This window comes from Acinetobacter sp. 5862 (genome assembly GCF_024494585.1).
Taxonomy (GTDB): domain Bacteria; phylum Pseudomonadota; class Gammaproteobacteria; order Pseudomonadales; family Moraxellaceae; genus Acinetobacter.
Genome location: NZ_JANHGP010000043.1, coordinates 1 through 47753 on the forward strand (window position 1 = coordinate 1; position 47753 = coordinate 47753).

Below are 47753 nucleotides of genomic sequence, written 5' to 3' on the forward strand. Positions count from 1 at the left end.
TTCTTGCTCATGGTAAACTCCTAATGAGTATGTATAGTTTACCAAGTTAAACCCTCCTGTTTTTTAAGCACACATCATTCTTCCCCGCCCAAACGTGCGACGAAATCAGTAATCCGTAAAGCAGTTGGAAGAATTTCTGCAACACGCTGCAATACCTGATCACCTGTTTCATGTCCAAAGGTATCATTCACCTTTTTAAAGAAATCGATATCCATTAATAGCACTGCATAAATCTGTTGTGTACGCGACATTTGACTAAATAGATAGGATAAATAATCATTGAAAGCACGGCGATTATGTAAGCCCGTGAGTGCGTCATAACGCGCAATATGAGCTAACTCGACATTGGCAACTTGTAGTTCGTGCGTACGTTCTGCAACTTTTTGCTCAAGTGTGGCATTGGCATCTTGAAGTTGATGCTTCTGAGTAAGCAAGGTATTGGTCATGCTTTGCAACGATTGAGATAAGCCTTGAATTTCACGAATACTGGTTTGAGCTTCAAATTGAATATCTTCTTGCCCTTTTTCTACTGCATGCGCTGAATCTGCTAATAATTCAATCGGACGGCTGAACTTATTCGCCAATTTATAAGTAAGTAGCAACAGCAATAATGACAAAATAAAGCCCAAAGCTAATATTTTATGTTGCAGTGATTTCACTTCTGCTAAAGCAATCGAAATAGGCTGACGAATAATCACGTGCCAACCTAAATTGCTCTTAGTTTGCGAAAGCACAGGGACATCTGTAGTTAAATACTGTTGTTTTTCATTCCAATTATGCAAAAAATGATGTCCACGATTTGCCTGAAATGCAGGAGGCTGAACTTGTCCAATGCTTTTAAAGGGATATAGAATTTCACCATGCTGATTGACAATAAATACCTCAATACCTCGTTGTGCAGCATTTTCTGACAATGAACTGCTTAATACATGACTCGCCCAACTCCAATCTGCATGTGCAGCCAAAACGCCTTTAATTTTCTGTGTCGATGGATCATAAATTGGCGTAGCGAAATCAATAAAACGTAATGGTTCATTAGGATTAATCGCTTTAATTTTCTTGGCCAGTAAAACAGCTTTATGTACATCGCCTAGATAGACTTGATTTACACCATGAATAAACCACGGGCGTTCTGAAACATCTGCCCCTTCTAGTAAATGATTAGCTGCAACGACCACTTGCCCCTGAGTATTGGCAATCCCTAACCAAGCATAATATTTATAAGACTTTTTTGACTTGCTCAAGTTGTTGCTGTACTCGCGGGTTATGAAAATCAGCTTCAGCAAAAAATGGAGATTGGCTTAATAACACCATTTCTCGCTCACGTTCTGTAAGCGAGTTTGCCAAGGTATTGCTGATACTTTTCGCTGCAATATATAAGGTCTGACCGCTGGTTTGACTCATTTGCGCCGAAGCAGTCTTACCAATATATAAAGTAATACATAGTCCAAACATAAAAGACATCCCTGCGAACAGGACCAGTAGTCGATTACGAAAGGAATCTATGCGAAATATATTCATTTGCATCCTAATAGCAAATCACTTTTTAAACTCAGCAATATATCAAAGATCTTTTATGAATTATTAAGTCAAAGTAACGAATGTACTTGGAAAAATACTAAATCCGATGAGAATAGACTCAAGTTCTATTACTCAAGCTTAAGCTGTAATTTTCGGTTGCAATAACGCATTCATATTTAAAAATTTAGTTCTCAAAGTATAATAAATGGTGCTATTTTTAAGCAAAATGCACCACTTTTCACCAAAATTACAATTTACTTTCTAAATTGGTGCGTTTTTTGCATTATATTTTTTATCAAATTGAGTTGTTCAACGACAGCTTAAGTTTTTAGATTTACTAAATCTATTTTGGTGCAAAAAACGAATCAAATGTTTGCATCGAAATTAAATTTAGCACTTTTTTTGAGCACCACTATGCAAAACGTAGATCTATTTTTCTTACTGCTTGGTGCAGTACTCGTATTGGCAATGCATGCAGGTTTTGCATTTCTTGAGCTTGGTACAGTCCGCCACAAAAACCAAGTTAATGCGCTCAGTAAAATTCTGACCGATTTTGCGATTTCAGCAATCGCTTATTTCTTTGTCGGTTACTGGATTGCATACGGACAAAACTTTTTCCATGCAGGAAGCACTTTAGCGGCTGACCATGGGTATAACCTAATGCGTTGCTTTTTCTTACTCACCTTCGCAGCAGCGATTCCAGCAATTATTTCTGGCGGCATCGCAGAACGCGCCAAAATGCGTTCACAAGCAATCGCCACTTTAATTCTGATTGCTTTAATCTATCCTTTCTTCGAAGGCATGATTTGGAATGGTAACTACGGCTTTCAAAAATGGTTAGAAAGCTCTTTTGGCGCAAGCTTCCATGACTTTGCAGGCTCAGTCGTTGTGCATGCTATGGGCGGTTGGATTGCATTAGCAGCAGTGATTTTACTTGGCGCGCGTCATGGTCGTTATAAGCATGATGGTCGTGTGAGTGCACATCCACCTTCATCGATCCCATTTCTTGCTTTAGGCTCATGGATTTTAATTGTCGGTTGGTTTGGCTTTAATGTCATGAGCGCACAACGCGTTGATGCTATTTCAGGGTTGGTTGCGATTAACTCTCTTATGGCAATGGTTGGTGGTACATTGTCAGCAAACTTCATGGGTAAAGATGACCCTGGTTTCTTACATAATGGCCCTCTCGCAGGTTTGGTCGCAATCTGTGCAGGCTCCGATATTGTGCACCCAATTGGTGCACTTGTAATTGGTGGTGCTGCGGGTGCTTTGTTTGTGTATTTATTCACTTATACACAAAATAAACTTAAAGTAGATGATGTTTTGGGTGTATGGCCTTTACATGGTGTATGTGGTGCATTTGGTGGGATTGCGGCAGGCATATTTGGTCTACAAGCATTAGGTGGTTTAGGAGGTGTCTCTATCATTTCTCAAATCATTGGAACAGTTTTAGGCATTGTGATTGCGCTTGCTGGTGGTTTCACCGTTTATGGCATATTGAAAGTTACGATGGGAATTCGCCTTTCTCAAGAAGATGAATATCGTGGTGCAGATCTTTCAATTCATAAAATTTCAGCAAATTCAGAAGAATCAATGTTCTAAAAATAATTTTTTAAAGCGGCTATTCAGCCGCTTTTTTTATGAACATTTTAAGAGGCAATTAAGTTTCAAATTATTAAATAACAAAACTATCATTCTGTCGAATTGCATGCTCTATGATTTTAAAAACACGTTTTTTCTTAATCGCAAGTTTCTTATTATTTGTGAGTTTTTTTATCCTCTTATTCGTGTTTCCAGTCGGCGGAGCAATAGATCTATATTTGATTCAACCATGGGTAGGAACTTTTGGCGATTTTGCTTTGAAAGGCGATTGGTATCTTGCAAAGCTTAATCATACTTATGTCAAAAAAGTTTTAACTATTGTCTATGTAAGCTTTTTCTTACTGTGGATCGCTTCTTTTAAAATAGAAAAATTCAAAGCGAAACGTTGGCAGTATGGCTATATGTTTTGGGTCAGTATGTTATGTACATGCATTATTGGTCTAATGAAAGCACAAGCTGCTCATGCTTGCCCATGGGATATGACCCATAAGACTGTCACAGGTTTTATTTGGGATTTTTCAGCAACCGCTGGACATTGTTTTCCAGGTGGTCATGCTAGTACAGGTTTTGGCTTAGTTACAGGCTATTTTCTTTACCGCCTCGATCAGCGTAAAAGAGCTTGGTTTTATTTATTTGCAGGTGTATTACTTGGCTTCGCAATGGGCTGGGCACAAATGATGCGTGGTGCACATTTCCTTAGTCATAATTTATGGACAGCTTGGATTTGCTTTGCTATCAATGTTGTGATTTATATGATCACCTATAAACGTCATTTAGCTCATGCAGCAGCTAATTCTGTAACGCAAATGAGTCCTGATATGGTAAAGTGATGCCCTACTCGCATGGCTTCATGCATGATCATGATATTCACTTAGGTACAGTTTGCTGCTGATGGATGACTTTCAAAATTTCTTAGAAACTACTTTAACTAAGCAACAATCTTCTATTCAAGCCTACGATCTAGGTTCTCAAAAAGTATGGTTAAAGAAAGCATCTGAACGTCACGGTTTATGGCTGTACACCCCATTGAAGTGGTTAGCAAAAATATTTAATTTAGGTGCAATTACTCCTGTTCCTAATCAAGGTGGTTCTGCTGCAATTCAATGTGAATACCATCGGATTCAAACACTCAAATCTTTAGGTGTTTCTACATCGAATGTCCTTGCAGTTTCAAAAAAAGGAATTTTGCTTGAAGACATCGGATCACAACATCAAAGTAGCGTCTCACAACTGGATCAAGCATTGGCTTGCCAAAAAGATATTGATTCAAAATCCTTATTATTTAGCCAATCAATTCAAGCCATTCAGTATATTCATTCTAAACAAGGCTATTTAAGCGAAGCATTCGCTCGCAACATTCTCGTCGATCAAAATAACCGATTTAGTTTTATTGATTTTGAAACTGACCCGCATGAAGTCCTGAGTCTACATGATTGTTTTGTTCGCGACTGGTTGCTATTTATTTTTTCTACAGCCTATCATTTCGAATTTGAACAATTATCCGATGCTAGTCAAATTCTTTATCAAGCCCTCCTTGCTGAACCGCAAGTTTATAGTGATATATGTAAAGTTGGAAAACGCTTAAAATGGGTTCTGAATTTTAATATTAGCAAAGTGGGTAATGATGGCAAACGTATTCAGAAATGTGTTTTGTTTTTACGTTGCTTAAAAGAGCATTCTAAAACAATCACTTAACTCATTTGATAATTCAATCAATCAAATCAACGATAGCTAAACTTAAAGCTTTTTAGGTAAGCGAACCAAAACTGATAAACCACCTAAATCAAGACTTCGAGATAAAACTAGGCTTCCACCCAGTCGCTGCGTGGCTTTATCGACAATTGAAAGTCCTAGACCACTGCCCACTTCTAAATGATGGTGCACTCGATAAAAACGTTTTAGAACTTTATCGTATTGTTCAGCATCAATACCGACACCGCTATCTTCGATTTGAATACAAGCAAAATCGTCACTGTCACTGTAAACCGAAATATTAATAATACCTTGATCTGGCGTGTACTTAATCGCGTTATCAATCAGATTAAAAATAATTGAATGAACAGTTGATTCAAGACTTTGCATTTCAATCAAATCGTTACGTTCAAAACCTAAGTCAATTTCTTTTTGCATTGCAAGATTAACAAGCTGTTCGACACAATTGAGTGCGACATCATTCAAACGAAAGTGAGTATTTGGTTCGATTAAACTTAATCCAACATCTTGTTTTGCTAAAGCTAAAAGCTGCGTCACCAAATGCTGAATACGTGCCAAGCCTTTACTCAAATTTTGCAATGCTTCATGTTCAGGAAATTGACTAATCAGAATCTTGGTCTGTAAATTGAGTGCAGTGACGGGTGTTCGTAATTCATGTGCAGCATCTGCTATAAACTGCTTTTGTTCGGTTTGAGCATGTTGAATTCGTTCAAATAAATGATTCATCTCCTCAATAGTGGGGATCAACTCTTGAGGATAATCATTGCCATCAATGGGCGCTAAACCATCTGAATCACGTCGCCTTAATTCTGTTTTGAAATCGTCGAGAGGTTTTAAACTCAAACGAATGATAAAAGCTAAAACCAAAATTGCAAAAGGCAATAAAATAATATAGGGAACAAACATACTCCCTGCCAATTCCCAAGCAAATGATTGGCGAACATCTTCCTGCTGACTAACTTGTATTTGATAGTCTTTTAAAGGAATGACATAGACACGCCATTTGCCTTGTGGCGTTTCTTGGCTATAAAAACCCGCTTGTTTTACAGGCGGAATGAGTAAGTGTGTTTGATGCCATAAATGACTTTGATCTTTATAAGCCCAAATATCAACCAGCAAATCTTCTTCGTGATATGTGCGATGCAATTCAACTTTACTCACAACAGTTGTTAATGGCTGAGCAGTCGAACGCTCAGCCATATATTGCATTTGTGTATCAAGAATCTCATCAACTTCATGTAAAGCTGTTTTATAAGCTGTAAAAATTAATAAACATCCAAGCAGCAAACTAAAGACCGAGGTTCCCCAAATCAGTCTTTTTTTCAGTGAGTATTGCTTAGATATTTTCATAAATATTTATGATTGTCCTAGTCGGTAACCCAAACCACGGATAGTTCGAATAAAATCTTTACCTAGTTTTGCACGTAAGTGATGTACATAAACCTCTATGGTATTACTGGTCACCTCACTATCAAAATCATAAAGCTTATCTTCAAGATTTGCTTTGGAGAAGATTTTATTTGGATGGCTTACAAGCGGAATTAAAATTGCCCATTCACGGTTTGATAACTCAATCTGTTGTCCTTTGAAGGTCGCCAAATGCTGCTCGACATCAAGAACCAAATCACCATTTTTCAATAACTGCGATTGATTTTTAAGTTGTGCTGTTTCTGCATGACCTCGACGTAATAATGCATTAATTCGTGCCAATAATTCATCGAACTCATAAGGTTTAATTAGGTAATCATCCGCACCTTGATTCAATCCATCGACACGGTTTTGCAGTTGATCTCTGGCTGAAATGATTAATACTGGAAGTGCACTACGCTGACGGATTTGTCTCAATACCTGCATACCATCCATCATAGGCAAACCCAAATCAAGCAAAACCAAATCAAAATGATGCTTTGCTAATAAGGATAGCCCATCTACGCCATTATTGACCCACTCTACCTCGAATTGATGGTAGCGCAACAGAGTCAATGTTGACTCTGCAATCATAAAATCATCTTCGATCATCAAGATTTTGGTCATGACTTTATCTCACCTTATGGGTTAGAACATGTCGCTAACATGTCATTTTTAGGGTCAATCACCTTAGTTTTGACATCAAGTAAACTTAACATCGTTGGAAACAAATTGTCTTGACTCAATTCACTCTTATTTTGCTTCGCTAAACATTTCATTTGTTCTGGAGCTTGTTTTTTCCAAAGATCAGAGAACCACATAAACATTGGAACATGGGTTTGTTGAGTCGGGGCAATTGCATATGGCGCTCCATGTAAATACATGCCACTTTCACCTGTTGATTCACCGTGATCCGATAAATACCACAAGCCTGCTTTGTGCTGTGTTTGACCTTTTAACGTTTCAATCAATGAGTCCAAAACATAATCCGTATAAAGCAAGGTATTATCATAACTATTCACAAGTGAATCACGCGAACAACCTTGAATCGCATTGGTATCACAGGTTGGTTTAAAAACTTTAAATTCTGCTGGAATACGTTTGTAATAGGCTGGACCATGACTACCCATTTGATGTAGTACCACTAAGCGTGGACGCGTATCATCTTTAGGAATTGTTGCAAGATAAGCTTTCAGGCTATCAATTAAAATATCATCAAAACACTCTTCATCTTTACACCATTTCTTTTGAATTGGCTCTGGAATCTTAAATTGCTCAACTCGATCACAAGTTCCCTTACAACCAGAATTATTATCAATCCATGTCACTTGATAACCTGCACGTTTTGCAATATCCAGTAGACCTTCACGATGGCTTGCAAGTCGTTCATCATATTCTTTACGTGGCATACCTGAGAACATGCATGGTACGGAAACAGCTGTCGCTGTACCACAAGAACTCACTTGAGCAAAATTAATTAAATCCTGTTTCGCAAGCTTCGGATTGGTATTCTTAGCGTAACCATTCAAAGAAAAGTTTTCTGCACGTGCCGTCTCACCCACCACTAAAACCATCAATTTAGGTAAAGCAGCAACATTCGCTTTCTGCATTGAAGCATCTTCACCATAAGTCACTAACGGTAAATTTTCTTTAGGTGCTTTCTTCTTATAATATGAAGCAAATGAAGCAATCATATTTTGCGGTGAGATCATTCCCTTCAAATCACGGTGTTCACGGAATATCGCTGCAAAATCAACGTAAAAAACAAACAATAATCCACCAACCAAAGCCAATGAAACAATTGAAGCAATCACTTTTTTTACAATTTGACGCAGCATTGGTTCAGGCTTTAACTTCACCATCAAAATTGCAATGATGGGAAGTACTGTCATTCCTAATGTCCATACAACTAAATGCCAAGACCATGTATCACGTGCTTCAGCAACATCAGTTTGCATTAAATTTTGCACTTGCTCTGATGTAATTAAAACACCAAGCGTATTCACAGCATATGAAGCAAAGCCACCAATAAAAACTAAAACAATCGCTATTGGTTTTGCTGTCCATTTCCAGTTAAAAAGCTGAAAAATAAAATGATAAGCTGCAACAACGACTATAACGGATGCTGCGACAAACATTCCCGCTTTTATCCCAGTATAGGGCGTAAGCGATTGGATTTTTTCATAAAAAGCAAAGTTAAGAAAAATACCTAACCATATTGCAAGCAATAGATTAAATGCAAACAAGGATATCGATTTGGTCTTGAGTTTCTGTAGGAACATGATCTTCACAGTCTGAAAATAGATTTCTTAACTTGCTTAAGATAAGAATAAAAACTTAAAAATGACTTAAACTAAATAATTGAGAGTTAACAAAACAATGGATCTATATCTAGACATCAAAGTATATTTCAAAATAATTCATTTTAAAACAATGAATTCCATTTACTTTCCATCTAAAATTTATCTTAGTTTTATTATCGAAAATCATTTTATTCAGTTAAATGATTATATTACAACATAATAAAATAGAAATAAAAAAACACCCCCTAAGTAAAACTTAGGGGGTGTTTTTAGATACAAGATATTAGAATTTAAATTCTAAACCTAATCCTGCTACAGGTTGCTTATCTTTTTTGTCCGCTTGTTCAAGCGTTAGATAACCTGCGTAACCGTATGTTTTAACTTGTTTGCTAAATGCATAGTCAGCACCAGCAATCACTTGTTTGGCTTTAAAATCTGCCGTGTTGTTTTTAAAACTCGTATCATTTTGGCTATATTGACCTTTCACCGTCCAATTTTTTGCTTGCGGAATATTATATTCAGCACCAATTAACCAACCTTGAGCATCATCGATATTATCTGTTGATGCACCGTTACCATTTCCATCAGACTTTTCAACTTCAGATGTTTGGAAAAGTGCTTTTAATGCTAAGCCTTCAACAGGACTTAAACGACCAATTGCACGTACAGTATTCGCTGCAGCTAATGTTGCAGCTGCAGCAGGAGCTGTGCCTAATTTTGGTTCAGCAGCATTTAAAAAGCCACGCCCTAAGAAGTTACTTGGAATTGCTTTGTCATAACCAATACCCGCTACTAATAATGGATTTTCATAAGTAACAGATGCAGACCATGCATCACCTAAGCCACGACCAGCAACTTTAGCACCACCACTTGTCGCTTTGATGCCAGATGATTCACCCGTAGCAAGTAATGCGTTAAATTTAAATGCACCATGTAGTAATTTAACGGCTGGAGATTCATAAATCACCGTATTATCAATACGGTTTTCGCCAGTGAAAATACCACCAATATCAGCTTTATTCCCTACATAGTTATTGAATGTATCAACGACACTTGATAATTGCTTTACAGGCGTATCATGCTTACCAATCTTAACTGTACCTAATTGGCTGTCTTTTAAACCAATAAAACGGTTACGTTGGCTCCAATCAGTGGTATCGCCATCAGCACTTAAACCCCATTCTGCAGCATATACAGCGCTTAAACGATCAGTGAGTTTTTCATCGCCTTTAATCCCAATGAACGAACTATTTGAGCTAATTTCCCAAACATCTTTATTTCCAATCGTTGCATTTTTTTCTGGTAAATAATCAACACTGGCATCAATCTCACCATAGATTGTTGGTGCTGCGAATGTTGAAGTTGCGATTAAACCAAGCACTGCTGCTGTTACAATTTTGATTTTCATTGTTTACATCCTAGCTAAATTTGTAACAAATCCTACACATTAACTTTATATGACAAAACGATTAAAATCTTATTTATTTATTCTATTTTCGACTAAAGTTTAATTTTTACACACATCAATTACATTTTATGAATTTTATAAAAAATGGTTTTTTATTAATAAATTTCAATAAATTAAATAATATTATTAAAAACACTATTCTATAAGAAATACTTATACGCAATCACGAGACTTTGAGTTAAAACAATAAACTTTGCGAATGAAGCAATATAAAAACTATCCTTTATATTTCAAAATTAAGAAATATTAAAAGAAATTTGTAATAAAAATTTGTTTTCATCTTGTATTTTCTTTCCAATAGAACATCGGGAATAGACACAAAATAGCAACCATACAAATCAAACATAAGTAACGATAATACCCAATCGCATCAGCCAAAATTCCACTTCCTAAGTAGAGTAAACCACTCATCGTAGCCATAATCGATACCTGAAAAGTAAAATCTGTACCTGCAAATGCTTTGCGACTGTACTGCATAATCAAAGTTAAGATGACCACTAATAACATTGCTGAACAAGCATCCTCAAATGCATTGACGATATATAACCAAAATGGCGTAATCTGCTGATTAGTTTCATAGCCATAAGCAATGCCCGTATAAGCAACTAAACTGATAATCTTCAGAATTGAGAAAGTAATTAAGCATTGTATTCTGGAAAAATGTTTCAATAAAAGCCCTGCAACACCTGCTCCCACCAGCGCTGCCATAGCACCAAATATGGTGATAAAAACACCTATTTGGGTGTAATTTAGACCCATATCTACCATCAAAGGTTTTAATACTGGTCCTGCCAAACCATCAGCAACTTTAAAACTCAATAAGACCATCAACCACGTTTTTAACTCTTGAGAAGATGTAAAATACGTAAGATATTTTTTAATTGATTGGCTAAATGAAATCGAAGAAGTTGTCTGCGCGCTATTTGTAAAATCATGCCTAGGCTCTCGATAAAACAAAATAGGTAGGGTATTCAAAAAGACCAACATGGCTAAAATAAGAAATGTCTTTTGCCAATTTAACCAATCTAAACACCAAAGCACTGCTCCACCACCAACAATAAATCCTAAGCGTGAACCAATCACTTGAAAAGTATTACCCCAATGCTGTTGATCCTGTTTGAGTAAATTGACAGCTAAAGCATCTGTGGCAATATCTTGTGTCGCACCAGTAAAATTCATCAAAAAAAGTAAGACAAAGAAAATAAATAAATAACTGGGTTGATCAAGTGCTTGAATAGGGAAAAATGACAAAATAACCAAAATAAAAACACTGGATAATTGCGTTGGAATAATCCAGCTACGGTAATGCCCTAAACGAGAGAGTGCAAAACGGTCAACATAGGTTGCCCAAAAGATTTTGATCGACCAAGGCAGCATCAGTAAACCAAAACCACCGATGTGTGCTAAAGAGACACCTTGTGCCCTTAAAATTACGGGTAAGGCATGGGTCATGAAACCTACAGGTAATCCCTGTGCCCAATATAAAGAAAACAATAAAATGTAAATCTGTCGAAGATTAAGCATTTACAGTTTTCCAGAGTAACAAAAGAGAGAACTCAAGTATCCAATCCTTTCATTGATCTGGCAATAAAATCTTAGTTTTTGCCAATGCTAGACCACTCATGAGCGTTTAACATAAGTTGTAGTTGTCATCGTATTTACAGATTTATGCCACAATATTTTCCTGACTTACCTCCGTTAGTTCCGCAACGTGGAACGGCTTTCAGTCGTACTTTGTGTAGAAAACTGTTTTTAGGACAAGGTTGGACTGTGGTTGGAGAAATTCCAAACTTACCCAAAGCAGTTGCTATTATTTCTCCACACACTTCAAATATTGATGGTTGGTATGGTTTCTTGGCAATTGGAGGGCTCGGTTTAAAAATTACAGTTTTGGGAAAAGATACTTTATTTAAACCACCTTTTAAGTCAATTTTAGATTGGGCAGGACTCATTCCTGTTCACCGTGATAGTACCAATGGTCTGACTGAACAAGTGGTCGCGACTATTCACAAATATGACAAAATTTGGGTTGGCATGGCGCCCGAGGGAACACGAAAAAAAGCTGAAAAAATAAAAAGTGGCTTTTATCATATAGCTCATGCAGCAGCAATACCCATTGTGATGTTTGCTTTCGATTATGATCACAAAACCATTTACAGCTTAGGAGCATTTACACCAACAGGTCACTATCAAAATGACCTTGAACAGATTATGCAGCGTTATGTTGGTCATTTTTCTCCAAAGAATCCTGCTTGGCTGGCAGAACCATTACAAAAACTAGTGAAAAAGGACTAGAAAATTAGGGGTAAATCTGCTCTGATGTGCCCATCTTTTTGTCTATTTTATCTCCACTTCATATGAAAATTGCTCGACTGTCTTGCTTGGCTTTATTCAGCTTAGCTTTATTTGGTTGTGATCAAACTGTAAAAAATGCTCCCCCTACGACTTCGATTAAAGCTCGTGAACCTGTTATCGCTTTGGCTTTAGGTGGAGGTGGTGCAAAAGGCTTTGCGCATATTGGTGTCATTAAAGTTTTAGAATCTCATGGTATTAAAGCTAAGATTGTCACTGGAACAAGTGCAGGTAGCTTTGTTGGAAGTATTTATGCAAGTGGGCAAACCCCTTATCAAATGCAAAATCTCGCATTAAAACTTCAAGAATCTGATTTGCGTGATCTTACCATCAATAGCCAAGGCATTATCCTTGGGCAAAAACTGCAAAACTATGTCAATACGCAAGTTGGTAACAAACCAATTGAAAAATTTCCAATTCGCTTTGCGGCGGTTGCAACTCGTTTAGACAATGGTAAAAAAGCTGAGTTTATTAAAGGAAATGCAGGTCAAGCCGTACGAGCCTCTTGCAGTATTCCCAACGTCTTTGTTCCAGCTGTGATTGGTAATACCAAGTATGTAGATGGTGGTTTAGTCAGTCCTATTCCTGTGAAAACTGCCAAAGATATGGGTGCTGATATTGTGATTGCAGTCGATATATCTGCACGTCCAACAGGTGATAAACCATTAAGTATGTGGGGTTTATTGGATCAGACCATTAATATTATGGGGCAACAAAGTATTAATGAAGAATTGAGCCAAGCAAATGTTGTAATTCAACCGAAAGTCGGTCATTTGGGTGTACTTGATCTGAAATCGAGTAATCAAGCAATTTTAGAAGGCGAAAAATCGGCTCAAGCGAAAATTACATCAATCCAAAATGCAATTGCAACATTTAAGAAATCTCCTGCTGCATTTAAACCTGCACCAAAAGCTAAATTCTAATCATTATCTTCAGGGGCTGCTGCTATTTTATAATAATCATCAGCCCCAATATCTAAAAAAACAATCTTTTTATATTCATAAACATAATGATCTGCTACAGTGCCAAAGTGAATGTTTTTTCACCTAACTCAGTTTAATGATGCGAGCAAATCTATGGAGTTTGTAGTTGAACCTTGGCACTGGTTTGTATTAGGAATTTTGCTGATCCTTTCAGAGTTGATTTTGACCGCTTTTGCTGCGTTATGGTTTGGCGTAGCCGCAATTATGGTCTGCATTTTACTATGGCTTTTCCCAATGATGGGCTTTACCACCCAAGTGGTCACATGGGGAATTTTATCCATTTTATGTACGATTCTTTGGTTCAAGTTTATCAAACCACTTTCAATTGATAAAACTAAAGCAGGTCTAGCGCGTGAATCAACAATAGGGCAAGTGGGTATGGTGATTAAAACTGGACTTGATCATGGACAAATCGTCGTACGCTTTCCCATGCCCCTTTTAGGTTCTGATGAATGGAATTGCCGTTCTACAGCTCCAGTACAAGTTGGTGATCGTGTCCGAGTAATTGATATTTTAGGTAATGATTTAGTCGTTCAACCACACAGCAACTCATAAACATAAAGAGGGTTTCCAATGTCTGTCGGTAATATTGTTGTCTTAGCACTTTTAGCTTTTATTGGCATAACTATTTTTAAAGGGGTGCGTATTGTTCCTCAAGGGTATAAATGGATTATACAACGTCTAGGTAAATACCATACCACCCTAAACCCGGGTCTGAACTTTGTTATTCCTTATATCGATGAAGTGGCATATAAAATTACAACTAAAGATATTGTGTTAGATATTCCATCACAAGAAGTGATTACTCGAGACAATGCTGTTTTAGTGATGAATGCAGTCGCTTATATCAATCTAACAACTCCAGAAAAAGCTGTGTATGGAATTGAAAATTATACGTGGGCGATTCAAAACCTAGTGCAAACTTCATTACGTTCGATCGTCGGCGAAATGGATTTAGATGATGCTTTATCATCTCGTGACCACATTAAGGCGAAATTAAAAGCTGCCATTTCTGATGACATTTCAGATTGGGGCATTACCCTTAAAACAGTTGAAATTCAAGATATTCAACCATCTCACACCATGCAAGCTGCGATGGAAGCACAAGCAGCGGCTGAACGTCAACGTCGTGCAACGGTGACGAAAGCAGATGGTGAAAAACAAGCTGCAATTTTAGAGGCGGATGGTCGTTTAGAAGCTTCCCGTCGTGATGCAGAGGCTCAGGTAGTCCTTGCTGAATCTTCACAACGTGCGATTGAAATGATCACCACTGCTGTAGGTGATAAAGAAATTCCTGTTGCTTATTTATTGGGTGAACAATATGTGAAAGCAATGCAGGATCTATCTAAATCTAGCAATGCAAAAACTGTGGTACTCCCATCAGATGTACTTAATGCTATTCGTGGAATTATGGGGAAACATTAATTTTAATAACTCAAATGTGTTACTGTTTGTAGTAGCACATTTGATCACATGAGAATTTTAAGCTCATGATTTATATTATAGGTTTAATCCTAAGTTTCATTTATTGTGGGCAACTTTTATCCTCAGAAATACAGTCTCGTAATACTTTTCATATGAAAAATGGTGACAAACCAAATGCATTTGTTACCATTTTTCCAGCTATTCCCTTTTTCCAAATTATATTTTTAATAATCTGTTGGCTATTAAATTATTTTTTCCATCCAATTGCGATCAAAGTTTTATGTACCTTATTTATCTTCCAATTTATTTTTTGGGTTATCAATTTTAAAAGAAATCAAAAGAAAGAATAAAGAGTTGAGTATAACTGTACTTAAACTCATGATTTAAAAAATTTATTGATTAATTAATTTACGGGTCTTAACTGGCAATTTTCCTGCCACCAAATCATAAGAATCTTTAATCAAGTCTTGCAGCAAATCTGCTGTAATTTCATCACCGCTGGCAATTGATATCCAGTGTTTCTTATTCATATGGTAACCTGCCGAAATTGAAGGATATAGCTCTTGATATTCCAAGCTTTTCTCAGGCTTGCATTTTATGGTTACAAGCAACTTCCCTGAATATGCACCAATCAACATAAACATCTTGTCAAAAATTTTAAACACCTCACAATCTGGTCCAAAGGGTTGGGACTGGATTGAAAAAGCAAGTTCTTGTCCATACTCGAGTGCAAGTTGTTGTAATTGATCGTCCTTCATAAAACCGTATCCTATTTTATTTCTTATCGTTTATGGTCTTGGCTTAGATCAACTTTGGCGTGCTAACAAGAATTGAGAAATTTCAACAAGTTCTTTAGCATCATCCCCGAAATATGCTAATGCTTCAAAAGCTTGATCATGTAAAGTTTGAGCATAAGCCTGAGCTTGAGCCAATCCCATCAATGCAGGATAAGTAGATTTTTGCACTTGCTCGTCTTTACCCGCAGTTTTACCTAAAATTTCAGTGCTTGCTGTAATATCTAAAATATCATCTTGAACCTGAAAAGCTAAACCAATGCTTTGCCCAAATTGGCGTAGTTTAGGAATTGCTTGATCTGTCCCAGTAAAGACAGTCACTGCACCCATCATGATCGCGGCTTGAATCAATGCACCCGTTTTATTACGGTGAATATTTTCTAATTCAGTTTGATCAACTTGTTTACCTTCAGCTTGTAAATCAAGCACCTGTCCGCAAACCATTTTAGAGCTTGCTGTCGCCAAAATCTGCATTTGTTTTAAGACAATGGCTGCATCTGTACCTTGACCTTGTTCATCAAACAAACGGCTGCCCAATATCTCAAATGCCATGGACTGTAAAATATCACCCGCTAATAGTGCAGTATCTTCACCAAATGCCACATGACAGGTTGGTTGACCTCGACGTAACAAATCATTATCCATGCATGGCAAATCATCATGTGCTAAGGAATAACAATGTATTAACTCAATCGCAACGGCAGCACGACGGGCCGCTGCAAAATTATGATTTGGCAATAAAGCTGCTGTTGCATAACATAATGCAGGACGGACACGCTTGCCGCCCAACATTACCGCATGATGAACGGCTGACTTTAAAGGTTCAGGAATAGAAAATGCAGCCAATGCTGTCAATAAATCTTGTTGAATACGTTGTTGAGATTGTTGTAGAACATCCGCATTAACTTGAGAAATAGATGACACGATTGCCTCGGGAAATTTTAATGAAAGGATCAACCGACAAAAACTTGCCAGAATGACAACATCATAACATTATTTATTTAGAGAAATTGTTTTTGTATTTTTAATAACTTTAAAATAATAAAGCCTTCAAACGAAGGCTTTATTAATAAGATCAAGTCAGCATTTAGAAAGTATCACCCGGCACACGTACCCAACCTTCCATCAATACACGTGCACTACGACTCATGATTGCTTTCTTCACTACCCACTTCCCATCAATTAACTCGGCTTGAGCACCGACACGTAAAGTGCCTGATGGATGACCAAAACGAACTGCTTCACGCTCGCCACCACCTGCTGCTAAATTCACTAAAGTACCCGGAATTGCGGCTGCCGTTCCAATCGCCACGGCTGCTGTCCCCATCATGGCATGATGTAGCTTACCCATAGACAATGCACGTACCAATAAATCAACATCTGTTACTTCAACAGTTTTGCCACTTGAAGAAGTATAGCTTTTAGGTTCTGAAACAAAAGCGATTTTAGGTGTATGCTGACGTGCTGCTGCTTCTGAAATATCTTTGATCAAGCCCATCTGAACTGCACCATATGCGCGAATTTTTTCAAAACGTGCTAAGGCTGCGGCATCCCCATTAATATGATCTTGTAATTCTGTTCCTTGATAGCCAATATCTTCAGCATTCAAGAAAATAGTTGGAATACCTGCGTTAATAAATGTCGCTTGGAATGTTCCAACATCAGGCACAACCAATTGATCAACAACATTTCCTGTAGGGAACATATCCCCCCCCTCTTCACCATCATCAGCAGGGTCTAAAAATTCAATTTGCACCTCTGCTGCAGGGAAAGTCACTCCATCTAATTCAAAATCACCTGTTTCCTGAACCTGACCATTGGTTACTGGGACATGTGCAATAATGGTTTTTTGAATATTCTTTTGCCAAATGCGTACCGTACAAATTCCATTTTCAGGAATACGATCTGCATCGACCAAACCATTAGAAATCGCAAATGAACCGACTGCTGCTGTCAAGTTGCCACAGTTACCACTCCAATCTACAAAAGCTTGATCAATTGAAACTTGCCCAAATAAATAGTCGACATCGTGCTCTGGCTCGGCACTTTTTGCCAAGATCACAGTTTTACTGGTACTTGAAGTTGCACCGCCCATACCATCAATCTGTTTACCATAAGGATCTGGACTTCCTATAACTCGTAGCAAGAGCAAGTCACGTGCCTTTCCTGCAACTTGTGCGGCTTCAGGTAAATCATTGAGATTGAAAAAGACACCTTTACTCGTGCCACCACGCATGTAGGTTGCAGGGACTTTAATTTGTGGTACTGAACTCATGTCAATTTCATCCTTTTATCATGTTCTTGGTGCAAGTGAATGTGAGCTTAAATTATCGTAGAGTCATCTGAAATGCCATACGACTATACGATTAAAGCAAAACGTAATAGATAAAGCACATCGTATATATTGAGTAAAGTTGAATAACTCAACAATGGCACGAAAATAAACAACTGCTGTTTAAAAAACAAAATTTTGATTTAAATGTCTAAAATACCACCACAACTTAGTTTACCATTTGTTCAAATATATGATTTTAAATAACTTTTAAAAACCACTTTCCAGTCATAGCCAAGCTGTACTTTTACTAGGCTAAAACTTTGCAATCTATTAGAATATTCCACTTATTCCTTGTCGAGCTCAGTCCTTTGAACAACGATTCTTCTCAACTTCAGCGTGGACTAAAAAACCGCCATATCCAGCTCATTGCTATGGGTGGAGCTATTGGTACGGGCTTATTTTTAGGTTCTGCGCAAGTCATCCAGTCTGCTGGACCATCAATTATTTTGGGTTACGCAATCGGTGGTTTGATTGCCTTTCTCATCATGCGCCAATTAGGTGAAATGATTGTCGAAGAACCTGTCGCTGGTTCATTTAGTCATTTTGCTTATCAATATTGGGGGAAGTTTCCAGGATTCTTATCAGGTTGGAATTATTGGGTACTATATATCCTTGTTGCGATGAGTGAACTGACTGCGGTTGCAAAATACATTAACTACTGGTGGCCTCATATTGCGGCTTGGCAATCAGTGTTATTTTTCTTTGTCATTATTACGGCAATTAATTTAACTAACGTTAAATTATATGGTGAATCAGAGTTTTGGTTAGCTATCATTAAAGTCACAGCTGTTGTCGCTATGATTTTATTTGGTTTGTTTTTACTTTTCACAGCAGATGCGAATTCAACAGCCTCATTTAGTAACCTTTGGTCACATGGTGGATTCTTTCCAAACGGTTTTGATGGTTTGTTTTACATGCTTGCCTTTATTATGTTTGCTTTCGGTGGAATCGAACTGATTGGTATGGCTGCGGCAGAAGCGAATGATCCAAAGAAAACCATTCCAAAAGCAATTAATCAAGTTGTTGTGCGTATTTTGGTTTTCTATGTTGGCTCATTAGCGATTCTCCTTTCACTTGTGCCTTGGAACCAACTGGATTTAGGTGGTTTAGACAAAAGTCCATTTGTGATGATTTTTAGTCAAATGGGAATTAGTTGGGCGGCTCATTTACTTAACTTCATTATCTTAACAGCAGCTTTATCTGTATATAACAGCGGTATGTTTGCCAATAGCCGTATGCTTTTCGGTTTAGCACAACAAGGGAATGCGCCTAAAGTTTTCGCTAAAGTAAATAAACAAGGTGTACCGATTCCTGCTGTTTTATTATCTGCTTTATTGATTTTTGGTTGCGTACTGTTGAACTATTTTGTTCCAGAAGATGCCTTAGGTCATTTGATGTATGTAGTGGTTGGTGCTCTAGTGCTTAACTGGGCGATGATCAGCCTAACTCATTTAAAATTCAAAGCGATGGTCAAGGCAAAGAATTTAAAAACGAGTTTCCCTGCGTTATGGTCACCAATCAGTAACTACTTAGTCTTAGTTTTCATTGCAGTCGTACTTTACATCATGTGGCAACAAGGTTTCAAAGAATCTGTGCTGATGATCCCAATCTGGATTGTATTGATGTTTGTGCTATATAAAGCTTTAAATCTTAAAGCGAAAGACTAAATATCTGATCAAATTCATCAAAAAGTGATTGCTTAGGCAATCACTTTTTTGTTTATAATCATAAAATTATGCGCTTATAGCTTAACTGGATAGAGCAGTTGCCTCCTAAGCGACCGACGTGGGTTCGAGTCCCGCTGAGCGCACCATTTAGATAATTGAGATATAAACACTCGCATCCTTGAATAAAGTAAAAATCGATAAATAATTAATTTTTAAAAATAAATTTAACTATTTAATTAGCTAATAATCCTTTCAATTCGGTGAGTAAATCTTGCTGGTCTATCTCAGACGGATGAAAACTAGCTTTATAGAATGCTAAATAATCAGGCAGTAAACGCCATGTCATTTGAGTCAGCCCTAAAAGCGTTTGAGCATTTTTTAAAAGTTGTGCTGGGGAGTAGAAGGTATTTTTGCGGTCTTGCCAGGCAAGATGACTGGTCATCACAATCGTACTAGTTATAAATCCCACTGTGGAAAGCTCATCGATAGTGCTGTGATAAAATGTGACATTAGCGTAGATTCAGTATAGTGCGCTTTAATTTTCTCAGGTTTAAACTGCGTTTGGTGCACCGTACTTGTATTATGTAACATTATGGCTTTCCTTCCCCTAAAACTAAAACGCAAACAGCTTGAACTACATTAACAAGACCACCAAGAAATCATATATTCAACAGCAAACCTACAAGAGCTACATGATCCCTTGAACAAGCTTAGATATAAATTCATCATAGTTCCAAATTAGAACTATGATTGAATTATAATCTACTATTCATGCTGTCAATTTGTTTTTCATGTATTTTCTCAATTTGTCCTATAAAGATATTTTGTGACCTTAAAGCAGTTATTTGCTAAATCAAGGCTAGATAAATCAATAGATGCGCCTAAATATCCCAAGACTTTTCAATTAATGTGATTTGACTGTGAACGCTTTGATGTTCTGCTTGTTTTACTGTGCACCATAATTCCATAAATTCTTTACCTAAATATTCTGTAAGTATCTTGTTATTTTTAAACAATTTTAAAGCTTCAATTTGCTCAATTGGCAATAAATAATGTTTAGATTTAAACGTAAGTTGATTGATTTGTTTCGGTACTTCTAACTGGTGTGTTAAACCATAGAGTGTGCCAATCAAAATCATGGCAATGCTAAGATAAGGATTACAATCTGCTCCTGCCACACGGTATTCCAATCTTTGATTTTCTTGATCAGAGCACGGTATTCGAATAGCGACATTACGGTTATTCAGCCCCCAACTCGCCTCTAAGGGAACATGATGACCTGTTTTAAAGCGTCTAAAAGAGTTTAAATTGGGTGCCAAAATTGCCATCGAACTTGGCATTAACCATAACAAACCACTGATGACTTTTAAGAGATCTTGAGATAACTCATCTTTCCGAGGACTAAAAATATTGTTTTGATCGTGATCAAGCAAACTCATATGAAAATGCATGCCACTGCCCGCTTTTAACAAATCTGGCTTTGCTAGAAAATTTGCACGAAATCCGTGTTTATGTGCAATTTGTTTAATGGTTCGTTTTAACAACATAATCTGATCACATAACTTTAAAAGATCACATGTGTGTTGCAGATTAAGCTCATATTGCCCTAAAGATGCTTCAGAAATAATTCCTGTAATTATAATATTCTGTAGTTTAGCGATAGCTTCAATCTCATCTAAAATTTGTTGATGTGTATCAGAGAGATGAATATCAAAACATTGAGTTATTAATTCTTGAACTTCCTGTTCCCCATTCAACGGCTGCAAATAAAATTCTATTTCTGCAGCAATACAAGGGTGATAATTTTTTTCATGTAATTGTTGGAGTATTCTTTTTAAAATATTACGAGGTTCAATTAAACATTCTTGATGGCGATCATCTTTCATCGTCAATAACAATTGAGCATTAGTTTCAGGCTCAATGGCGCAAGGTTGCAATGAACCTAGGATAGGCTGACACAAATGATCTGGTTCACCAATAAATTTACCCAATCCTGTTTCTTCTATCACATTTCCATTTAGACTCATCGCATAAATAGAAATAGGTAAATAACATGCTTTCACCAATTGTGTTAATCATTTGACATCAATTCTTTTACCTCGTAGATGTCCATTCAAATCATACAAATAAATATCAATATGTTGCGTATTTGGATACTTTTCTAAATAATGATCTACTTCCTGTAAAAATAATCCCTTATCGAACAGAATATTTTCAGATTTTTGCTCATTTGATTGATTAATCACATTATTAGAATTTAATAGCTGATTCAATTCTACAAAGACAGCATTCATAAATTAAACCAAGTTCATATTGTTATGAATAGAATAATTTATGCTTATAAATATGTAACGTTAAGATAATATAAACTCATCTCAGCTCAGTATAAATTTATCGTAAAATTCAAATAACCATTTAGCATTTTATTAGACATCATAAGCACTGACCGATGTAATTTTACGAATTCTAACAATCAATTCCTTCTCGATATAATTCACAGATACAACCAACATCAAACCAATCATAAAAGATCCAATGATATCAAATGGAAAATGAACCCCAACATAAATCCTTGATAGACCAACGACCATACCGACAAAAATACCAAATACACCAATCTTCTTAAAACCTGCTAACCAATATGAAAAAGCAATGATTGCAATGGTTAAGGTATGCTGACTGGGAAATGATGAACTTGGACCATGGCCAATAAGTTGATGACCTAGTCCTATTTCAAACGGACGTGGATGATGGTAGAAGATTTCAGCTAGATCACTCAAGATTAAAGAAAGCAACACAATTAAAAGTGTTTTAGCGAATAAATAATTATAGATTTTCCATTGATAAACTAATAAAAATAAAAGAAAACATATAAAAACTGTATTTAAATCATGAGCTGTAAATATGGCAACTCTATCCACAATCGCATTCTGAGTCGCAAATGAGTTTATGCAATCAAACAAGTAAATGTTTAAGCTTTCAAATATCATTGCATATTTATCTTTTTAGATTCGCTCACTGCAATATATAAGCGAATCATGAAAGAATGATTAAATCTCTATCAAAATTAATTTTAAATAATCTCTAGCTCTTGCATTTCACTAAGCAAACTTTTTACGATATTGATTAGGCGAAATTCCTGTCCAATGGCGATAAGCTTTCCTAAAGTTTGAAGTATCTGAAAAACCAAGTCTTTCGGCAATTTCGTCCATACTCAGTGTTGTCGCGGCTAGATACTCATCGGCAAGACGTGTTCGCGTACTATCCAATATTTCTTGGTAACTCACGTTCAGATCGGCTAAACGGCGATATAAAGTTCTTTTAGATACATTTAATTGATCTGCCATCTGTTGAGCAGTTGGAAAATTCCCAACACTGTCCAAAAAAATAAGACGAATCGTTTTGATCAGTTCAGATTCCTCATCATTTTCATCTCCCAACATCCGTTCACAAAAAGATTGGCACATATCCGCAGTAATCGGGTTTGCATTTGGACAAGGCGCATCTAACCATGCTAAATCGAAATGCCATTGCATCACCTCTGCATCAAATTCCACAACACAACCAAACACCTTTTGGTATTCATCTGCATATTCAGGGGCAGGATAAGGCAGCAATAACCTTTTAGCCTGAAACGGCGCTTCAAGTACGCACTGAATTAAGGTTTGCATTGAACTAAACCAGAACTCGCAAATTAATGGCAATAAATGTCCTAAAGCGATAATTTCCTTAGCCTCAAAAATTGCAGTATCATTTTGTATATAAAATGATTTTTGTAATACTGGACTGGCTAATTTGATATGACGAATGCCAAGTTCAACGGCTTGTTGAAAATTGCGGGAAGAGTAAAGTGCATAACCATACACCCCGAAATCTGATAATTTTTGTTTTTGCCCTGCCCGAAGCCCAATCAATGGATCTTTAGACAAGGATTGGATATTTTGAAATAACTTCAACTTTTGATATTGAGATATTGTTGTGGTCGCACTTGTCAGCGCATCATGCGCAATACCCGTACCGTCCAATATCTGAGCGATGGAATATCCTTGTTTCTGCATTTCATCAAACAGACTGGTTAAACCAAGTATAGGCGTGCCCTGACCGAATAGCGTATGATCATAACGAGCTTCAATATAAATATTTTGCTCAATATTCTGTTTAGGCATTTTTACTTTATCCATTCGATCAGTAGATAATGGCACTAAATTACTTTTTGTTGTCTCAATTTAACATCGACTAAAAATTCAATCAATCATAAAGTCTATTTCTACCAATAAGCATGGAAGGAGCAACAATGACACTTTCTCATTCGCAGGAATTTAGCGACTCAGCAACTAAACATATGCGCTTGGTATTCGCCCAACAACGTGCTGCTTTTGATGCGCATCCATATCCTGATCTCGATGCTCGACGTACAAAATTATTCAAACTTAAAAAACAAATTATTCGTTACCAAGATGTTATCGCTGCTGCCATCAATAGCGACTTTAGTTCTCGATCGGTAGATGAATCAAAATTATTGGATTTATTAGGCTCTGTTTTGGAAGCAGAACATGCTATTCGACATTTACGTAAATGGATGCGACCGAGTAAGCGAAGTACTGAATTACTGTTTTTATCAAACCTTCTGGCTGTCCAATATCAACCGAAAGGTGTGGTCGGCGTGATTGTGCCGTGGAACTTCCCTGTTTATTTAGCACTTGGCCCATTGGTTGCGGCAATCGCTGCGGGTAATCGAGTCATGATTAAACTGCCCGAGATTACACCTGCAACCAATGCAGTGCTGAGACGCATGCTGGCTGAAGTTTTTACTGAAGATGAAGTTTGTATTTTCGGTGAAGAAATTCTTGATCCAGCACAATTCACATCACTCCCTTTTAACCATATTGTATTTACAGGTTCACCTGCAATTGGTCGAGTGGTAATGCGTGCAGCAGCAGAAAACCTAACGCCTGTCACATTAGAATTAGGTGGTAAATCCCCTGCGCTTGTCAGTCGACATTATCCCTTAGCCGATGCAGCTAAACGCGTATTGCATGGTAAGGCAACCAACTGTGGGCAAATCTGTGTTGCACCTGACTATGCGCTTGTGCCGAAAGAACAAGTGAATCAGTTTGCAGAAGAATGTAAAAAGAATTTTACGGCAATGTATGGCAGTAACATCAGCAATAATTCTAACTACACCTCTATCGTCAATGATCGCCATTTCAAACGTTTATTAGAAATCCTAGACGATGCCGAAGCCAAAGGTGCTCAAATTATTGCCTGTGCCGAGTATGATCGTGATAAAGATGCACGTCGTATGCCTGTACATATTGTGCTGAATTGCACACCCGACATGCGTATTCTCAAAGAAGAGCTGTTTGGCCCAGTATTGCCCGTAGTTGCTTACGATAACGTTGATGACGCGATCGCCTATATCAAAGCAGGTGAACGACCTCTGGCACTCTATTGTTTCACTCATGATTCAACTGAACGTGACCACATATTAAAACAAACTCATTCAGGTGGTGTTACGATTAATGATTGGGGTTGGCATGTGGTCAACCATGATGCACCATTTGGTGGTATTGGTAACTCTGGTATGGGGACTTATCACGGTGAAGAAGGTTTCCGTGAGCTTTCACATGCGAAAACGGTTTTTGCTCGCCATCGCTTCTTCCCAACGCAATTATTCTATCCACCTTATGGCACTTGGGTGCAAAAACTTGCTTTGGGTTTCTTCTTGAAAAAAGGCGACCCAAACCTAAAATAAACGGTTTATTCGTCCGAAAGAGAGTTTTTCAAACTCTCTTTTTTATTTCCAATTTAGGATTGTCCTTGAAAACGTAACCCCACCCCTGCGATGGTAAAAATATATTTTGGAGTGACCGCAGAATCTCCAATTTTGCTGCGGAGTTTTTTCACCAAGATTCGAAGATAATGGGTATCTTCTTCATGGCTAATGCCCCATAACTCGGTCATAATTTGCTTTTGCGTAACAATCTTCCCCTGATGGCGAATCAATAGTGCTAACAGTTGAAATTCTTTTTTGGTGAGAACAATTTCTTCCTGAGCAAATCTCACCACATGTTCAGCCACATCCACAGATAATTGACCATCATCAAATACAATGTTCTGTTCAGACTGTTGTGGTTTATTACGAAACATCACTCGAATACGGGCACATAATTCCTGAATGCTAAACGGTTTGGTCACATAATCATTCGCACCTGCATCGAGCAATTTAATTTTTTGATTTTCATCAGGACGGGCAGATAACACAATCACAGGAATATCTGACCATTGCCTCATCTCAGTCAACACCTGCTGTCCTTCCATATCAGGTAAGCCCAAATCTAAAATCAGTAAATCCGCACCTCGGGTTACCAAAATTTCTAAGCCTTGCATGCCATTTTCAGCAACATGCACCTGATAACCTTGCGCACGTAAAGCAATATCCAAAAATTTTCGAATTTGAGGTTCATCATCAATAATTAAAATTGATGCATTCGGATGGGTTGTTTGCGGCATAAAAATGTTTTTAGTCCTGATGTAACGGTAATCGTATGCGAATTAAGGTGCCTTGACCATCTGTTCCGCCAAAAGCTTCGATACTGCCCATATGAGCGCCAATAATGGCTCTGACAATCGCTAGTCCTAAACCTGTCCCCGTTTTCCCTCGATCACCGCGTTGCATGGTGTAGAACATATCAAAGATTTGCTGGCGTTCCTCTTCGGGAATGCCAATCCCTTGGTCGATAATGTCAATTTGCAGAAATTGTTCCTCTTGATGAATCTTTATTTCAATCGGAACATTCTCTGGTGAGAACTTGGCTGCATTTTCCAAGACATTAAAAATGGCTTGTTCAATCAAAGCTGGATGCACATACAATTGTGGAAGTTCTTCGGCCAAAGCAACTTCGACTTTCACCTCAGGCTGATAGCGTTTCAGTCGTTGCGTTGCCGAGCCAATCAGCTCATCCACACCGATCCAAGCACGACTTAAAGTCAAACCCTGATGACCTAATCGAGTCATATCCAACAGGTTTTGTATATAACGATCCAGTCGTTCCCCTTCAATGTGAATAGTGTCTAATAATTCATGGCGATCACTTTCAGGCATTTGTTCACCATAATATTTTAGCGTATCTGCTGAACCAATCATCGCGGCTAAGGGTGAACGTAAATCATGCGATACCGAAGAAAGCAAAGCTGAACGCAGCTTTTCCGTTTCAGCCACTACTCTAGAATTTTCCAACTGTAAAGAGAGCTGAACCCGAGCAACAGTTTGGGCAATATCTTCAATCATCAACTCCGTTAAACGTTGCAATTCAAAACTAATGCTTTGAGCGTTTTGATGAAACCGAATTGCAATCACCCCATATTCTTTCACCAAATTTAACGGAATAAACCACCAATCAGAATTGGTCAACGTATTGGTAAAACGTCCACAGGGTTTCGCATTCTTTTGTGTCCAATCTGCGGCAATCTGATCTTTTTCATTTAATGCAGATGCATCACCTAAAGACTGATTTTCAAATTTTAACCAGACTGTCGCATTTAATGAAGTTTCCAAATGTTGTTTGGCCACGGTTAATACCTGTTCAATATCTACACAGGTCGATAGCTTGCGCTCTAGTTCCTGTAACTGTAACGACACTGAATTTGCAGCACGTAAACTCAAGACCTGAGCACGTAATTGATTGGCTAAACGCCCGACCAGTAAAGCTGAGACAATGAACGTGATAATGGTAATCACCCCACGTTCAGCACTAATCATAAAGGTAAAGCGAGGTTCGATAAAAAAGTAGTTGTAGAGTAAAAAACAGATGAATACGCTGATAATTGTAATCAACATACGTGCGCGTATCGCAACCAGTAATACGGTCACAATAAAAATTAAGGCTAAATCACTATACCCAATGAAATGATCACTGATTGCAGCCACAATCAATCCTAGCAATACAATGATAATACTTTCAAACACTTCACGTTGATTAAACGCCAAGCCTTGTTCCAGCCAAAATGAATGAGCTACATCTTTCTGCAAATGCTTTTCATTATTTTTGGCTTTTAAAGGCTGAACAAAGGTGATTTCAAAAGGATGCTGTTTCTCTAACAGTTGATCAGCAATATGATCTGAAAATAAGCGCTGCCATAGCGATTTTTGAGGACTTTTTCCGAGCAAAATATTAGATGCACCATAATCATAAGCCGCCTGTAAAATGGTCGATGCAATATGATTGCTATACAGCAAATAGGTATCGGCACCGAGCTTACGCGCTAGATTAAAAGCCTTCGTCACTGCAAAGGCTTGGGGCGTTTCAACCTTACTTCTTTGAATTGAAATGACGCTCCACGTTGCATTGCGCCTTTCTGCAATTCGATGCGCACGGCGTACCAAATCTTCAGAGAATTCAGAACCATCAATTGCCAACATGACGTGATTTTGAATCGGGATGATCTGCCCTTGCGCAACAAATTTTTCTCGATAATCAATATCGACTTGCCCTGCAACAGTTTGAATTGCCAGATCACGTAACGCTGTCAAATTCGCAGCTTTAAAAAAACCTTGTAATGCATGGGGTGCAACATCGGCGAAATAAATCTTGCCATGATTCATTCGTTCTAATAATTCAGGAACAGGTAAATCAACCAGTCGAATATCTTTCAAACGTTTAAGTAATGCATCGGGGACAGTTTCAGTGACCCGAATCCCCGTAATTTGAAAAACCACATCATTCAGACTTTCCAAATGCTGAATATTTAAGGTGCTATAGACATCAATGCCTGCATCCAACAACTCATTGACATCTTGCCAACGATATTCATGCCGACTATTGGGTACATTGCGATGGGCAAGTTCATCAACAAGCACAATTTGAGGCTTTAATTTAAGAATTTGGTCGAGATCCATCTCTTCCAACATTCGCCCCTGATATTCCACAGACTTTCTTGGAATAACATTCAACCCTTGAATCAAACGTTCGGTATCAGATCGACCGTGGGTTTCTACGACCCCGACCATCACATGCTGCCCTTGTTGCGTCAATTCATGCGCTCGGGTCAGCATGGCATAGGTTTTCCCTACCCCAGGTGCTGCACCCAAGAAAATGGTCAAACGTCCAGATTGTTCACGTTGACTATGCGCCAACCATGCATCTGCTTTATTGTTTCGGTCGATCTGCATAATTACGCTCTATCAACGTGTGGTCGATGACAATTGATCTAAGGCTAAATTTAACTGCAACACATTCACTCGCGCTTGCCCATAGATGCCGAATTGTGCAGACTGAATTTGTTGTTGTACCAAATCACGAACTTGCTGCTCAGGTAAATGACGTTGCTGTGCCACTCGTTTCACCTGTAATAAAGCACTTTCAGGTGAAATATCAGGGTCAATCCCGCTGCCTGAAGCCGTCACCATCTCATTCGGCATGTGTTGCTCAGTCATCTGATTGTTTTGCGCAAATTGTGCTGTTCGCTCTTTAATTTGTGTTTGTAAATCAGGATTAGAGATTGCTAAATTACTCCCCGCCATCCCATCAACATTGTAACTTACTGCATTTGGTCGCCCATGAAAATATTGTTCACTAACAAAGTTTTGTCCGACCAAACTTGAACCAATAATTTTACCATTCAGTTCAATGACACTGCCATTGGCTTGTTTGGGAAAGATCAACTGCGCAATCGAGACACTTGCTGTCACGTAGAACATGCCTGCAATGAAAAAACCAACCACAATCAAACCCAGACTCGGACGTAGGACTGAATGTCCTATACGAGATAATGCTAAGTCCTGTTGATTCAATTGCTCATGACTCAATAAAGTATTCATATCTCACTCCTAAATCCACAAGGACACAACAAGGTCAATCAGCTTGATCACAATAAACGGAAAGATCACCCCACCTACACCGTAAATCAGCATATTACGGCGTAACAATTGCAGCGCACTGGCAGGTTTGAATTGAACGCCTTTGAGTGCCAATGGAATCAACATTGGAATAATCAAGGCATTAAAGATCAAAGCGGAAATCACCGCACTGCTCGGGCTACTCAATTGCAAAATATTCAGTACCCCAAGTTGTGGAATTGCCACAGCGAATAATGCAGGTAAAATCACAAAATACTTAGACACGTCATTGGCTAACGAGAATGTGGTTAACGCTCCACGGGTGATGAGTTGCTGCTTACCAATTTCGACCACATCTAGCAATTTGGTTGGATCAGAATCTAAATCCACCATATTGCCTGCTTCTTTGGCAGCCTGAGTACCTGAATTCATAGCTAAACCAATATCTGCCTGTGCCAAGGCAGGTGCATCGTTAGTACCATCACCGACCATTGCGACCAATTTTCCTGCTGCTTGCTCATTACGAATGCACGCCAATTTATCCTCAGGTCTCGCTTCCGCAATATAGTCATCTACCCCTGCTTCGGCCGCAATCGCAGCAGCAGTCAATGGATTGTCTCCCGTGACCATAATGGTTTTGATGCCCATTTCACGTAAAAGTGCAAAGCGTTCTTTAATGCCTTGTTTAATCACATCTGAAAGTTCAATCACGCCTAAAATATTATGATTCGAAGCAACCACAAGCGGTGTCGCACCTTTAGAAGCGACTTGTTCCACACGGGTTTTAAGCTCAATATTGTCTTTGATTTCTTGGTTGGTAAAGTTAAGAATAGCATCGACTGCACCTTTACGAATCGTTTGTCCTGTGACCAAGTCCACCCCAGATAAACGTGTTGAGGCACTAAACTGGATGAACTCAGCATCTTTCGGCTCTTGAATACATTCGCCTAACTCTTTGCCAAGGCTGATGACCGACTTACCTTCAGGCGTTGGGTCAGCAAAAGAGGTCAGCATGGCTGCTTGGCGCAATTCACTTGGCGTTACACCTGCCAATGGATAAAAGGCGGTCGCTTGGCGATCTCCATAGGTGATCGTGCCTGTTTTATCCAACAGCAACACATCAATATCACCTGCAACTTCAACCGCTTTCCCTGATTTTGCTAAGACATTGGCTTTTAAAGCACGATTCATTCCCGCAATCCCGATTGCTGGGAGCAAGCCGCCAATCGTAGTTGGAATCAAACAGACCAACAGTGCAATCAGTAAGACGATACTGATTTTGATCCCGACCATAGATCCAATAACAGGTAAAGTCAGCACCACCACAATAAAGGTGATGGTCATAATATTGAGTAATATACTCAATGCGATCTCATTTGGTGTCTTTTGACGGTTGGCACCTTCCACCAAGGCAATCATACGGTCTAAGAAGCTATGCCCTGCTTCATTACTGACTCGAATAATAATTTTATCGGACAAAACCTTAGTTCCGCCAATCACCCCTGAACGGTCAGTATTGGCTTCACGCAGTACGGGTGCAGATTCACCTGTAACGGCTGATTCATTGATCGTGGCAAAACCCTGAATAATCTCACCATCCGCAGGAATAATTTCACCTGCCTTGACAACGACAAGATCATCTTTTTTGAGTAGGTTTGCGGAAATCACAGTCGGCACAGCATTTAAATAGAGAATTCGATTTGCGGTTAAGTTTTCACGCGCCTGACGTAAAGATGCAGCTTGTCCACGTCCCTTGGCTTCTGCAACCGCCTCGGCATAATTAGCAAATAAGACCGTGACCAATAAAATCAAACTTAGGACTAAGCCAAAACCAAAACTGGCATTACCCATCAAAGTGGCAACAAGGGTTAAAACTGTTCCTACCCACACACATGCCATCACTGGATTTTTAAACGCGTGTTGAGGCAGCAATTTATGGAAAGTTTGCTGAATAATTTCTTTATTCAAGATATCCATCTGTTGTGTCGCATTTGAATGTTTCATTGTGCTTGCTCCACGCTTAAACTTTTATCGACAAATAGTCAGCAATTGGCCCAATCACCAACACTGGCATGAATTGCAACAAGGTCAGAATCAACACGATCCCGATTAAAGTCAGGGCAAAGGTTGGAGATTCGATCTGTAAAGAACCTTTGCTTTCGGCTGCTTGCGGTTTGGTTGCTAAACTCACTGCAATCAAAACAGGAATAATCAATACGCTATAACGCCCTGCCAATAACGCCACACTGGCACTTAGGTTCCACCAAAGCGTGCTATCACCTAAACCTTCAAAGCCCGAACCATTATTGGCATAGGCAGAAACATACTCATAAAACACTTGGCTAATGCCATGAAAAGCTGGATTTGAACTCCCTGTCATGGATGGAAAGGCAATCGCGATGGCCGTCAAACTCAGAATCACTACAGGCTGTAATAGAATCACCAACGCTAATAACTTAATTTCAGTGACTTCAATTTTTCGACCAAATAGTTCAGGAGTACGCCCTGTCATCAAACCTGCGATAAATACGGCAAGAAACAGGTAAATAAAGAACTGTAATAGCCCACAACCAATCCCGCCCCAAATGGCATTAATCAGCATATTGCACAGTTCAACCAATCCCGTGAGTGGTGAAGCCGAGTCATGCATCATATTGACTGAGCCGTTATTGACTTGTGTAGTCAAGCTTCCCCACAGTGCGGATGCCTCAGCACCAAAACGGGTTTCCTTGCCTTCCATCCATGCCATATTGGGAATTAATGAGGATTTTTCTGTCCACAGAGTGAATACTGTTGAAGACAGTGACATCAACAACATGCTGCCAAAAATCATCCACATCAGTTTTTTGCGTTGAATAAAACGCCCAACCATAAACACCGCAGAAAGTGGAATCAGTAAAATTGCTATCATCTCAATCACATTCGACAATGGTGTTGGATTTTCTAAAGGCACAGTACTGTTTGGTCCATACCACCCACCACCATTACTACCAAGTTGTTTAATCGCCACCATCGGTGCAACGGGACCCAATGGGATATGCTGAGTTTTGACTTCTGTGCTTTGCTCTAAAACTTGCGCTGTAGGGCCCGCAGACAGCGTTGATGGAACACCTTGGAAAGTGAGCAGCAAAGAAAAAATAAATCCTAGAGGAATGAAGAATCGAAATAAGGGGCGGATGATATCCATCCAATAATTGCCCAGATTAATGCGATTCCATTTGTTTTGTTCTGAGTCTTCTGCTTGGGCGGATTGTAAAAATAATGCTCTTAACATAGCCACCAATAAGGCAAGCCCCATAATCGGCGACAAATATTGCAATCCTACAATCACCGTCATTTGCGATAGATAAGACAGTTGCGCTTGCCCTGAATAATGCTGTTGGTTGGTATTGGTCAGGAAAGAAATTGTGGTGTGTAAAGCCAAGTCCCAATTCATATTAGGAATATGATCTGGGTTCAAGGGTAACCAAGCTTGAGTCATTAAAATAGCGACACTTGCCCCAAGCAATAAAATATTGCTCAGAACAAAAGCACCCAAATATTGTCGCCAGTTCATCCCGCTGCGCTTGACGCCGAGTAGCGCATAAATCGGTTGCTCAATCCATTTAAACAAAGCGTCACTTTTCATTGGTTTGGCTTGCATTACATCCGCAAGATAGTGTCCGAGCGGATAAGCCAACAACAATGAAAAGAAAAATACAGTAATAAATTCCCACATAGCAAATGCCATTTAAAATAGGTCAGCTTTAGTATGGAAATTGAGAGCGTAAATTCTCTATATTGAAAAAACCAGTAGACGTAAATTTTGCGTAAAATTATTCCTAAACTCTTCTCTGTAATGCCAAAGAATGCTTTAAAAAAAATTATGGAGAAAAATTTCTTAATTTTTACAAAAAATCTTTGACCTTATTAAAAAAAATTAAAAAGAAATGCAAAAACAAAATACCTTGAATTATTAGTAATACTTTATATTTATCAATATATTACCAACAAAACACAAATGCATACAAATTTAAATAGCATTTTTTTGTGCATTTTCATGTAATCAATCGTACTGAGTAGTTCATTTAGAACATTTACTCTTATTTTAATTATGGTATTTTTGTTACATGAAGCTATAGCCAATCATAGTTTCGTCAATACTTAGAATCTTGAAGTTCAAGGAAAGATTTAAAATGAAATTAAAATATCTTAGCACTGCCATGATCTTAGCGACGCTACCTGCAACTGGAGCTTTTGCAGCAGCACTGGATCGTTCAGGTCAGTCAATGTCTGCTTTTTTCCAACCAGGTAACTATTTTGAAGCTGGTCTTTCGGTTCTAGATGCAGATGTTTCAGGAACAACTAAAGCCAATTACCCGAATGCTGCGCTACCATTACTCTCCAATACTAGTGTTGGTGAAATGGCTGATTCTTATCAGTTTGCTCATGCAGCACTAAAATTACAACTTGCTGACCAACTTTCATTTGGTTTGATTTATGATCAACCATTTGGAGCAAAAGCAACCTATTCAACTGATACAGCAAAATTACCTGCTGCGCTTCCTGGTGCCGCTGCTGCACTTCAAGGACAAGGTGCATTTCATAATGGCACTCAAGGAACTTCTGTAGAAGTTGAAACTCAGAACCTTTCTATGATTCTTGGTTTTCAACCAAATAAAAATTTAAACTTTTATGCTGGTCCAGTCTACCAAACTGTAAAAGGTAATATTCAACTCCGTGGTACTGCTTACGGTGGTTCTGCAACTTTCGGTGGATATAACGCAGATATCAAAGAAACTGGAGATATCGGTTGGTTAGCTGGTGCTGCATATCAAATTCCAGAAATTGCATTAAAAGCATCTGTAACCTATCGTTCTGAAATTAAACACTCAACTGATGCAAAAGAAAGTTTTAGCTCTCTTGGATTATTTGCTGGCTTAAATGCAATTCCAGCCAAAGAAACAGATATTACAACACCTCAATCTGTTAACCTTGATTTACAAACAGGGATCATGGCGGATACTGTTGCATTCGCAAACGTACGCTGGGTGAACTGGAAAGACTTCGCTGTACGCCCTTATAAATTCGGTGTGGCATCAACACAAGCAGCTGTTGTGGCATCAACTGGGAAAAAAGATGGTTTTGATCTCGTAGCTTATACTGATGATCAATGGTCAGTAACTACTGGTGTTGGACGTAAGCTTAATGAACATTGGGCTGGTAACGTCTCTGTAGGTTGGGACTCAGGTGCAGGTAACCCTGTGACCACATTAGGACCAACAGAAGGATATTGGAATGTTGGTTTAGGTATCCAATATAGCCCTGCTCCCAACTACTTTATTGCTGGTGGGGTAAAATATTTTTGGTTGGGAGATGCTAAAGCTCAATCAGGTTCTCAATTTAATACGCCTAACTACGTAGCTGAGTTTGAAAATAATGATGCGATCGCTTATGGTTTGAAAATTGGTTATAAATTCTAATAAATAGCAAAAAATAAAAGGCGCTTCTAAGCGCCTTTTATTTTTAAATTTCCTTTACCTTTCATAAAAAGCTTAGAAATTTTAATTATTCTGGAATATCGCGTTGTGAAACAGCACGAATCGCCTGTTTTAGTGCCTCATAGCCATGCAAAGGTGGAAACTGTGGGAATTCAGCAATCACATTTGCTGGCGCATCAAATAAGAAACCATGATCCGCTTCACCCAACATAGTTGTATCATTATAAGAGTCACCTGCAGCAATCACACGGAAATTTAAACCATGTAATGCTTTCACCGCCTGACGCTTCTGATCAGGCTGGCGTAATTTATATGCCGTAATCATGCCATTTTCATCAGTTTCAAGTTTGTGACAGAAAATCGTTGGCCAACCCAGTTGTTTCATCAATGGATGTGCAAACTCATAAAAAGTATCAGATAAAATAATCAGTTGAAAATGTGTACGTACCCATTCAACAAATTCTTTTGCACCTTCAAATGGTCCCATATCAGCAATCACAGCTTGAATATCATTTAAACCCAAACCATGCTCTTTTAAAATGTTTAAACGTTGAGTCATTAAAACATCATAATCTGGAATATCGCGCGTCGTCGCTTCTAATTCTTTAATTCCTGTTTTCTTGGCAAAGTTAATCCAGATTTCTGGTACAAGTACCCCTTCAAGGTCTAGGCATACGATTTCCATGAATGCATCCAATGTTGATTAAAAATTGCTGTATCATACCATTAAGATTTTCATTTTTTGCGCTGTTGTTAAATAAAACGATTTTATTCTGCAAGATTAAAATCGAAGATAAGCAAATGGCTTTGCTTAGAATGATTTACAATTGTACCCAAGCCTTTCGCCAGGAACACCTATGACTGTTATTCCGACTATTGACCTTGTAGATGCGCTCGCTGCTGAATATTCAGATAAATCACCACGAGAAATTTTAGAGCTTGCTTTAAGCCAAGAAGGCGAAATTGCAATTTCATTTTCTGGTGCTGAAGATGTTGTATTAATTGATATTGCTTCGCGTCTTGGTAAACCATTCCGTGTATTTAGTTTAGATACAGGGCGTTTACATGCAGAAACCTATCAATTTATTGAAACTGTGCGTAAACATTACAATATTAAGATCGAAATTTGCTTCCCTGAATCCGCTGCTGTACAGCAGTTGGTAAATGAAAAGGGGTTGTTTAGCTTTTTTGAAGATGGTCATCAGGAATGCTGTGGCGTTCGTAAAGTACAACCTTTACGTAAAAAATTAGCGACTTTGGATGGTTGGATTACAGGTCAACGTAAAGATCAAAGTCCAGGCACACGTAATGAGATTCCCGTGGTTCAAGCGGATGTTGGATTTTCAGGTGAAGGCAAGCAATTGATTAAATATAATCCGCTTGCAAATTGGAGCAGTGCAGATGTATGGAGTTATATTCGAATGATGGAAATTCCATATAACCCGCTACACGAACGTGGTTTTATTTCAATTGGTTGTGAACCATGTACTCGTGCTGTATTACCAAACCAACATGAACGTGAAGGTCGTTGGTGGTGGGAAGAAGCAACTCATAAAGAGTGCGGATTACACTCGGGTAATCTGAAAAAATAATTCCTAGCAGATTTGGTATATAAAAACCACTGATTCATCAGTGGTTTTATTTTTTCTGACTCGTGTGTACAAAGTCATATTTTAACCAGACCAAACCGTATATACTTCACACAACGGTTCAATAATTCTAATAAGAGCTCAAAGAGTATCTTATAAAAAATGCAATGAGAGGCTATATCTGCTATGCGCCCATTACACCCTATTGATTTTATTTTTCTTTCATTAGAGAAAAGACAGCAACCTATGCATGTAGGGGGATTATTTTTATTTGAAATCCCAGAAAATGCATCTCCGACATTCGTGCATGATCTTGTTCAAGATATCCGTCAATCGAAGAGTATTCCGGTTCCTCCATTTAACAATCAACTGACAGGATTATTCTGGGGTGAAGATCCTGAATTCGATATCGATCATCATTTCCGTCATATTGCGTTACCAAATCCAGGGCGTATTCGTGAACTATTGGTCTATATTTCACAGCAACACAGTTCCTTGATTGACCGTGCTAAACCACTATGGACATGCGACATTATTGAAGGCATTGAAGGCAATCGTTTTGCAATGTATTTCAAAATTCACCATGCGATGGTGGATGGTGTTGCAGGAATGCGATTGATCGAAAAATCACTCTCCAAAGACCCAAATGAAAAGCATGTCGTACCATTATGGTGTGTCGAAGGGAAGCGAACTAAACGCTTAAAGGCACCCAAGGCCCCTACTGCAAGTAAAATCAGAGGAGTCTTGGATACGATTAAATCACAGTGTGAAGTTGCACCTAAAGTGATGCACGAACTTTCACAAACCTTATTTAAGGAAATCGGGAAAAATCCTGATTATGTCTCAACATTTCAAGCACCACCATCGATCTTAAACCAACGTGTGAGTTCTTCTCGCCGTTTTGCTGCACAATCTTTTGAGTTGGAACGTTTCCGCCTTATCGCTAAAACACTTGGTGTAACACTCAATGACGTAGTACTAGCAGTTTGCTCTGGTGCATTACGTGAATATTTGATTAATCAAAATAGTTTGCCCAAAAAACCTTTGATTGCGATGGTTCCTGCTTCATTGCGTACCGATGATTCTGATTTCAGCAATCGTATTACCATGATTTTGGCAAACCTAGCCACTCATATTGCAGACCCAATTGAACGTTTAGAAATTATTCGCCGTAGCGTACAGAATTCAAAGCAGCGTTTTAACCGCATGACTGCAAATGAAATCCTGAACTATAGTGCATTAGTCTATGGACCAGCAGGTTTAAACATCGCTTCAGGAATGTTACCGAAACGTCAGGCATTTAATCTAGTGATTTCGAATGTACCAGGTCCACGTGAACCATTATATTGGAATGGCGCAAAATTGGATGCGCTCTACCCTGCTTCAATCGTCATGGATGGCCAAGCACTAAATATTACAATGACAAGTTATTTAGATAAGTTAGAAGTAGGTTTGATTGCATGTCGTAATACGGTGCCAAAAATGCAAACTCTTCTCGCTCATCTAGAAGATGAAATTCAACGCTATGAGCAAGTCATTCAAGATCAGCCACAACAGAAAGTTGTAAATTAAGCATCGTACTGAAAAGAATTAAGGGGCTTTCAATCGCCCCTTATTTTTTAATTGTACGACAACGCTGTAATAGTTGATGGCAGGCTAAACGGATCATTGCCGTAGTAATTTGGACCTCTTTACCTTGGCTATCAACCATATAACATGTATTGACTGGATTACTGTCTAAAACATGCTTAAAACCATGATTCACTAATCTTTCGCTCACATTCATAATTATATACCTCATATTATTTGCTAAGGTACTCAAGATACCTATGGCTCATTCTATGGTTCTAGTATTTAAAATTCATGATAGAAAGTAAAATTTCAGTTGTAACAAGGATTAAGCGAAATTTTGTTACAACTTTAGCTCAGAATGATATCGTATTGCTCTTGCGTATATAAATTTTCGACCTGAAATTTAATCACGCGATTAATGAAATGTTCCAGATCGGCCACGGCTGGGGCTTCTGCCGTTAATAAACGATCAATCACTGCTGGATGTGCAACGACAGTAAAGCCACTCTTGGAATCAAATGCACGGGCATAACGCAAAATTTCTCGAAATATCTCGTAACATACTGTCTCTGCGGTCTTCACATATCCACGTCCCTGACAAGTTGGGCATGACTCACATAATAAATGTTCTAAAGACTCACGTGTACGTTTACGTGTCATTTCAACCAAGCCTAACTCTGAAACTTGGGTGATTTTTGTTTTGGCATGATCACGTTCAAGCATACGTTCAAACTGACGCATGACCTCTTGTCGATGCTCAAGCTCTTGCATGTCAATAAAATCAATAATGATAATGCCACCCAAATTACGTAGACGAAGTTGTCTCGCAATGACTTGTGTCGCTTCCATATTGGTTTTAAATACCGTGTCTTCTAAACTACGGCCACCCACATAAGAGCCTGTATTCACATCAATGGTGGTCATGGCTTCAGTCTGATCTATCATCAGATAGCCGCCTGACTTAAGTGCGACACGGGTCTGCAACGCTTTTTGAATATCTTCTTCGACGTTATACAAATCGAAAAGTGGCTTTTCGCCGGGATAGTGAATCAGACGATTTTCAATCGTTGGCACAAACTCAAGCACAAACTCACTTAACTTGGCATGAATCTCACGAGAATCGACATAAATTTTTGCGGTTTCATCACTGGCTAAATCACGGACAATTCGTTGTGGTAAAGGTAATTCTTCAAAAATAAGTTCAGGTGTCGCAACTTCTTTTTGCTTACGTTGAATATACTCCCAAAGCTTACTCAGATAACACATATCTTGTGCAATCGCAGCTTCATCTACACCTTCCGCTGCGGTGCGAACGATCACACTACCCGGTAAGCTGTGTTCGGTCTGAATGCGTTCAATCATGCTACGAAGTCGATCACGCTCTTCTTCTGATTCAATGCGTTGTGATACACCGATATGATTACCATAAGGCATTAATACTAGATAACGTGATGGGATAGAAAGATCTGTGCTTAGACGTGCACCTTTAGTTCCCAACATGTCTTTCATCACTTGAACCGTCAACATCTGTCCCGGATGCAGAAGCTCGAAAACATTTGGGGTAGGTTGCGAACGTGACCAGACCATATCATTGATATGTAAAAAAGCAGTCCGAGACAATCCAATATCAACAAAAGCAGCTTGCATACCCGGCAGTACACGTACCACTTTACCTTTATAAATATTACCCACTAAACCACGTTTTACAGTACGCTCAACAAATAATTCATTGACCGTACCATTTTCAATCAACGCCACACGACACTCCATCGGTGTGACGTTAATTAGCAATTCTTCTGCCATAATCCACTCAAAATTTTATAAAAATTCTTATATCCGAAAGTGTCTACTTTAAATTTTAACGCTTTCTAATAACAGTGCTGTTTCGTACAACGGTAAACCGACCACATTACTATAACTCCCCCGAATTTGGGGAATATATTGAGCTGCGATCCCTTGGATTGCATACGCCCCTGCTTTTCCAACAGGTTCACCCGTTGCCCAATATTTTTCCATTTCGGTATGACTTAACTGTTGCAACTCGACTTGAGTTCTAACCACTTTACTTAAGCATTGGACAGAGCTTGCCACACAAATTCCAGAGTACACATCATGCCATTGCCCAGAAATTGTTGACCAGATTTCAAATGCGTGCTGCTTTGATTGTGGTTTTCCAATGATCTTACCTGCAAAACTTAAACTGGTATCCGCAGCAATCACAATTGCATCAGGAAATAAACCTAGAACAGCATGTGCCTTTGCTCTCGCCAATCGTTCAACATAGTGTTCAACAATTTCACTTTCTCGGACACTTTCATCGATATCTGGACTGTATATTTCAAAGTCCATACCTAACTGTTGTAGCAGTTCTTTGCGACGAGGTGAACTCGAAGCTAAAATTATACGCGCCATTTTTGTAAGCAGTAATAAACCATCGGCCATCCTATCACGCTACTAACAAGCGGTTGCCAATGTCGCGCTATTGAAAAATGTGTACTCGATATTGTTTGACTCATCCACAAAAAGGTTAAGTGTGCAATAATTGCAAGTACAGCGATTACCCATGAGTTCGCGAAAGTTAAAATTCGACGTTCACGAATAAAATAACGCGTACCAAACGTAATCAAAACAAAACTTAGTGCATTTAAACCCAAAGGCGCATCTAACAATAAATCAGTGAAAATCCCCACTCCAAAGGCGAACCAAACCCCGCACCAACTAGGTTGATAAAGAATCCAGAACAGCATTGTCATCAACATAATTGATGGTCGCCATCCTGAAGCTTCGTAAGCAATGGGATAAACTAAAAGAACTGACCCGATAATAATTGAGATGATAATCATCCAAAGTGGATCTTTGCGTTTTTCGAAACTCAATCTAGCGATCGGCATAAGGTTGCTCCTGCGCTAAAGATTCTGAAAATAACACCACCACATGATGACCACTGGCAAGCTGTGCCGCAGGAATAACATCAATTTCTGCAAACTCACCTGAAGTATGACGGCTAACCTTAGAAACAGTACCCACCAAATAGCCCGCAGGAAAATGTTCGCCCAAACCCGAACTAAATACTTTATCGCCCACTTGGATGTTGGCGCTCGTCGGAACATATTCCATTTTTAGGCGACCTAAATCACCTGTTCCAGATACAATCGCTCGCATCCCCGTACGCTCTAAGCGAACAGACAATGAATGTTCTTTATCGGAAAGCAACATGACGCGTGAACTATGCGGATAGACATCAACCAACTGCCCCATAATCCCTTTATCATCGAGAACAGTTTGTCCAACTTTTAAGTGATCCACAGAGCCACGGTTAATGATAATAATATGGCGTAATGGGTCGGCATCTGTTCCAATCACTTCTGCAATTTGCATACGACCATCAATAATCAATGGCGTATCCAAAAGCCCCCTTAAACGGTTATTTTCCGCGGAGAGTTCTGAAAGTTTTTGGAGTCGAACTTGAGCTTGAAGGAGTTCAGCCTGCATTGCGGTATTTTCACGGCGCAATTGAGTTTCAGATTTGGTTTGTTGGTTCAGCCATTCTCGCGACAGTACAGGATAACTTGCCAGCGCATAAATTGGATTATACGCTGCATACAAGACATCTCTTGCAGGTTGAATCACATAAGGCATGCGCCAATCAAAGAAAAGCACCACCAAACATGAAATAACCGCAATAATAAATGAGCGAAAAGATGGCGGTTGTCTTGAAAAAAGATTCGGTTGCACCGCCTAGTCCTTATGATTTAGCCAACAAAAAGCATGTCATGGTTCGGATTATCAAAGAACTCTAAGACTTTACCGCCACCACGCGTGACGCAAGTTAAAGGATCATCCGCAACAATCACAGGTAGACCTGTTTCTTGCGCCAGTAGTTTATCAAGGTTACGCAACAACGCACCACCACCTGTCAACACAATACCACGCTCTGCAATATCCGAAGATAGTTCAGGTGGGGTTTGTTCAAGTGCAGATTTTACAGCGCTGACAATACTTTGTAATGGGTCAGCAATCGCTTGTGAGATTTCATCAGAAGTGACGGTAATCGCACGGGGTACACCCTCTGCCAGATTACGGCCACGCACTTCAATCTCAAGGGTTTTGCCATCAGCAATCGCCATACCCACTTCTTTCTTGATCACTTCGGCCGTGGTTTCCCCAATCACGCAACCATGCGCTTTACGCACATAATTGATAATTTGCTCATCAAATACATCGCCACCGATACGTAATGAATCGGCATAAACACAGCCTTGTAATGAAATGATCGCAATCTCGGTCGTACCGCCACCCACATCAACCACCATCGAACCACATGCTTGTTCGACTGGCATACCTGCACCAATCGCTGCAGCCATTGGCTCTTCAATTAAACGGACATCACGCGCGCCTGCATTAAATACAGCCTCACGAATCGCACGACGTTCAACTAAAGTCGATTTACATGGGACACACACCACAACACGCGGTGCTGGTGGAAATAAACGCTTTTCATGTACTTTACCGATAAACTGATTCAACATGGTCTCAGTGACTTCAAAATCGGCAATCACACCGTCTTTCATCGGACGAATCGCTGAAATATTCGCTGGTGTACGACCTAACATTTGTTTAGCATCAAGACCAACAGCAGCAACAATTTTTTGCGAACCGCTATGACGAATCGCCACAACAGTCGGTTCATTTAATATAATGCCACGGCCTGGTGCATAAATAAGTGTATTTGCCGTACCTAAATCAATGGCTAAATCCGGCGAAAACAAGCCAATTAGTCGTTTTAGAATCACGGGGGCGTTCTCAATTAAACTTTGTATGGATGCAAGGTGGCAACTTTAACGAAATGTGATGCTTTGAACAAGTCAATCGCTTATTATAACGCACGATATTTTGCAATTTTTTGATACTGAATTAGGTAAAGTTATGTCTACATCATCAGATGCTCAGCAGACAACGGACTTAAATGCACAGACCGTTTCAGCGATTGCACATCTTGCTCGCTTGTCTCTAAATGACACGCAATCTACTGAATATGCTCAAAGTTTAAATAAAATTCTTGGCATGATGGAAAGCCTAAAAGGCATTAATACCGATAACGTTGAGCCTTTGAAAAGTCCTTTTGATAATCCGCAACCTTTACGTGCTGATATTGTAAGTGAAAGCAACCATCGTGATGAATATCAAGCGGTCGCTCCTGCAACAGAAGCAGGCTTGTACCTTGTACCTCGCGTAATTGAATAATTTCTATTCGATTAATCAATATTTTATATTTAGAATGTAAAGAAATTTTTCATATGACAGATTTACATCGCTTATCAATCCGTGAACTCTCTGAAGGGCTAAAACAAGCTCAATTTTCATCACGCGAATTGACCGAACATTATTTAAAACGTATTGCCAAAATTGACCCGAAAGTAAAAAGTTATGTAACGGTGACAGCAGAACAAGCACTTATTGAAGCTGATGCTGCTGATGTTGCACTTAAGTCAGGTCATGCACATGCGTTGGCAGGTATTCCTCTTGCACACAAAGACATTTTTTGTACCCAAGGCATTAAAACCACTGCCGGTTCAAAAATGTTGGATAACTTCATTTCACCTTACGATGCGACCGTCGTTGCCAAAGCCAAAGCTGCAGGTCTTGTGACTTTAGGTAAGGTGAATATGGATGAATTCGCAATGGGTTCAACCTCTGAAAGTTCATATTTTGGCGCAACAGGTAACCCGTGGGCATTAGATCATGTCCCAGGTGGTTCATCAGGGGGTTCCGCTGCGGCTGTTGCTGCGGACTTAGCTCCGATTGCAACAGGTACGGATACTGGTGGTTCAATTCGCCAACCAGCTTCATTCTGCGGCTTAACAGGCTTAAAACCGACCTATGGTCGTGTATCACGCTTCGGTATGATTGCATATGCCTCTTCACTCGATCAAGGCGGTCCAATGGCACGTTCTGCGGAAGACTGTGCATATTTGATGAATGTGATTGCAGGTCATGATGCCAAAGACTCAACTTCAGTGAATAAAGAGGTTGACGATTACGTTGCTAACTTGAATGGCACAGCAGTCAAAGGTTTACGCATTGGTATTCCAAAGCAATACTTCAATGTGGCAGGTTTAGACGCCGATGTAAAAGCACGCGTTGAAGAGTCATTGAAAAAATTAGAGGAAATGGGCGCAATCTTGGTTGAGATTGATCTCAACATGACTGAAGCCTATGTACCGACTTACTACCTGATCGCCCCTGCGGAAGCTTCTTCGAACCTGTCACGTTTTGATGGTGTACGCTATGGCTACCGTTGTGAAAATCCAGTGGATTTAATGGACTTGTACAAACGCTCACGTTCAGAAGGTTTTGGTGCTGAAGTACAACGTCGTATCCTGATCGGGACGTATGCCCTGTCTGCGGGTTACTACGATGCCTACTATGTCAAAGCACAAAAAGTACGTCGTTTGATTCAGCAAGATTTCTTGAAAGCATTTGAAAATGTTGACGTGATTGCTGCACCATCTGCACCAACCACAGCCTATAAGATCGGTGCAAACCTCAGTCCGACTGAAATGTATTTAGGTGATATCTATACCCTTGCAGTGAACTTGGCAGGTCTGCCTGCGATCAACGCACCTGTTGGTTTCGATAAAGACAGCTTGCCTGTGGGCTTACAGTTGATCGGTAACTACTGGTCAGAATCACAATTGCTTTCGATTGTGCATCAATATCAACAAAATACAGACTGGCATACCAAACGTGCGGCAATTGCTGAGGAGAATGCATAATGACTGAAGCTCAAAAGTTAAAGTTAATTGACGGTTGGGAAGTCGTTATCGGGATCGAGATCCATACTCAGTTGGCGACCAAGTCTAAAATCTTCTCAGGTTCATCGACTGAATTTGGTCAAGACCCAAATACACAAGCCAGCCTTGTTGATTTAGCCATGCCGGGCGTATTGCCTGTATTGAATGCCGAAGTGGTTGATCTTGCAATTCGCTTTGGTTTGGGTATTGATGCCTATATCGACCAAGCATCTGTGTTTGCGCGTAAAAACTACTTCTATCCAGATTCGCCAAAAGGCTATCAAATCAGCCAAATGGACAATCCGATTGTGGGCTTGGGTCATATCGACATTCAACTGGAAGATGGTACGACCAAACGCATTGGCGTGACCCGTGCCCATCTTGAAGAAGATGCAGGTAAATCGATTCATGACCAATTCGAAGGTATGTCGGGTATCGACTTAAACCGTGCGGGCACACCATTGCTTGAAATCGTATCTGAGCCAGATATGCGTTCGGTTGAAGAAGCGGTTGCTTATATCAAGTCGATTCACACGCTTGTACGCTGGTTAGGTATTTCTGACGGTAACATGGCAGAAGGTTCGTTCCGTGCCGACTGTAACGTGTCACTTCGTCGTCCGGGTCAGCCTTTTGGTACACGCTGCGAATTGAAAAACCTCAACTCATTCCGTTTCATCGAGCAAGCGATCAATGTTGAAATTGAACGTCAAATGGAAATTTTGGAAGATGGCGGCACGATCGACCAAGAAACCCGTTTGTTCGATCCGAACAAGATGGAAACCCGTTCCATGCGCTCGAAAGAAGAAGCGAACGACTATCGCTACTTCCCTGATCCAGACTTATTACCAGTGATCATTGCCGATGAGCAAATCGAAGCGGCACGTGCTGCGCTTCCAGAGTTGCCTGCTGCTCGCCGTGTCCGTTTTATGGCTGACTTCGGTGTAACTGAATACGATGCACATGTATTGACGCTGTCACGCGAAATGGCTGACTTCTACGAAGCTGTTGTCGCTGCTGCTGGCGGTGCTGCACAAGGTAAGGTGTCTGCAAACTGGGTGATGGGCGAATTCTCAGGTGCTTTAAACAAAGCAGGCCTAGAATTGGCGGACTCTCCTGTTTCTGCTGAGCAGTTGGGTGGTATGATTGCACGTATTGTTGACAATACCATTAACGGCAAAATCGCGAAGCAAGTGTTTGGCTTTATGTGGGAAGCAGAAGGAAAATCTGCGGATGATATTATTGCTGAAAAAGGCTTAAAGCAAGAAACTGATACAGGTGCGATTGAAGCGATTATCAAAGAAGTGCTTGCAGCCAATGAAAAAATGGTTGAAGAGTACAAGTCTGGTAAAGAAAAAGCCTTTAACGGTCTGGTTGGTCAAGTCATGAAAGCTGCAAAAGGTAAAGCTAACCCAGCTCAAGTGAATGAATTAATGAAGAAATTGATTGGTTGATTTATTGGCTAGTTAATTAATTTCATGATATAAAACCTCACTTAATGTGGGGTTTTATAATATTAACTAAAGGAATAAAATAATGAGTATCAAATTATATTTTAATGATTTAAATGAAAAAGAATTTCCAAACCTATCACTATTTAATGGTTATTTAGCAGTATTTACACCGACAAAATGGGATGATTACGGTTTTAAATCAACTTTTAATTTATCTCTTGTTAATTATTCTACAACTAGTCCTACCGCACGAACTATAGGACAAGTTAAAGTAGGTTTTGTTGGACAAAAACCGTCATCCTCGCCAATTTCAGGTCAATTTTATACAGAATATTTTTCCCGAGATATAGAAGGTCGTTTATTAGACAAACTACCTAATAATTTCTTTTCTTTACCTGAATATGATAGCTTTTATCAAGATATTGAAAACTATTTTTCAAATGATGAGGCTTTAATTACCAATTTTTATATGAAAATTAGAGAAACATTAAAAAATAATCTACAAACGAAAATTACAACCGAAGATTTTTTCAAATCATCCTTTCAAAGAACATTTTGTTTTTTGTCTCACGAAGAGTTTTTATGGCTATATCACCAAACACGCCCTATGAAAATTTTTCAAGAACAAATCTCTCAAGCTAATAAAATAGTATCTATTAAATATAACGGTTTTCTTAATGAAGATGTATTTATTATGCTACATGGATTCTTGATAGCTACGTTAGAAAACTATTTATCAACAACATTTATTAAAACAGTATTAGGTGATAATGAACTTATTCTCAAACAAGCAACCCGTGATGGCAAAGTTAAGGATACGAAATTTAAGATTGAAGAATTACCTAATTGGCAAAATACATTAAAGGAAAAAGTAAAAAAATCATTAGAAGAAATGTCATTCCATAACATTGAAGCAGTGATGCCTCTTTTTATAAACGTTTTAAACTGCACACTTCCTGAAAATTTAAGTTGGTTGATTGATGCTGTAAAAATTCGACATGATTGTGCACATAGGGCAGGCTATGACATTAATGGGAAAAAATTAAACATATCGAAAGATAATATTCTTGAGTTAATTGAAAAGCTAAATGAATTTGCGAAATCTATTGAAATACAAGTCAATGTAAATCCTAAATATTAACTAATTTTACATATTATCTCCCCCTTACTTACAAAGTGGCGTTAGCTATCTTTCTTTTAGTAAGGGGCTTAAAAAATCATAATTAACTCAAATACTTAACCCCCTAACAATATAACTATCAAAGATAGCACTCTATCACCAAACTCGAAGACTTAGAATGTATCCAACTTTCTAAATCTTTTATACGTGATTAAAAACTTTTCCCATTAGAATAGATACTACCTCACCAAACCCAACTTATTCGTAAGCGTCCGCTGAACACACCTTATGAATTCATCCTATAAGCCTTAATTTAGTCCCCACTTAAAAACAAGTGGG

39 protein-coding genes, 1 tRNA gene and 3 pseudogenes are annotated in these 47753 nt (G+C 38.9%); 17 read left to right on the forward strand and 26 right to left on the reverse strand.

The genetic code is table 11. The features are described from left to right. Positions 1–77 precede the first annotated feature (77 nt). Positions 78–1521: pseudogene (locus NO346_RS07505) on the reverse strand (diguanylate cyclase domain-containing protein); the annotation flags it as partial. Between the two features lie 414 nt (positions 1522–1935). On the opposite strand from NO346_RS07505, the gene NO346_RS07515 reads away from it, so the two are divergent. From NO346_RS07515 to NO346_RS07525, 3 genes are all read left to right on the forward strand, one after another. After that, the gene (locus NO346_RS07515) at positions 1936–3123 is read left to right on the forward strand and encodes an ammonium transporter (RefSeq protein ID WP_005161858.1); all 1188 of its coding nucleotides are present in this window, start codon (positions 1936–1938) and stop codon (positions 3121–3123) included. A gap of 113 nt (positions 3124–3236) precedes the next feature. Next, entirely contained in the window at positions 3237–3953 is a 717-nt protein-coding gene (locus NO346_RS07520; RefSeq protein ID WP_256414771.1) for a phosphatase PAP2 family protein, read from the forward strand. 61 nt (positions 3954–4014) lie between these two features. Beyond that, the gene (locus tag NO346_RS07525) at positions 4015–4818 is read left to right on the forward strand and encodes a serine/threonine protein kinase (RefSeq protein ID WP_256414772.1); all 804 of its coding nucleotides are present in this window, start codon (positions 4015–4017) and stop codon (positions 4816–4818) included. Between the two features lie 42 nt (positions 4819–4860). On the opposite strand, the gene NO346_RS07530 is transcribed toward NO346_RS07525, so the two are convergent. The 5 genes from NO346_RS07530 to NO346_RS07550 form a co-directional block, all read right to left on the reverse strand. After that, positions 4861–6186, reverse strand: a complete 1326-nt coding sequence (locus tag NO346_RS07530) for an ATP-binding protein (protein ID WP_256414773.1) — start codon at positions 6184–6186, stop codon at positions 4861–4863. Between the two features lie 6 nt (positions 6187–6192). Next, positions 6193–6870 (reverse strand): response regulator transcription factor, encoded by a 678-nt coding sequence (locus NO346_RS07535; RefSeq protein ID WP_087546552.1) that lies wholly within the window; start codon positions 6868–6870, stop codon positions 6193–6195. A 14-nt stretch (positions 6871–6884) separates the two neighbouring features. Beyond that, positions 6885–8525, reverse strand: a complete 1641-nt coding sequence (locus tag NO346_RS07540; RefSeq protein ID WP_087546551.1) for a phosphoethanolamine transferase — start codon at positions 8523–8525, stop codon at positions 6885–6887. Positions 8526–8829: 304 nt separating this feature from the next. Next, positions 8830–9954 carry a porin gene (locus NO346_RS07545; protein ID WP_256414774.1) on the reverse strand — a complete coding sequence of 375 codons (1125 nt, stop codon included), beginning with the start codon at positions 9952–9954 and terminating at the stop codon, positions 8830–8832. A 336-nt stretch (positions 9955–10290) separates the two neighbouring features. After that, positions 10291–11538, reverse strand: coding sequence for an MFS transporter (locus NO346_RS07550; protein ID WP_256414775.1), 1248 nt, complete (start codon positions 11536–11538; stop codon positions 10291–10293). A 144-nt stretch (positions 11539–11682) separates the two neighbouring features. On the opposite strand from NO346_RS07550, the gene NO346_RS07555 reads away from it, so the two are divergent. The 4 genes from NO346_RS07555 (at position 11683) to NO346_RS07570 (ending at position 14774) form a co-directional block, all read left to right on the forward strand. Next, positions 11683–12309 (forward strand): 1-acyl-sn-glycerol-3-phosphate acyltransferase, encoded by a 627-nt coding sequence (locus NO346_RS07555; RefSeq protein ID WP_256414776.1) that lies wholly within the window; start codon positions 11683–11685, stop codon positions 12307–12309. Positions 12310–12371: 62 nt separating this feature from the next. Then, complete coding sequence (locus tag NO346_RS07560; protein ID WP_046739409.1) at positions 12372–13289, forward strand: patatin-like phospholipase family protein; 918 nt, start codon at positions 12372–12374, stop codon at positions 13287–13289. 153 nt (positions 13290–13442) lie between these two features. Beyond that, a complete protein-coding gene (locus NO346_RS07565) occupies positions 13443–13904 on the forward strand; it encodes an NfeD family protein (RefSeq protein ID WP_004664545.1) in 462 nt (153 codons plus the stop codon). Between the two features lie 18 nt (positions 13905–13922). After that, positions 13923–14774, forward strand: coding sequence for an SPFH domain-containing protein (locus NO346_RS07570; RefSeq protein WP_005161878.1), 852 nt, complete (start codon positions 13923–13925; stop codon positions 14772–14774). Between the two features lie 392 nt (positions 14775–15166). Here NO346_RS07570 and NO346_RS07575 read toward each other — a convergent pair whose 3' ends face one another. The 3 genes from NO346_RS07575 to prpF form a co-directional block, all read right to left on the reverse strand. Continuing rightward, complete coding sequence (locus NO346_RS07575; RefSeq protein WP_087535756.1) at positions 15167–15532, reverse strand: MmcQ/YjbR family DNA-binding protein; 366 nt, start codon at positions 15530–15532, stop codon at positions 15167–15169. A 48-nt stretch (positions 15533–15580) separates the two neighbouring features. Further along, positions 15581–16492 (reverse strand): polyprenyl synthetase family protein, encoded by a 912-nt coding sequence (locus NO346_RS07580; RefSeq protein WP_256414777.1) that lies wholly within the window; start codon positions 16490–16492, stop codon positions 15581–15583. Positions 16493–16655: 163 nt separating this feature from the next. Continuing rightward, positions 16656–17843, reverse strand: a complete 1188-nt coding sequence (prpF, locus tag NO346_RS07585; RefSeq protein ID WP_256414778.1) for a 2-methylaconitate cis-trans isomerase PrpF — start codon at positions 17841–17843, stop codon at positions 16656–16658. 368 nt (positions 17844–18211) lie between these two features. Between prpF and NO346_RS07590 the strand changes: the two genes are divergently transcribed. Together NO346_RS07590 and NO346_RS07595 are read left to right on the forward strand one after the other, a co-directional pair. Next, a complete protein-coding gene (locus NO346_RS07590) occupies positions 18212–19570 on the forward strand; it encodes an amino acid permease (protein WP_256414779.1) in 1359 nt (452 codons plus the stop codon). 70 nt (positions 19571–19640) lie between these two features. Further along, a tRNA-Arg gene (locus NO346_RS07595) sits at positions 19641–19716 on the forward strand. Between the two features lie 86 nt (positions 19717–19802). On the opposite strand, the pseudogene NO346_RS07600 reads toward NO346_RS07595, so the two are convergent. The 5 genes and pseudogenes from NO346_RS07600 to NO346_RS07615 all read right to left on the reverse strand — a co-directional run. Further along, a pseudogene (locus NO346_RS07600) lies at positions 19803–20042 on the reverse strand (metal-dependent hydrolase); the annotation flags it as partial. After that, positions 20027–20161: a hypothetical protein gene (locus tag NO346_RS14930; protein ID WP_371924535.1), complete on the reverse strand. Its 135-nt coding sequence runs from the start codon at positions 20159–20161 to the stop codon at positions 20027–20029. The gene NO346_RS14930 and the pseudogene NO346_RS07600, both read right to left, overlap by 16 nt. A gap of 290 nt (positions 20162–20451) precedes the next feature. Next, positions 20452–21864, reverse strand: a pseudogene (locus NO346_RS07605) (glutamine synthetase family protein). A 132-nt stretch (positions 21865–21996) separates the two neighbouring features. After that, the gene (locus tag NO346_RS07610) at positions 21997–22560 is read right to left on the reverse strand and encodes a phosphatase PAP2 family protein (RefSeq protein WP_256414780.1); all 564 of its coding nucleotides are present in this window, start codon (positions 22558–22560) and stop codon (positions 21997–21999) included. A gap of 111 nt (positions 22561–22671) precedes the next feature. Next, entirely contained in the window at positions 22672–23736 is a 1065-nt protein-coding gene (locus NO346_RS07615) for an AraC family transcriptional regulator (RefSeq protein ID WP_256414781.1), read from the reverse strand. 128 nt (positions 23737–23864) lie between these two features. Between NO346_RS07615 and NO346_RS07620 the strand changes: the two genes are divergently transcribed. After that, positions 23865–25325 (forward strand): coniferyl aldehyde dehydrogenase, encoded by a 1461-nt coding sequence (locus NO346_RS07620; protein WP_256414782.1) that lies wholly within the window; start codon positions 23865–23867, stop codon positions 25323–25325. A 53-nt stretch (positions 25326–25378) separates the two neighbouring features. On the opposite strand, the gene NO346_RS07625 is transcribed toward NO346_RS07620, so the two are convergent. The 5 genes from NO346_RS07625 to kdpA are packed head-to-tail and all read right to left on the reverse strand — an operon-like array spanning position 25379 to position 33126. Further along, positions 25379–26083 (reverse strand): response regulator, encoded by a 705-nt coding sequence (locus NO346_RS07625; protein ID WP_256414783.1) that lies wholly within the window; start codon positions 26081–26083, stop codon positions 25379–25381. Positions 26084–26093: 10 nt separating this feature from the next. Next, positions 26094–28742, reverse strand: coding sequence for a sensor histidine kinase KdpD (locus NO346_RS07630; protein ID WP_256414784.1), 2649 nt, complete (start codon positions 28740–28742; stop codon positions 26094–26096). 12 nt (positions 28743–28754) lie between these two features. Then, complete coding sequence (kdpC, locus tag NO346_RS07635) at positions 28755–29390, reverse strand: potassium-transporting ATPase subunit KdpC (RefSeq protein WP_256414785.1); 636 nt, start codon at positions 29388–29390, stop codon at positions 28755–28757. Between the two features lie 9 nt (positions 29391–29399). Beyond that, positions 29400–31412 carry a potassium-transporting ATPase subunit KdpB gene (gene kdpB, locus NO346_RS07640; RefSeq protein ID WP_087535745.1) on the reverse strand — a complete coding sequence of 671 codons (2013 nt, stop codon included), beginning with the start codon at positions 31410–31412 and terminating at the stop codon, positions 29400–29402. 16 nt (positions 31413–31428) lie between these two features. After that, positions 31429–33126 carry a potassium-transporting ATPase subunit KdpA gene (kdpA, locus tag NO346_RS07645; protein WP_087535778.1) on the reverse strand — a complete coding sequence of 566 codons (1698 nt, stop codon included), beginning with the start codon at positions 33124–33126 and terminating at the stop codon, positions 31429–31431. Positions 33127–33583: 457 nt separating this feature from the next. On the opposite strand from kdpA, the gene NO346_RS07650 reads away from it, so the two are divergent. Beyond that, complete coding sequence (locus NO346_RS07650; protein WP_256414786.1) at positions 33584–34870, forward strand: OmpP1/FadL family transporter; 1287 nt, start codon at positions 33584–33586, stop codon at positions 34868–34870. A gap of 85 nt (positions 34871–34955) precedes the next feature. Here the strand turns inward: NO346_RS07650 and thrH are convergent, their stop codons facing one another. Further along, a complete protein-coding gene (gene thrH / locus NO346_RS07655; RefSeq protein ID WP_256414787.1) occupies positions 34956–35573 on the reverse strand; it encodes a bifunctional phosphoserine phosphatase/homoserine phosphotransferase ThrH in 618 nt (205 codons plus the stop codon). 172 nt (positions 35574–35745) lie between these two features. Between thrH and NO346_RS07660 the strand changes: the two genes are divergently transcribed. Both NO346_RS07660 and NO346_RS07665 read left to right on the forward strand, forming a co-directional pair. Then, the gene (locus NO346_RS07660) at positions 35746–36480 is read left to right on the forward strand and encodes a phosphoadenylyl-sulfate reductase (protein WP_087535743.1); all 735 of its coding nucleotides are present in this window, start codon (positions 35746–35748) and stop codon (positions 36478–36480) included. A gap of 183 nt (positions 36481–36663) precedes the next feature. After that, positions 36664–38049, forward strand: coding sequence for a wax ester/triacylglycerol synthase family O-acyltransferase (locus tag NO346_RS07665; protein WP_256414788.1), 1386 nt, complete (start codon positions 36664–36666; stop codon positions 38047–38049). A gap of 40 nt (positions 38050–38089) precedes the next feature. Here NO346_RS07665 and NO346_RS07670 read toward each other — a convergent pair whose 3' ends face one another. The 6 genes from NO346_RS07670 to NO346_RS07695 all read right to left on the reverse strand — a co-directional run bounded on the left by NO346_RS07670 (position 38090) and on the right by NO346_RS07695 (position 42842). Further along, entirely contained in the window at positions 38090–38263 is a 174-nt protein-coding gene (locus tag NO346_RS07670; protein WP_004664584.1) for a PA1571 family protein, read from the reverse strand. 134 nt (positions 38264–38397) lie between these two features. Next, the gene (gene rng / locus NO346_RS07675) at positions 38398–39852 is read right to left on the reverse strand and encodes a ribonuclease G (protein WP_256414789.1); all 1455 of its coding nucleotides are present in this window, start codon (positions 39850–39852) and stop codon (positions 38398–38400) included. A gap of 48 nt (positions 39853–39900) precedes the next feature. After that, positions 39901–40461, reverse strand: a complete 561-nt coding sequence (locus NO346_RS07680) for a Maf-like protein (protein ID WP_256414790.1) — start codon at positions 40459–40461, stop codon at positions 39901–39903. Further along, positions 40449–40940 (reverse strand): rod shape-determining protein MreD, encoded by a 492-nt coding sequence (mreD, locus tag NO346_RS07685; RefSeq protein WP_249571427.1) that lies wholly within the window; start codon positions 40938–40940, stop codon positions 40449–40451. The genes NO346_RS07680 and mreD overlap by 13 nt, the downstream gene beginning before the upstream one ends. Beyond that, a complete protein-coding gene (mreC, locus tag NO346_RS07690) occupies positions 40927–41784 on the reverse strand; it encodes a rod shape-determining protein MreC (protein WP_256414791.1) in 858 nt (285 codons plus the stop codon). The genes mreD and mreC overlap by 14 nt, the downstream gene beginning before the upstream one ends. Before the next feature lie 17 nt (positions 41785–41801). Next, the gene (locus tag NO346_RS07695; RefSeq protein WP_371924536.1) at positions 41802–42842 is read right to left on the reverse strand and encodes a rod shape-determining protein; all 1041 of its coding nucleotides are present in this window, start codon (positions 42840–42842) and stop codon (positions 41802–41804) included. Between the two features lie 133 nt (positions 42843–42975). Between NO346_RS07695 and gatC the strand changes: the two genes are divergently transcribed. The 4 genes from gatC (at position 42976) to NO346_RS07715 (ending at position 47435) form a co-directional block, all read left to right on the forward strand. Then, entirely contained in the window at positions 42976–43293 is a 318-nt protein-coding gene (gene gatC, locus NO346_RS07700; protein WP_004664595.1) for an Asp-tRNA(Asn)/Glu-tRNA(Gln) amidotransferase subunit GatC, read from the forward strand. Positions 43294–43346: 53 nt separating this feature from the next. Continuing rightward, on the forward strand, positions 43347–44825 hold the full coding sequence (gatA, locus tag NO346_RS07705) for an Asp-tRNA(Asn)/Glu-tRNA(Gln) amidotransferase subunit GatA (protein WP_256414792.1): 1479 nt from the start codon (positions 43347–43349) through the stop codon (positions 44823–44825). Then, positions 44825–46294: an Asp-tRNA(Asn)/Glu-tRNA(Gln) amidotransferase subunit GatB gene (gene gatB / locus NO346_RS07710; RefSeq protein WP_256414793.1), complete on the forward strand. Its 1470-nt coding sequence runs from the start codon at positions 44825–44827 to the stop codon at positions 46292–46294. The genes gatA and gatB overlap by 1 nt, the downstream gene beginning before the upstream one ends. 82 nt (positions 46295–46376) lie before the next feature. After that, a complete protein-coding gene (locus NO346_RS07715) occupies positions 46377–47435 on the forward strand; it encodes a hypothetical protein (RefSeq protein ID WP_208727987.1) in 1059 nt (352 codons plus the stop codon). Positions 47436–47753: the final 318 nt, after the last annotated feature.

Coding starts and splice junctions, on each gene's coding strand:
- NO346_RS07515 (WP_005161858.1), top strand. CDS start 1,936: ATGCAAAACGTAGATCTATTTTTCTTACTGCTTGGTGCAGTACTCGTA.
- NO346_RS07520 (WP_256414771.1), top strand. CDS start 3,237: ATGATTTTAAAAACACGTTTTTTCTTAATCGCAAGTTTCTTATTATTT.
- NO346_RS07525 (WP_256414772.1), top strand. CDS start 4,015: ATGGATGACTTTCAAAATTTCTTAGAAACTACTTTAACTAAGCAACAA.
- NO346_RS07530 (WP_256414773.1), bottom strand. CDS start 6,186: ATGAAAATATCTAAGCAATACTCACTGAAAAAAAGACTGATTTGGGGA.
- NO346_RS07535 (WP_087546552.1), bottom strand. CDS start 6,870: ATGACCAAAATCTTGATGATCGAAGATGATTTTATGATTGCAGAGTCA.
- NO346_RS07540 (WP_087546551.1), bottom strand. CDS start 8,525: ATGTTCCTACAGAAACTCAAGACCAAATCGATATCCTTGTTTGCATTT.
- NO346_RS07545 (WP_256414774.1), bottom strand. CDS start 9,954: ATGAAAATCAAAATTGTAACAGCAGCAGTGCTTGGTTTAATCGCAACT.
- NO346_RS07550 (WP_256414775.1), bottom strand. CDS start 11,538: ATGCTTAATCTTCGACAGATTTACATTTTATTGTTTTCTTTATATTGG.
- NO346_RS07555 (WP_256414776.1), top strand. CDS start 11,683: ATGCCACAATATTTTCCTGACTTACCTCCGTTAGTTCCGCAACGTGGA.
- NO346_RS07560 (WP_046739409.1), top strand. CDS start 12,372: ATGAAAATTGCTCGACTGTCTTGCTTGGCTTTATTCAGCTTAGCTTTA.
- NO346_RS07565 (WP_004664545.1), top strand. CDS start 13,443: ATGGAGTTTGTAGTTGAACCTTGGCACTGGTTTGTATTAGGAATTTTG.
- NO346_RS07570 (WP_005161878.1), top strand. CDS start 13,923: ATGTCTGTCGGTAATATTGTTGTCTTAGCACTTTTAGCTTTTATTGGC.
- NO346_RS07575 (WP_087535756.1), bottom strand. CDS start 15,532: ATGAAGGACGATCAATTACAACAACTTGCACTCGAGTATGGACAAGAA.
- prpF (WP_256414778.1), bottom strand. CDS start 17,843: ATGAGTTCAGTACCACAAATTAAAGTCCCTGCAACCTACATGCGTGGT.
- NO346_RS14930 (WP_371924535.1), bottom strand. CDS start 20,161: ATGTTACATAATACAAGTACGGTGCACCAAACGCAGTTTAAACCTGAG.
- NO346_RS07610 (WP_256414780.1), bottom strand. CDS start 22,560: ATGATATTTGAAAGCTTAAACATTTACTTGTTTGATTGCATAAACTCA.
- NO346_RS07615 (WP_256414781.1), bottom strand. CDS start 23,736: ATGCCTAAACAGAATATTGAGCAAAATATTTATATTGAAGCTCGTTAT.
- NO346_RS07620 (WP_256414782.1), top strand. CDS start 23,865: ATGACACTTTCTCATTCGCAGGAATTTAGCGACTCAGCAACTAAACAT.
- NO346_RS07625 (WP_256414783.1), bottom strand. CDS start 26,083: ATGCCGCAAACAACCCATCCGAATGCATCAATTTTAATTATTGATGAT.
- NO346_RS07630 (WP_256414784.1), bottom strand. CDS start 28,742: ATGCAGATCGACCGAAACAATAAAGCAGATGCATGGTTGGCGCATAGT.
- kdpC (WP_256414785.1), bottom strand. CDS start 29,390: ATGAATACTTTATTGAGTCATGAGCAATTGAATCAACAGGACTTAGCA.
- kdpB (WP_087535745.1), bottom strand. CDS start 31,412: ATGAAACATTCAAATGCGACACAACAGATGGATATCTTGAATAAAGAA.
- kdpA (WP_087535778.1), bottom strand. CDS start 33,126: ATGTGGGAATTTATTACTGTATTTTTCTTTTCATTGTTGTTGGCTTAT.
- NO346_RS07650 (WP_256414786.1), top strand. CDS start 33,584: ATGAAATTAAAATATCTTAGCACTGCCATGATCTTAGCGACGCTACCT.
- thrH (WP_256414787.1), bottom strand. CDS start 35,573: ATGGAAATCGTATGCCTAGACCTTGAAGGGGTACTTGTACCAGAAATC.
- NO346_RS07660 (WP_087535743.1), top strand. CDS start 35,746: ATGACTGTTATTCCGACTATTGACCTTGTAGATGCGCTCGCTGCTGAA.
- NO346_RS07665 (WP_256414788.1), top strand. CDS start 36,664: ATGCGCCCATTACACCCTATTGATTTTATTTTTCTTTCATTAGAGAAA.
- NO346_RS07670 (WP_004664584.1), bottom strand. CDS start 38,263: ATGAATGTGAGCGAAAGATTAGTGAATCATGGTTTTAAGCATGTTTTA.
- rng (WP_256414789.1), bottom strand. CDS start 39,852: ATGGCAGAAGAATTGCTAATTAACGTCACACCGATGGAGTGTCGTGTG.
- NO346_RS07680 (WP_256414790.1), bottom strand. CDS start 40,461: ATGGCGCGTATAATTTTAGCTTCGAGTTCACCTCGTCGCAAAGAACTG.
- mreD (WP_249571427.1), bottom strand. CDS start 40,940: ATGCCGATCGCTAGATTGAGTTTCGAAAAACGCAAAGATCCACTTTGG.
- gatC (WP_004664595.1), top strand. CDS start 42,976: ATGTCTACATCATCAGATGCTCAGCAGACAACGGACTTAAATGCACAG.
- gatA (WP_256414792.1), top strand. CDS start 43,347: ATGACAGATTTACATCGCTTATCAATCCGTGAACTCTCTGAAGGGCTA.
- gatB (WP_256414793.1), top strand. CDS start 44,825: ATGACTGAAGCTCAAAAGTTAAAGTTAATTGACGGTTGGGAAGTCGTT.
- NO346_RS07715 (WP_208727987.1), top strand. CDS start 46,377: ATGAGTATCAAATTATATTTTAATGATTTAAATGAAAAAGAATTTCCA.